At 67.1% G+C, this 54,865-nt stretch carries 50 protein-coding genes, 1 tRNA gene and 1 pseudogene; 22 read left to right on the top strand and 30 right to left on the bottom strand.

Annotated elements, in window-relative coordinates; genetic code table 11:
- The 3 genes and pseudogenes from JMF86_RS14050 to nagE form a co-directional block, all read left to right on the top strand.
- Window positions 1-250: pseudogene (locus JMF86_RS14050) on the top strand (iron dicitrate transport regulator FecR); the annotation flags it as partial.
- Between the two features lie 15 nt (window positions 251-265).
- Window positions 266-2,848 carry a phosphoenolpyruvate--protein phosphotransferase gene (gene ptsP / locus JMF86_RS14045; RefSeq protein ID WP_011546260.1) on the top strand — a complete coding sequence of 861 codons (2,583 nt, stop codon included), beginning with the start codon at window positions 266-268 and terminating at the stop codon, window positions 2,846-2,848.
- A gap of 100 nt (window positions 2,849-2,948) precedes the next feature.
- Window positions 2,949-4,718 carry an N-acetylglucosamine-specific PTS transporter subunit IIBC gene (nagE, locus tag JMF86_RS14040; RefSeq protein ID WP_054928060.1) on the top strand — a complete coding sequence of 590 codons (1,770 nt, stop codon included), beginning with the start codon at window positions 2,949-2,951 and terminating at the stop codon, window positions 4,716-4,718.
- Between the two features lie 193 nt (window positions 4,719-4,911).
- On the opposite strand, the gene JMF86_RS14035 is transcribed toward nagE, so the two are convergent.
- From JMF86_RS14035 to rpoH, 6 genes are all read right to left on the bottom strand, one after another.
- On the bottom strand, window positions 4,912-7,398 hold the full coding sequence (locus JMF86_RS14035; RefSeq protein ID WP_201317010.1) for a family 20 glycosylhydrolase: 2,487 nt from the start codon (window positions 7,396-7,398) through the stop codon (window positions 4,912-4,914).
- A gap of 545 nt (window positions 7,399-7,943) precedes the next feature.
- The gene (cydX, locus tag JMF86_RS14030) at window positions 7,944-8,066 is read right to left on the bottom strand and encodes a cytochrome bd-I oxidase subunit CydX (RefSeq protein ID WP_006477761.1); all 123 of its coding nucleotides are present in this window, start codon (window positions 8,064-8,066) and stop codon (window positions 7,944-7,946) included.
- A 62-nt stretch (window positions 8,067-8,128) separates the two neighbouring features.
- Entirely contained in the window at window positions 8,129-9,265 is a 1,137-nt protein-coding gene (cydB, locus tag JMF86_RS14025) for a cytochrome d ubiquinol oxidase subunit II (protein ID WP_006477762.1), read from the bottom strand.
- Window positions 9,266-9,296: 31 nt separating this feature from the next.
- On the bottom strand, window positions 9,297-10,877 hold the full coding sequence (locus tag JMF86_RS14020; RefSeq protein ID WP_006477763.1) for a cytochrome ubiquinol oxidase subunit I: 1,581 nt from the start codon (window positions 10,875-10,877) through the stop codon (window positions 9,297-9,299).
- Window positions 10,867-11,148 (bottom strand): cytochrome oxidase putative small subunit CydP, encoded by a 282-nt coding sequence (gene cydP, locus JMF86_RS14015; RefSeq protein WP_027806881.1) that lies wholly within the window; start codon window positions 11,146-11,148, stop codon window positions 10,867-10,869. The genes JMF86_RS14020 and cydP overlap by 11 nt, the downstream gene beginning before the upstream one ends.
- Window positions 11,149-11,509: 361 nt before the next feature.
- Window positions 11,510-12,445, bottom strand: a complete 936-nt coding sequence (rpoH, locus tag JMF86_RS14010) for an RNA polymerase sigma factor RpoH (RefSeq protein WP_125380967.1) — start codon at window positions 12,443-12,445, stop codon at window positions 11,510-11,512.
- Between the two features lie 360 nt (window positions 12,446-12,805).
- Between rpoH and pagL the strand changes: the two genes are divergently transcribed.
- Together pagL and JMF86_RS14000 are read left to right on the top strand one after the other, a co-directional pair.
- Window positions 12,806-13,375, top strand: coding sequence for a lipid A 3-O-deacylase PagL (gene pagL / locus JMF86_RS14005; protein ID WP_011546256.1), 570 nt, complete (start codon window positions 12,806-12,808; stop codon window positions 13,373-13,375).
- 45 nt (window positions 13,376-13,420) lie between these two features.
- Window positions 13,421-13,804, top strand: a complete 384-nt coding sequence (locus tag JMF86_RS14000; RefSeq protein ID WP_006477767.1) for a nuclear transport factor 2 family protein — start codon at window positions 13,421-13,423, stop codon at window positions 13,802-13,804.
- Between the two features lie 143 nt (window positions 13,805-13,947).
- On the opposite strand, the gene leuA is transcribed toward JMF86_RS14000, so the two are convergent.
- Together leuA and ybiB are read right to left on the bottom strand one after the other, a co-directional pair.
- Window positions 13,948-15,594, bottom strand: coding sequence for a 2-isopropylmalate synthase (gene leuA, locus JMF86_RS13995; RefSeq protein ID WP_125380968.1), 1,647 nt, complete (start codon window positions 15,592-15,594; stop codon window positions 13,948-13,950).
- Between the two features lie 377 nt (window positions 15,595-15,971).
- The gene (gene ybiB, locus JMF86_RS13990; RefSeq protein WP_011546254.1) at window positions 15,972-16,946 is read right to left on the bottom strand and encodes a DNA-binding protein YbiB; all 975 of its coding nucleotides are present in this window, start codon (window positions 16,944-16,946) and stop codon (window positions 15,972-15,974) included.
- A 181-nt stretch (window positions 16,947-17,127) separates the two neighbouring features.
- Here ybiB and maiA point away from each other — a divergent pair, with 181 nt between their 5' ends.
- Entirely contained in the window at window positions 17,128-17,772 is a 645-nt protein-coding gene (gene maiA / locus JMF86_RS13985; protein ID WP_054928057.1) for a maleylacetoacetate isomerase, read from the top strand.
- A 95-nt stretch (window positions 17,773-17,867) separates the two neighbouring features.
- Here the strand turns inward: maiA and ftsY are convergent, their stop codons facing one another.
- On the bottom strand, window positions 17,868-19,034 hold the full coding sequence (gene ftsY, locus JMF86_RS13980) for a signal recognition particle-docking protein FtsY (RefSeq protein ID WP_054928056.1): 1,167 nt from the start codon (window positions 19,032-19,034) through the stop codon (window positions 17,868-17,870).
- A 216-nt stretch (window positions 19,035-19,250) separates the two neighbouring features.
- On the opposite strand from ftsY, the gene rsmD reads away from it, so the two are divergent.
- From rsmD to JMF86_RS13965, 3 genes are all read left to right on the top strand, one after another.
- On the top strand, window positions 19,251-19,865 hold the full coding sequence (gene rsmD / locus JMF86_RS13975) for a 16S rRNA (guanine(966)-N(2))-methyltransferase RsmD (RefSeq protein ID WP_054928055.1): 615 nt from the start codon (window positions 19,251-19,253) through the stop codon (window positions 19,863-19,865).
- Between the two features lie 111 nt (window positions 19,866-19,976).
- Window positions 19,977-20,474 (top strand): pantetheine-phosphate adenylyltransferase, encoded by a 498-nt coding sequence (coaD, locus tag JMF86_RS13970; RefSeq protein ID WP_006477773.1) that lies wholly within the window; start codon window positions 19,977-19,979, stop codon window positions 20,472-20,474.
- 58 nt (window positions 20,475-20,532) lie between these two features.
- Entirely contained in the window at window positions 20,533-20,799 is a 267-nt protein-coding gene (locus JMF86_RS13965; RefSeq protein ID WP_006477774.1) for a YfhL family 4Fe-4S dicluster ferredoxin, read from the top strand.
- Window positions 20,800-20,877: 78 nt separating this feature from the next.
- Here JMF86_RS13965 and hisC read toward each other — a convergent pair whose 3' ends face one another.
- From hisC to JMF86_RS13925, 8 genes are all read right to left on the bottom strand, one after another.
- Window positions 20,878-21,945, bottom strand: a complete 1,068-nt coding sequence (gene hisC, locus JMF86_RS13960; RefSeq protein ID WP_054928054.1) for a histidinol-phosphate transaminase — start codon at window positions 21,943-21,945, stop codon at window positions 20,878-20,880.
- 117 nt (window positions 21,946-22,062) lie between these two features.
- A complete protein-coding gene (gene pth, locus JMF86_RS13955; RefSeq protein WP_006477776.1) occupies window positions 22,063-22,662 on the bottom strand; it encodes an aminoacyl-tRNA hydrolase in 600 nt (199 codons plus the stop codon).
- A 120-nt stretch (window positions 22,663-22,782) separates the two neighbouring features.
- Window positions 22,783-23,388, bottom strand: coding sequence for a 50S ribosomal protein L25/general stress protein Ctc (locus tag JMF86_RS13950; protein ID WP_011546248.1), 606 nt, complete (start codon window positions 23,386-23,388; stop codon window positions 22,783-22,785).
- A gap of 157 nt (window positions 23,389-23,545) precedes the next feature.
- Window positions 23,546-24,508 carry a ribose-phosphate pyrophosphokinase gene (locus tag JMF86_RS13945; RefSeq protein ID WP_011694406.1) on the bottom strand — a complete coding sequence of 321 codons (963 nt, stop codon included), beginning with the start codon at window positions 24,506-24,508 and terminating at the stop codon, window positions 23,546-23,548.
- A 44-nt stretch (window positions 24,509-24,552) separates the two neighbouring features.
- Window positions 24,553-24,629 (bottom strand) — tRNA-Gln (locus tag JMF86_RS13940).
- A 55-nt stretch (window positions 24,630-24,684) separates the two neighbouring features.
- Window positions 24,685-25,566: a 4-(cytidine 5'-diphospho)-2-C-methyl-D-erythritol kinase gene (gene ispE, locus JMF86_RS13935; protein WP_054928053.1), complete on the bottom strand. Its 882-nt coding sequence runs from the start codon at window positions 25,564-25,566 to the stop codon at window positions 24,685-24,687.
- A 27-nt stretch (window positions 25,567-25,593) separates the two neighbouring features.
- Window positions 25,594-26,214 carry a lipoprotein insertase outer membrane protein LolB gene (gene lolB / locus JMF86_RS13930; protein ID WP_011546245.1) on the bottom strand — a complete coding sequence of 207 codons (621 nt, stop codon included), beginning with the start codon at window positions 26,212-26,214 and terminating at the stop codon, window positions 25,594-25,596.
- A complete protein-coding gene (locus JMF86_RS13925) occupies window positions 26,214-28,037 on the bottom strand; it encodes a tetratricopeptide repeat protein (protein WP_054928052.1) in 1,824 nt (607 codons plus the stop codon). Before JMF86_RS13925 ends, lolB begins: the two co-directional genes overlap by 1 nt.
- A 246-nt stretch (window positions 28,038-28,283) precedes the next feature.
- Between JMF86_RS13925 and mutM the strand changes: the two genes are divergently transcribed.
- Window positions 28,284-29,111, top strand: coding sequence for a bifunctional DNA-formamidopyrimidine glycosylase/DNA-(apurinic or apyrimidinic site) lyase (mutM, locus tag JMF86_RS13920; RefSeq protein ID WP_011546243.1), 828 nt, complete (start codon window positions 28,284-28,286; stop codon window positions 29,109-29,111).
- Window positions 29,112-29,135: 24 nt separating this feature from the next.
- On the top strand, window positions 29,136-30,242 hold the full coding sequence (gene mutY / locus JMF86_RS13915; RefSeq protein WP_011546242.1) for an A/G-specific adenine glycosylase: 1,107 nt from the start codon (window positions 29,136-29,138) through the stop codon (window positions 30,240-30,242).
- A gap of 114 nt (window positions 30,243-30,356) precedes the next feature.
- Here the strand turns inward: mutY and JMF86_RS13910 are convergent, their stop codons facing one another.
- The 11 genes from JMF86_RS13910 to kdsD form a co-directional block, all read right to left on the bottom strand.
- Complete coding sequence (locus JMF86_RS13910) at window positions 30,357-30,992, bottom strand: LON peptidase substrate-binding domain-containing protein (protein ID WP_011546241.1); 636 nt, start codon at window positions 30,990-30,992, stop codon at window positions 30,357-30,359.
- Between the two features lie 27 nt (window positions 30,993-31,019).
- Window positions 31,020-31,928, bottom strand: a complete 909-nt coding sequence (gene rapZ, locus JMF86_RS13905) for an RNase adapter RapZ (RefSeq protein WP_006477783.1) — start codon at window positions 31,926-31,928, stop codon at window positions 31,020-31,022.
- Window positions 31,929-32,002: 74 nt separating this feature from the next.
- On the bottom strand, window positions 32,003-32,971 hold the full coding sequence (hprK, locus tag JMF86_RS13900) for an HPr(Ser) kinase/phosphatase (protein ID WP_006483133.1): 969 nt from the start codon (window positions 32,969-32,971) through the stop codon (window positions 32,003-32,005).
- Between the two features lie 129 nt (window positions 32,972-33,100).
- Window positions 33,101-33,613 carry a PTS sugar transporter subunit IIA gene (locus JMF86_RS13895; RefSeq protein WP_027806888.1) on the bottom strand — a complete coding sequence of 171 codons (513 nt, stop codon included), beginning with the start codon at window positions 33,611-33,613 and terminating at the stop codon, window positions 33,101-33,103.
- Between the two features lie 194 nt (window positions 33,614-33,807).
- Window positions 33,808-34,167 (bottom strand): ribosome hibernation-promoting factor, HPF/YfiA family, encoded by a 360-nt coding sequence (gene hpf / locus JMF86_RS13890; protein WP_006477786.1) that lies wholly within the window; start codon window positions 34,165-34,167, stop codon window positions 33,808-33,810.
- 158 nt (window positions 34,168-34,325) lie between these two features.
- Entirely contained in the window at window positions 34,326-35,831 is a 1,506-nt protein-coding gene (locus JMF86_RS13885) for an RNA polymerase factor sigma-54 (protein WP_027810400.1), read from the bottom strand.
- 172 nt (window positions 35,832-36,003) lie between these two features.
- A complete protein-coding gene (gene lptB / locus JMF86_RS13880; RefSeq protein WP_006477788.1) occupies window positions 36,004-36,780 on the bottom strand; it encodes an LPS export ABC transporter ATP-binding protein in 777 nt (258 codons plus the stop codon).
- Window positions 36,777-37,442, bottom strand: coding sequence for a lipopolysaccharide transport periplasmic protein LptA (gene lptA / locus JMF86_RS13875; protein WP_012329239.1), 666 nt, complete (start codon window positions 37,440-37,442; stop codon window positions 36,777-36,779). The genes lptB and lptA overlap by 4 nt, the downstream gene beginning before the upstream one ends.
- 20 nt (window positions 37,443-37,462) lie before the next feature.
- Entirely contained in the window at window positions 37,463-38,077 is a 615-nt protein-coding gene (gene lptC, locus JMF86_RS13870) for an LPS export ABC transporter periplasmic protein LptC (RefSeq protein ID WP_054928051.1), read from the bottom strand.
- 3 nt (window positions 38,078-38,080) lie between these two features.
- On the bottom strand, window positions 38,081-38,617 hold the full coding sequence (locus JMF86_RS13865; RefSeq protein WP_054928050.1) for an HAD family hydrolase: 537 nt from the start codon (window positions 38,615-38,617) through the stop codon (window positions 38,081-38,083).
- Window positions 38,617-39,600, bottom strand: coding sequence for an arabinose 5-phosphate isomerase KdsD (gene kdsD / locus JMF86_RS13860; RefSeq protein ID WP_011546235.1), 984 nt, complete (start codon window positions 39,598-39,600; stop codon window positions 38,617-38,619). Before kdsD ends, JMF86_RS13865 begins: the two co-directional genes overlap by 1 nt.
- Before the next feature lie 125 nt (window positions 39,601-39,725).
- Between kdsD and JMF86_RS13855 the strand changes: the two genes are divergently transcribed.
- From JMF86_RS13855 to purU, 5 genes are all read left to right on the top strand, one after another.
- Window positions 39,726-41,732, top strand: coding sequence for a monovalent cation:proton antiporter family protein (locus JMF86_RS13855; RefSeq protein WP_012329236.1), 2,007 nt, complete (start codon window positions 39,726-39,728; stop codon window positions 41,730-41,732).
- Window positions 41,733-41,809: 77 nt separating this feature from the next.
- Window positions 41,810-42,376, top strand: a complete 567-nt coding sequence (locus JMF86_RS13850; protein ID WP_012329235.1) for an adenine phosphoribosyltransferase — start codon at window positions 41,810-41,812, stop codon at window positions 42,374-42,376.
- An 87-nt stretch (window positions 42,377-42,463) separates the two neighbouring features.
- Window positions 42,464-43,078 carry a LysE family translocator gene (locus JMF86_RS13845; protein ID WP_011694405.1) on the top strand — a complete coding sequence of 205 codons (615 nt, stop codon included), beginning with the start codon at window positions 42,464-42,466 and terminating at the stop codon, window positions 43,076-43,078.
- 5 nt (window positions 43,079-43,083) lie between these two features.
- Entirely contained in the window at window positions 43,084-43,950 is an 867-nt protein-coding gene (locus JMF86_RS13840) for an NUDIX hydrolase family protein (protein ID WP_054928058.1), read from the top strand.
- Between the two features lie 73 nt (window positions 43,951-44,023).
- Complete coding sequence (gene purU / locus JMF86_RS13835) at window positions 44,024-44,908, top strand: formyltetrahydrofolate deformylase (protein ID WP_006483149.1); 885 nt, start codon at window positions 44,024-44,026, stop codon at window positions 44,906-44,908.
- Between the two features lie 89 nt (window positions 44,909-44,997).
- On the opposite strand, the gene JMF86_RS13830 is transcribed toward purU, so the two are convergent.
- Together JMF86_RS13830 and uvrA are read right to left on the bottom strand one after the other, a co-directional pair.
- Window positions 44,998-46,080: an AI-2E family transporter gene (locus JMF86_RS13830; RefSeq protein ID WP_006477797.1), complete on the bottom strand. Its 1,083-nt coding sequence runs from the start codon at window positions 46,078-46,080 to the stop codon at window positions 44,998-45,000.
- Window positions 46,081-46,319: 239 nt separating this feature from the next.
- Window positions 46,320-49,205 (bottom strand): excinuclease ABC subunit UvrA, encoded by a 2,886-nt coding sequence (gene uvrA, locus JMF86_RS13825; RefSeq protein ID WP_054928049.1) that lies wholly within the window; start codon window positions 49,203-49,205, stop codon window positions 46,320-46,322.
- Between the two features lie 264 nt (window positions 49,206-49,469).
- Here uvrA and JMF86_RS13820 point away from each other — a divergent pair, with 264 nt between their 5' ends.
- From JMF86_RS13820 to phaP, 6 genes are all read left to right on the top strand, one after another.
- Window positions 49,470-50,657 carry an MFS transporter gene (locus tag JMF86_RS13820; RefSeq protein ID WP_006477799.1) on the top strand — a complete coding sequence of 396 codons (1,188 nt, stop codon included), beginning with the start codon at window positions 49,470-49,472 and terminating at the stop codon, window positions 50,655-50,657.
- 103 nt (window positions 50,658-50,760) lie between these two features.
- Complete coding sequence (locus JMF86_RS13815; protein WP_006477800.1) at window positions 50,761-51,315, top strand: single-stranded DNA-binding protein; 555 nt, start codon at window positions 50,761-50,763, stop codon at window positions 51,313-51,315.
- A gap of 122 nt (window positions 51,316-51,437) precedes the next feature.
- On the top strand, window positions 51,438-51,968 hold the full coding sequence (gene mug / locus JMF86_RS13810; RefSeq protein WP_054928048.1) for a G/U mismatch-specific DNA glycosylase: 531 nt from the start codon (window positions 51,438-51,440) through the stop codon (window positions 51,966-51,968).
- On the top strand, window positions 51,955-52,578 hold the full coding sequence (locus JMF86_RS13805) for a DNA-3-methyladenine glycosylase (RefSeq protein WP_011546226.1): 624 nt from the start codon (window positions 51,955-51,957) through the stop codon (window positions 52,576-52,578). Before mug ends, JMF86_RS13805 begins: the two co-directional genes overlap by 14 nt.
- A gap of 113 nt (window positions 52,579-52,691) precedes the next feature.
- On the top strand, window positions 52,692-53,456 hold the full coding sequence (locus JMF86_RS13800) for a ParA family protein (protein WP_011546225.1): 765 nt from the start codon (window positions 52,692-52,694) through the stop codon (window positions 53,454-53,456).
- Between the two features lie 499 nt (window positions 53,457-53,955).
- Window positions 53,956-54,540: a TIGR01841 family phasin gene (phaP, locus tag JMF86_RS13795; protein ID WP_011694404.1), complete on the top strand. Its 585-nt coding sequence runs from the start codon at window positions 53,956-53,958 to the stop codon at window positions 54,538-54,540.
- Window positions 54,541-54,865 lie beyond the last annotated feature (325 nt).

Below are 54,865 nucleotides of genomic sequence, written 5' to 3'. Positions count from 1 at the left end.
GCTGCAGCTCGCCGCCGACATGCGCGCACGCGGCGCCGCCGTGCTGCTCGCGGCGCCCGCCGGCACGCCCGGCGTATCGACGCCCGGCGTATCGGGCACCGTGCTGCCGCTCGCGCAGTCCGCCCATTCGGCGCTCGACCCGATCGCCGCCATTCTTTCGTTCTACGTGATGGCGGCGGATCTCGCCGTCGCACGCGGCCGCAATCCCGACACGCCGCGCCACCTGAACAAAGTCACCGAAACGCACTGATAGCCGAGAAAGCCGATGAGACGCGCCGAGGAATCCCAGTTGAAGAGCCCCAACCACGATCAGATCGTTCTGCTTAGCCCGTTGACGGGGCCGATCGTCGCACTGGCCGACGTGCCCGATCCGGTGTTCTCCGGCGGGATGTTCGGCGACGGCATCGGCGTCGACCCGCTCGCGGGCCGGCTTGTCGCGCCGTGCGCGGGCGTCGTGTCGCATCTCGCGCGCACCGGCCACGCGGTGACGATCACGACGCCGCAAGGCGCGGAAGTGCTGCTGCACATCGGCATCGACACCGTCGAGCTGAACGGGCAGGGCTTCATCGCGCACGTCGAAGCCGGCGCGCGCGTCGAAGCGGGCGCGCTGTTGATCGAGTTCGACCAGGACGCGGTGGCGCGAAACGCGCATTCGCTCGTGTCGGTGATCGCGATCGCGAATTCCGACGCGTTCGAGGTGGTCGAGCGCGCGAGCGGTTTCGCGACGGCCGGCGAGACGCCGTTGCTCGCGCTGCGCGGCAAGGGCGAAGCCGCCGCGCAGGCAGCGCAGGCCGGTGCGGCCGCGCACAACGAAGTGCGTCGCGAGATCGTGCTCGCGCAGCCGGGCGGCCTGCATGCGCGGCCGGCCGCGCGGGCACGTGAAGCCGCGCGCGGCTTCGACGCGACCGTCGACGTGCTGTTCGACGGCCGCAAGGCGTCGATCGCGAGCGTCGTCGGCCTGCTCGGCCTCGGCGCCGGCGAAGGCGCGACGGTCGAGCTGGTCGGCCGCGGCGCGCACGCGCAACAGGCCGTCGATGCGGTCGAGCGCGAGTTGCTGCGCGAAGCGCACGGCGAAGTGGAAGAAAAGCCGGCGCGGCTGAAATCGCCCGCGCCGCAGGCGGTCGCACGCCACGCCGGCGCGCCGATTGATCCGAACACGCTCGCCGGCGTGTGCGCGGCGCCCGGCATCGCGGTCGGCACGCTGGTGCGTCTCGACGATGCGGACATCGTGCCGCCCGAGCAGGCGACCGGCACACCGGCCACGGAAAGCCGCCGGCTCGATCAAGCGCTGAAGACGGTCGACGCCGAACTTACCGAAACGGTTCGCAGCGCGTCGGCGCGCGGCGCGGTCGGCGAAGCGGGCATCTTCGCGGTGCATCGCGTGCTGCTGGAAGACCCGACGCTGGTCGACGCGGCGCGCGACCTGATCAGCCTCGGCAAGGGCGCGGGCTTCGCGTGGCGCGCGACGATCCGCACGCAGATCGACACGCTGTCGAAACTCGACGACGCGCTGCTCGCCGAACGCGCGGCCGATCTGCGCGACATCGAGAAGCGCGTGCTGCGCGCGCTCGGCCACACGAGCGGCGCCGCGCGTGTGCTGCCCGACGAAGCCGTGCTCGCGGCCGAGGAATTCACGCCGTCCGACCTGTCGTCGCTCGATCGCGAACGCGTGAGCGCGCTCGTGATGGCGCGCGGCGGCGCGACGTCGCACGCGGCGATCATCGCGCGGCAGCTGGGCATCCCGGCGCTGGTGGCGGTCGGCGATGCGCTGTACGCGATTCCGGACGGCACGCAGGTGGTCGTCGATGCGAGCGCGGGCCGGCTCGAACACGCGCCGACCGCGCTCGACGTCGAGCGCGCGCGGCACGAGCGCCAGCGCCTGGACGGCGTGCGCGAGGCGAACCGGCAACAGGCCGGCGAGGCGGCCGCGACCATCGACGGCCGCGCGATCGAGGTCGCCGCGAACATCGCGACGCTCGACGATGCGAACACCGCGGTCGACAACGGCGCGGACGCGGTCGGCCTGCTGCGCACCGAACTGATGTTCATCCATCGCCAGGCCGCGCCGACGGCGGTCGAGCACCAGCAGAGCTACCAGTCGATCGTCGACGCGCTGCAGGGCCGCACGGCGATCATCCGCACGCTCGACGTCGGCGCGGACAAGGAAGTCGACTACCTGACGCTGCCGCCCGAACCGAACCCGGCGCTCGGCCTGCGCGGCATCCGTCTCGCGCAGGTGCGCCCCGATCTGCTCGACGATCAACTGCAGGGCCTCCTTGCGGTGAAGCCGTTCGGCGCGGTGCGCATCCTGCTGCCGATGGTGACCGACGCGGGCGAGCTCGTGCGGTTGAAAAAGCGCATCGACGAATTCGCGCATGCGCAGGGCCGCACCGAGCCGATCGAGGTCGGCGTGATGATCGAGGTGCCGTCGGCCGCGCTGCTGGCCGATCAGCTCGCGCAGCACGCGGATTTCCTGTCGATCGGCACCAACGACCTCACGCAATACACGCTCGCGATGGACCGCTGCCAGGCCGATCTCGCCGCGCAGTCCGACGGCCTGCATCCGGCCGTGCTGCGCCTGATCGACATCGCGGTGCGCGGCGCCGCGAAACACGGCAAGTGGGTGGGCGTCTGCGGCGCGCTCGGCGGCGATCCGCTCGCGGTGCCGATCCTGGTGGGCCTCGGCGTGACCGAACTGTCGGTCGACCCGGTGTCGGTGCCGGGCATCAAGGCGCGTGTGCGCCGTCTCGATTACCCGTTGTGCCGTCAGCGCGCGCAGGATCTGCTCGCGCTCGATTCGGCACAGGCAGTAAGGGCAGCAAGCCGCGAGGTCTGGCCGCTCGACTGAGCGTCGACGGCAGGTTCGCGGCCCGTTTCACGACGAAGAAGGCAAGTAGGTCAACGACGATTAACGACGATTAATGACGAGACATGGATTGGAGGACTGAATGAACGGGAATCCGTTTCTGAAAATACAGGGCCTGGGCCGGGCACTGATGCTGCCGATCGCAGTATTGCCGGTCGCCGGCATCCTGCTGCGACTCGGCCAGCCGGACGTGTTCAACATCAAGATGATCGCCGACGCCGGCGGCGCGATCTTCGACAACCTGCCGCTCCTGTTCGCGATTGGCGTGGCGGTCGGCTTCGCGAAGGACAACAACGGCGTGGCGGCGCTCGCGGGCGCGATCGGTTACCTGATCGAAACCGCGATCATGAAGGACATCGATCCCAAGCTGAACATGGGCGTGCTGTCCGGGATCATCGCGGGGGTCGTCGCGGGCCTGCTGTACAACCGCTACAAGGACATCAAGCTGCCGGACTACCTCGCGTTCTTCGGCGGCAAGCGCTTCGTGCCGATCATCACCGGGCTGGTCTGCGTGATATTGGGCATCGCGTTCGGGTACGTGTGGCAGCCGATCCAGCATGCGATCGACGCGGCCGGCCAGTGGCTGACGACGGCGGGCGCGATCGGTGCGTTCGTGTTCGGCTTCCTGAACCGCCTGCTGCTCGTCACCGGCCTGCACCACATCCTCAACTCGCTCGCGTGGTTCGTGTTCGGCAACTTCACGCCGCCCGCCGGCGGCGAGATCGTGCACGGCGACCTGCACCGCTTCTTCGCGGGCGACCCGACCGCGGGCACCTTCATGGCGGGCTTTTTCCCGATCATGATGTTCGGCCTGCCGGCCGCGTGTCTCGCGATGCTGCACGAAGCACCGAAGGAGCGCCGCGCGATGGTCGGCGGCCTGCTGCTGTCGATGGCGCTGACGTCGTTCCTGACCGGCGTGACCGAGCCGATCGAATTCAGCTTCATGTTTCTCGCGCCGGTGCTGTACGTGATCCACGCGGTGCTCACCGGGCTGTCGCTCGCGATCTGCCAGATCCTCGGCGTGAAGCTCGGCTTCACGTTCTCGGCCGGCGCGATCGACTACGTGCTGAACTACGGGCTGTCGACGAAGGGCTGGATCGCGATCCCGCTCGGCATCGCGTACGGCGTCGCGTACTACGGGCTGTTCCGCTTCTTCATCCGCAAGTTCAACATGGCCACGCCGGGCCGTGAGCCGGCCTCGGCCGATGCGGCCACGGAGTCGTACGCACCGGGCGGCTTCGTCGCACCGGCCGCGGGCGCGGCTGCGACGGCTGCCGCACCTCGTGCGCAACGCTACATCGCCGCACTCGGCGGGGCCGGCAACCTGTCGGTCGTCGACGCGTGCACGACGCGCCTGCGCCTGACCGTCGTCGATCCGGAGCAGGTATCGGAGCCGGCACTGAAGTCGATCGGCGCGCGCGGCGTGCTCAAGCGCGGCGGCAACAGCGTGCAGGTGATCATCGGGCCCGAGGCCGACATCATTGCCGACGAGATGCGCGCCGCGATTGGTGGCGGTGCGACCGGTGCCGCATCGGCCGCGCCGGCTGCTGCCGCGCAGCCCGTCACGGGCGCGGCCGCCGGCCCGCTCGATCCGGAACCGACCCGCTGGCTCGCGGTGTTCGGCGGGGCGACCAACGTCGCGTCGCTCGATGCGGTGGCCACCACGCGCCTGCGCGTGGTCGTGCGCGACCCGTCGGCGGTCGATCGCGAGCGTCTCGGCGCGCTCGACGTCGCATGGGTGTCGCTCGATACGTTCCACATCGTCTGCGGCAACGCGGCGGCACGCTATGCCGAACAGCTCGGCGCGCGCCTGCCGCCGTCGGGCGGCGGGGCGGCGGCACAACCGGCGTGATGCGGTGAGGCCGGCCTGATCGATCCGCGCGGCGGATACGGGCCGGCGGTCAACAGAGGTCAAAGGAAAACGGCTTGCGACGTGTGCGTCGCAAGCCGTTTTTGCTTTGGCGAAGGCCGTGTGCGATAAGTGTGCGATAAGCGATGCGTGGGTCCGCATCGCCTGCCGCTCAACTGCCTGGCCGTTCACCCGTTCACGGATTCGTCAGCGTGAAGGTCGGCTTCCGGTAGCCGACCCCGGCGCGCTCCAGCTTCGGCAATTCGCGTTGCGTGAGCAGCGTCGCGAAGCCGGCCCAGTCGCGCTGCAGCGCGGCGATGTCGACATGATGCGTGTCGCCGCGCTTGAAGCGCACGCCGGCCGCATACGGCAGCTCCCAGTCGGCCCGGTGCCACGCGCGCTCGGCCAGCGCGAGCAGCCGCGGATAGGTCATGTATTCGAGGAAGGTGTCGTTGCGCATCACCTCGCCCCACGCCTGGCCCTGCATGCCTTCGATGCGCGGCGCGGGGCCCGTGCCCGTCACCTCGAACGGGTTGCCGTCGCGGTCGCCCATCACTTCTGCGTTCTGCGGCAGGTTCTCCGGCGCGAGCGAGAACACCTTGTACTCGTCGGTCGCGTGCGAGCCCCAGTAGTAGCCGCGCTCGCGCGGATTGAGCGTGTACGGGAAGTCGAAGTACAGGTAGTCGGGCAGCGCGAGCACCGTCTGGTAGCCCTTGCCGCTCAGGTCGCGCGCGCTGTCCGACGCACCCCAGAAGATCGTGTCCCACAGCGACACCATCACGTGGCGCGTGCTGAAATCCTGCGGCCCGTTCGCATGCTTGATGCCGTCCTGCCACGCGGCCATCGTGCCGATCCCGTTCGCGTTGACCGCCGCACTCACCTGTTTCGCGAAACGCGTCGGCAGCTCGTCGATCGACTTGATCTCGCCGCGCTGGAGCAGCGCCGTGCAAGCCGGCGACCGTGCCCACGGCTTGTCCTGCGCGGCGAGATCGATGCGCCCCTTGTTCGGATCGGTGCCGTTGAGCGCCTGGAAGCCGCCGCCGAGGAAGATGTTCTTCGCTTCGTCGCCGCCGTAGTGCCAGGTCTGCAGCGGCGCCTGCGCGTCCGCGTGCATCGCCGCGATCTCGCGGATCACCTTCGACGCGAAGTTGAGCGCGCCCGGCACGCACGGGTTCAGGTCGCTGCGCCGATCGTAGAACTGCACCGTCGTCAGGTTCGTCGTGTCCGGCGGGTCGAGCAGCCGGTACGCGTTCGCTTCCTGCTCGCGGCCCGCCGCATGCAGCCGCCGGTAGCGCGCCTCCATCGTCACGACGGCCGCGCGCGCATGCGCGGGCATGTCGATCTCGGGGATGATCTGCACGAAGCGCGCGGCCGCATAGCGCACGAGCGCCACGTAGTCGTCGCGCGTCAGGTAGCCGCCGCCCGAGCGATTGTCGGGGCCGGAGCCGAGCTGCGGCAGCAGGCAGCGCGTCTCGCTCGGGTCGTGGCAGCGGCGCGAGCCGATCTCGGTCAGCTCGGGCAGGCCGGGAATCTCGATGCGCCAGCCTTCGTCGTCGGACAGATGCAGGTGCAGGCGGTTGAGCTTGTACGCGCTCATCTGGTCGATCAGGCGGCGCAGCGTCGCCGGCTGCTTGAAGTTGCGCGCGAGGTCGACGTGCATGCCGCGATGCGTGAAGCGCGGTGCATCCTCGACGAGCATCGCCGGGATCGGGCCGCCGCCGGCCGGCGCGAGCGAGTAGAGCGTCTGTACGCCGTAGTAGAGGCCCGCGCGATCGTAGCCTTCGATCAGCACGCCGCGCGGCCCGATCGCGAGCCGATAGCCGCCCGGTGTCGCGATGTCGGCCGGCAGCCGGCGCGGCGCGACGAAGCCGCGCACCGGCACGCGAGCGCCGTCGAGCCCGAGGGTCGTCGCGCGCTCGTGCAGCGCCGCGACCTGCGCGTCCGGCAGATCCTGCAGCGCGAGTTCGACGCCGCGCAGCTCGAGCGTGCCGGGCAGCGGCAGTTCGCGCTTCACGCTGGGCAGCGCGCGGCCCGGATCGGGTCGTGCGGCCACCGGCGGCGCGTTGCCGGTCGAGTTGTTCTGCGCGTCGGCCGGCAGCGATTCGACGTAGCGCAGCTCGTTGTCGGTGTCGTTGTAGCGCAGCACGGCCGGCGGTGCGCCGTCGACGACGACGTACGGACGCGGAATCACGTCGCTGTAGCGCAGCAGCCAGTATTCGGCGACGAACGGCAGCTCGATGCGCTCGCCGGGCGCGAGCCGCACCGAGCCCGGCTGCGGCGTCAGTTCATACAGGTCGCCGGTGAGCCGCCGCAGCGCGAAGCCGGGCCGGTCGATCCGCAGCAGGCGGCGGATGCTGTGCAGATAGAGCTTCCAGCCGCCGTCGGCGATCGCCTGGTGGCCGCGGTTCTGCAGGATCAGGCGGCCGGTCGCGCAGGCCGCGCCGTCGGCGCCGAGATCGGCGCACGGCACGCCGGCCGCGGCCGCGTGGTTGTTGTCGACGGCGACGCGCAACGCGAGGCCGTTCGACAGCTGCGTCGCGAGGCTGGCTGCTTGTGCGGTGGCCGCCGGCGCGGCGCCGGCGTTCGCGTTGGCGGCGCCCGACGCCGGTACCGCGGCGATCGCGGCAGGCGGCAACACCGCGATCAACAGGCCGGCAATGAGGGATGGCAAGGTACGCTTCATTCGAACTCCTGAGAAAAAGGGGGCGTAGCGACGCCGTGACGCGACGTCGCTGCGATCGGGTCTTTCAGTGGAGCCTGCGGGAGATACCGGCACGCGAGGCGATGCGGCTGCACCACGTGCATTCGGCACGCGGGAGCGTGCGTTACGGAACGGGCGGCGGGCATGCGTGCCGATCGGATCGGCGCGGCGGCGTGCGCGGATTCATCGGCGGCCCATGGCGTTCGCCGCGGCGACGAGGCGGCCACGGCCGGCGGCGCTCGGTTGGCCGCGCACGAGCGCGACGACGGCGCGCGCCGTGGCGCACGGACGTCGAGATGACGCGCAGGCGCACGCCACACACGGGATTCGCATGTCTCCCCCACCCAGAAGGATTCGGCCTGTCAGCGGCCGTGTCCAACGATCTTATGAAACCTTTTATTGGTATTCAAGTGGTATCAATCTGGCGCTAAATTGGCATCGCCGGGCGACGCCTGCCAGCGCGGACAGGACGAAAAAAAACCTCGCACGAAGCGAGGTTCTTTTCCCTTCCGGGCGGCGCCGGTGCGTCAGTCGCGCCGCGCACGCACGGGCGCTTCCTGCGTCTTCTGCCGCGCTTCGAGCCACATCGCGTTGACGATGCCGAACGACAGCGCGACGCCGATACCGAGAATCCAGCTGAAATACCACATGATCCGACTCCTTGCGAAACGGTGGGCGAGGGCGCCCGCGCACCCCGGCCCGGTTCAATGCGTCAATACATCGAGTGCGTGTTCTCTTCGAGCGTCTGGTGCGTGACCTTGCCGCGCATCACGCGATACACCCAGCTCGTGTAGAGCAGCACGATCGGCAGGAACACGATCACCGCGAACAGCATCACCTGCAGCGTCATGTGGCTCGACGTCGAATCCCACACGGTCAGGCTGCTGCGCGGGTCCAGCGACGACGGCATGATGAACGGGAACATCGAGAAGCCCGCGGTCAGGATCACGCCGGTGATCATCAGGCCCGTGCAGAAGAACGCCGTCTTCTCCTGCTTCGAGCCGGCGAGCAGCAGCGCCAGCACGCCGCCCGCGATCCCGACGACGGGCGCCGCGATCATCCACGGATAGTCGCCGTAGTTCGCGAGCCACAGGCCCGAACCGGCGGCGACGTCCTTGAGCAGCGGGTTCGCGACGGTGTCGGTCGGCGCCGCATGGGTGATGTGGAAGCCGCCGATATAGGAGGCTACCAGCACACCGGCCAGCACGAACAGCACGACCGCGAGGAACGACGCGACGCGCAGCGCGATCGACGCACGGCGCGCGATCACGCCGTCGGTCTTCATCTTGATGAACGCGGCGCCGTGCGCGACGAGCATCGTGAGGCTGACGAGCCCGCACAGCAGCGCGAACGGGTTCAAGAGCGCCCAGAAGCCGCCGTAGTAGGTCACGCGCAGGTCGCTGTCGAACTTGAACGGCACGCCCTGCAGCAGGTTGCCGAACGCGACGCCGAACACCAGCGCCGGCACGAAGCCGCCGGCGAACAGGCCCCAGTCCCAGCCCGCGCGCCAGCGCGGGTCCGGCCGCTTGCTGCGGTAGTCGAAGCCCACCGGCCGGAAGAACAGCGCGAACAGCACGAGCAGCATCGCGAAGTAGAAGCCGGAGAACGACGCCGCATAGACGAGCGGCCAGGCCGCGAACATCGCGCCGCCGGCCGTGATCAGCCACACCTGGTTGCCTTCCCAGGTCGCGCCGACCGTGTTGACGATGATGCGGCGCTCCTCGTCGGTCTTGCCGAGGAACGGCAGCAGCGCGGTCGCGCCCATGTCGAAGCCGTCGGTGACGGCGAAGCCGATCAGCAGCACGCCGACGAGCAGCCACCAGATCAGCTTGAGAGTTGCATAGTCCATAGCGATTCCTTGTTCGGTTGCGAGGGCGTGCTCAGACCGCGGCCCGCTCGCCGGCAGCGGCGAGCTCGTGGTGATAGCGGCCGGTATGCAGCGACGACGGGCCGAGGCGTGCGTACTTGAACATCAGCTTGATCTCGATGACGAACAGCGCGGTGTAGAACAGGATGAAGCCGGCGAGGCTCAGGTACAGGTCGCTCGGCTGCAGGCTCGACGCGGACAGGTGCGTCGGCAGCACGCCGGCGATTGTCCACGGCTGGCGGCCGAGCTCGGCGACGATCCAGCCGAATTCGATCGCGATCCACGGCAGCGGGATCGCCCACACCGCGTAGCGCAGGAACCAGCGGCGGTTGTCCTGCAGCAGTTGCCGCCGAGCGCAGAACCAGAACGCGGCAACGAACGTCGCGACGAACAGGAAGCCGAGGAACACCATGATCCGGAACGAGAAGAACACCGGCGCGACGGGCGGGATCGTCTTCTTCGCGGCGGCCTTGATCTGCTCGGGCGTCGCGTCGGTCACGTTCGGCGTGAACTGCTTGAGCATCAGCCCGTAGCCGAGATACTGCTTGTGCTGGTCGAACAGCGCGCGGGTCGCGTCGCTCGTGTCGCCCTGCTTGAGCTTCTGCAGCGCGCCGTACGCGATCATCCCGCTCTGGATGTGCTCCTCGCTGTGCTTCGCGAGATCGCGCAGGCCGATCACCGGTTCGTCGATCGAGCGCGTCGCGATCAGGCCGAGCGCGTACGGGATCTTGATCGCGTAGTCGGTGCGCTGTTCCTCCTGGTTCGGGATGCCGATCAGCGTGAACGACGCGGGCGCCGGCTGGGTTTCCCATTCGGATTCGATCGCGGCGAGCTTCATCTTCTGCACTTCGCCGGTCGTATAGCCCGATTCGTCGCCGAGCACGATCACGCAGAGCGTCGCCGCGAGGCCGAAGCCGGCCGCGACCGCGAACGAGCGCAGCGCGAAATCGACGTCGCGCTTCTTCAGCAGGTACCACGACGACACGCCGAGCACGAACATCGCCGCCGACACGTAGCCGGCCGACACCGTGTGCACGAACTTCACCTGCGCGACCGGGTTGAACAGCACGTCGAACAGGCTCGTCATCTCCATGCGCATCGTCTGGTAGTTGAACTCGGCGCCGACCGGGTTGTTCATCCAGCCGTTCGCGACGAGGATCCACAGCGCCGACAGGTTCGAGCCCAGCGCGACGAGGAACGTGACGATCAGGTGCTTGACCTTCGACAGGCGGTTCCAGCCGAAGAAGAACAGGCCGACGAACGTCGATTCGAGGAAGAACGCCATCAGGCCTTCGACCGCGAGCGGCACGCCGAAGATGTCGCCGACGTAGTGCGAGTAGTACGACCAGTTCGTGCCGAACTGGAATTCGAGCGTGATGCCGGTCGTCACGCCCATCGCGAAGTTGATCCCGAACAGCTTGCCCCAGAACTGGGTCATGTCCTTGTAGACCTGTTTGCCGGTCATCACGTAGACGGCTTCCATGATGACGAGCAGCCAGGACAGGCCGAGCGTCAGCGGCACGAACAGGAAGTGGTAGAGCGCCGTGATGCCGAACTGTAGGCGTGACAGATCGACGACTTCACTACTTATCATGGTGGTCTCCCTCGGTAGAGGCGGGCGCCGGCACCGAGAGCAGCTTCTCGGCGACGGCGGCAGGCGGCAACGACATGTGCTCGGCCTGCGGATGATTGAAGAATGCGTATTTGAGCGACATCAGGAGGATCAGCTTGACGATCAGCACCAGGGTGATGTCGCGGGCGAGGGTCGGTCCGCGTGCCCACGCGGCGATGCGCGCACGCCAGCCGATCGTGCCGGCCGGCCGCGAGGGCGGCGCAGGCTCTTTATTGATCGAGATCAAGGCGATTATCCTGAATCGATTTACGTCGGATTGGGGGCGACTTTACGTCGGATTTATGACGGCCGTGAAGCTGTTTTAATCCTTGTGCGCCTGACATGCCAATTTTAAAAGGACTGCTTTCCGATGCCGAGTGCTGCGCTGCGGCAGACCGTCGCGAAACGCGGGGTAAAAATTGAGGTGGATCAAGGTTATGCGGAAGGGCACCGCAAATGGCGTAATACCCGATGAATCAGGTCAATTAATCGGCGAAGAAACGGAGCGTGAAACGCGTTGAAAAGCGGGGGAAAAGCAGCGGAAAAACGGACGAAAAAAAACCGCTGCCGGGGCAGGCAGCGGTTTTCGATGAAGCGCTCTAAATCGCTGGGATTTACGAGTATTCGGCGAGGGCCGTGCGCATCTTCTTCATCGCGCTCGCTTCGATCTGGCGGATGCGTTCCGCCGACACACCGAACTCGGCGGCGAGATCGTGCAGCGTCGAGCCGCCCGAGCCGTCGTCGTCGACGTGCAGCCAGCGCGCCTCGATGATGCGGCGGCTGCGCGCGTCGAGCGCGTCGAGCGCCTGCGCGATGCCGTCCGTCTGCAGCATGTCGCGCTGACGTGCGGCCAGCACGGCGGTCGGCTCGTTGTGCGAGTCGGCCAGGTAGGCGATCGGCGCGTACGACTCCTCGCCGTCTTCCACCTGGCCTTCGAGCGCGATGTCGCCGCCCGACAGGCGCGTTTCCATCTCGGTGACTTCCTCGCGCTTGACGTTGAGCTCCTGCGCGAGGCCGTCGATTTCCTCGGGCGTCATCGCCTGCATGCTCTTCTTGTGGCTGCGCAGGTTGAAGAACAGCTTGCGCTGCGCCTTCGTGGTCGCGACCTTCACCATGCGCCAGTTGCGCAGGATGTACTCGTGGATCTCGGCCTTGATCCAGTGAATCGCATACGACACCAGGCGCACGTTTTGCGCCGGGTCGAACCGCTTCACGGCTTTCATCAGGCCGATGTTGCCTTCCTGGATCAGGTCGCCGTGCGGCAGGCCGTAGCCGAGATAGTTGCGCGCGATCGACACGACGAGACGCAGGTGCGACAGCACGAGGCGGCGCGCCGCGTCGAGGTTGTTGTCCTCGCGGAATTCGGTTGCGTAGCGGCGTTCCTCTTCGGCGGTCAGCAGCGGAATGCGATTGACGGCCTGGATGTACGCGTCGATGTTGCCGAGCTGGCCGGGCAACATCGATTGGGCTGCGAGCGCCAGCGAGCCTGCCGATTCGGCCTTGGCCGGCGTCGGGCTCAGCGTGTTCGGGAGGGTCAGGGCGTGGCTCACTAAAAAACTCCTTTGGAATCAGGGACAAACCCCGGTCTCGAATGAGATTCCGTGGGTCATCTTAGCACTCCCGCAATACGAGTGCTAATTCCTTAGAGCGGGCGGGGGCATCGGAGTTCCCGGTTTTTCTATCGAATCGGTTGAGTCGATAGTCTATTCTGCGACAGGGGCGGCGCCGTGAAGTTCCGTAAGCCGTTGTTTCTGATGGGAATCAGTAGACGATTTCGATTTTTGTCGTTTTGGAAGCAAACAATTTCGCTTCGTGATGCCGATCCGAAAAGTCCTTTACCATACCATTCAGTTCGCTCGGGCCCGGCCGTTGCGGCAGGCTCCATTCAACCCACAAAGTTGGAGTGTCAGATGAACAATAAGAAGAATCGCCGGCCCGGCAGCCGGCTGGTGCTGCATGCGATGCTGGCAGCGTCTCTTCTGGGCGGATCCGGTGCGGCTTTCGCGGATCGATGGGGGATCCAGGCGGGCGGCGGGTTTTCGGATCGTCGCGGGATCGACAAGGCCGATATCGGCGTCGTATGGGACCCGGGCTGGAACTGGTGGGAAATCGGCGGCTGGCACTTCGCGTTCGTCGTCGAAGGGCACGCCGGCTACTGGCACACGGGCGGCAACGTCCACGGCAACATCGGCGAGTTCGGCGTCACGCCGATGTTCCGTTTCATCAAGAGCAGCGGGCAGATTCGCCCGTTCATCGAGGCGGGCGGCGGCGTCCGGCTTCTGACGCACCCGACGATCTCGGACAATTTCTCGCTGTCGACCGCGTTCCAGTTCGCGCCGACGGGCGGCGTGGGCGTGCAGTTCGGCCAACGGCAACAGTATCAGGTCGGCTACCGTTTCGAACATGTGTCTAACGCGGGTATCAAAGAGCCGAATCCTGGTATAAATTTCCACCAGTTCTACCTGCAGTACAACTTCTGATCCGTACGCCCGTGCAAGGCGGGCGCGTTGCCGAGGAGTCAGGCGATGGCGAAGGTGGTCGATGCGATCCGCGCGCTCGAGCGCGACCGGTTCCGGGCGATGGTGGACGGCGACGGGGAGGCGCTCGCCGCGCTGCTGTCGGACAAGGTGTTTTTCGTCCATACCAACGGCAAGCGCGAAACCAAGCAGCAGTTCATCGACGCCATCGTCGCCGGCCGCCGCCGCTATCGCCAGATCGAAATCCAGTCGCAGGACGTGCTGCCGGTCGGCGACGAGACCTGCGTCGTCACCGGCCGCGCGTTGATCGAGATGGAAACGAACAACGGCGGCCTCGTCTTCCCGATTGCCTATACGTCCGTCCACACGCACGACCAGGGCCGCTGGTGCCTGTTCGCGTGGCAGGCGACGCGGTGCGCGACCGAGACGTGAGCGCGGGTGACGCGCCTTTTCATGTCCCGACCGAAGCGGCCTTCTGAGCCGCTTTTTGCTGCCTCGTGCGGCGCGGATCGCGCGGCGCACGGGCGGTCACGCACCGCTCGCTGACCTTTCAACCCTGCATCGAAGCCCGGTGCTCAGGCCGCCGCGCGTCGATCGGCGCAGTGCCATGCCGAGCGGTTGATCGCGCTGACGACCGCATCGAGTGCCGCGCTCGCCGCATCGGCGTGCACGCCGACCCCGTGCCGCAGCGGCGCGTCGCCGACCCGGCAGCCGACCGATACCGCGATCCGGCCGTCCGCGGTGCGCGTGTGTTCGCACGACGCGACGTCGATCGCGGCGCCGGCGGCCGTCGCAAATGCCGCGGCGAAACGTCGCACGGCGTCGTCGGGCGTCGCGTCGGCGGCGGGCGCCACCGCGATCTCGCGGTTTTGCCAGCGCGCGCCGCTGCCATGGCGTGCGGCCGGGCCGTCGGTCTCGAAGAATTCGCGGGAGAACAGCGCGCAGATCGCGTCGCCCGTCACTTCCTCGCCCGACGCGTCGGCGAGCGTCTGCACCGCATGACTGAACTCGATCTGGACGCGGCGCGTCGGCGTGAAGCCCATCCCGCGCTCGAGCAGGAACGTCGCGCCGCCCTTGCCAGACTGGCTGTTCACGCGGATCACCGCGTCATAGCTGCGGCCGAGGTCGGCCGGGTCGATCGGCAGGTACGGCACCTCCCAGATCGCATCGGGGCGCTGCTGCGCGAAGCCCTTGCGGATCGCGTCCTGGTGCGAGCCCGAGAACGCGGTGAACACGAGGTCGCCCGCGTACGGGTGGCGCGGATGCACGGGAATCTGGTTGCAGCGCTCCACGACGCGGCGCACCGCGTCGATGTCGGAGAAATCGAGGCCCGGGTCGATGCCTTGCGTGTAGAGGTTCAACGCGAGCGTGACGAGATCGACGTTGCCGGTGCGCTCGCCGTTGCCGAACAGGCAGCCCTCGATGCGGTCGGCGCCCGCGAGCAGCGCGAGTTCGGCCGCCGCGACCGCGGTGCCGCGATCGTTGTGCGGATGCACGGACAGCACGATGCTGTCGCGATACGCGAGGTTGCGGTCCATCCATTCGATCTGGTCGGCGAACACGTTCGGGGTCGCGGCCTCGACGGTGGCCGGCAGGTTGACGATCATCTTGTGGTCGCGGGTCGGGCGCCACGTCTGCGCGACCGCGTCGCAGATCTCGCGCGCGAACGTCAGCTCGGTCATGCTGAAGGTTTCCGGCGAGTACTGGAAGGTCCAGCGGGTATCGGGGCGCGCGGCCGCGTGTGCCTTGATGATGCGCGTGCCGTCGATCGCGAGCGCCTTCACGTCGCTCTTCGACATCCCGAACACGATGCGGCGGAACGACGGGCAGACCGCGTTGTACAGGTGCACGATCGCGCGCGGCACGCCTTCGAGCGCATCGAACGTACGGGCGATCAGGTCTTCGCGAGACTGCACGAGCACCTCGATCGTCACGTCGTCGGGAATCCGCTTGTCGTCGATCAGCTTGCGCACGAAATCGAAGTCGGTTTGCGACGCCGACGGAAAACCGACTTCGATCTCCTTGAACCCGATGGCGACCAGCATTTCGAAGAACTCGAGCTTCTGCTCGATGCTCATCGGCTCGATCAGTGACTGGTTGCCGTCGCGCAGGTCGGTGCTCATCCACACGGGCGCACGCTCGATGGTGCGGGCCGGCCAGCGGCGGCCATTGAGGCGGACGGGCTCGAACGGACGGTATTTGTCTTGCGGATTGCGCATCATCTTCTGGACCTCGGGTCTCAAGTCGCGAGCGAAGACGGGCGGCATGGGCGACGGTTGGCGCTGCCTCGCACCCGGCGCGCGATGGCGCCGCGGATGCGGATGATCTTCGCGAATCGGCCGACGGATGGACGGACGAATGCTGACGACTTCGGGTTGTAAAAACTGCGAGAGGGGTACTGCGAGGAACTGCTGGGAGGACCGTGCGGACGGCACACGGCGCTACGACAGCCTTAGGCTAGTCGTAGCGATAGCGGCCGCGCTAGGCGGCCGGAGGTAATTCGGAGGGGGTTCGGAAAGGAACGCATGACGGTCACTCTATGCCAGGATGCGCCCGCGTGTCAAATGTCGGGATAAAGGGGCAGGTCGTCGTCGCGCCGTCAGCGCGCGATGCGGGCGATCTGCACGATCGTCGCGACCTGCCGCGCCACGGTGTCGGGCACCGGCACCTCGCCGCGCAGCACGGCGTCCGTCCACGCGGCCGTGGTCGCCGCATCGCGCGACTCGGGCAGCGCGACGGGCGGCGCGTCGGTCGACGAACGCTCTGCATCGATCAGCGTGTCGCACACGCCGTCGTGCAGCCAGTCGACCTGCACCTGGCGCCGCGTGTCGGCCACCGCTTCGCCTTCGGTGCCGCGCGCGAGCAGCGCGCCGCCGAGCGCGGCGTCCGGATGATCGCGGAACAACTGCGCGAGGCTGTCGCGGTACGGCGGATGCGTGTAGTTGACGAGCCGCAGCCCGGCCGGCGCGAACGGCTGCAGGATCTTCACGAGCGTATGCGTGGAGTTGCGCACGCCGAGCACGCCGCGCATCGACAGCAGGCGCGCGATGCGCGGCGCCAGCACGTCGATCGGTGCGAACGCGACGCGGCGTTCCGCGAGCGTATCCTCGATCGCATCGTGCGACGTCGACGGCGCGAGCGACAGCGCCGAGAAGATCTCGGCGCTCGTCACGCGGCCCGGGTCTTGCTCCACCCCGTGCACGAGCACCGGCACGCCTTCGCGCGCGAGCAGCAGCGCGAGCAGCGGCACGAGGTTCGGCTGCTTGCGCGCGCCGTTGTAGCTGGGGATCGAGACCGGGCGGAACGCGGCGTCCTGTACGTGCACGGGCTCGAACGACGCCTGCGCGGCGGCGAGCATCGCGGCCAGCTCGTCGGCGGATTCGCCCTTCAGCCGATAGGCGATCAGGATCGCGCCGAGTTCGACGTCCGACACGCGCGCATCGAGCATCGCGCGATAGAGCGCGAACGTGTCCTCGGCGGACAGGGCGCGCGCGCCGTTCGGGCCGCGGCCGATTTCCTTGATGAAGCGGGCGCAAGGGAACGGAGCGGCGGCGGGATCGTGGGAAGCGGTCATCGGAACGTGGGGCGGGCGGCCGGCATCGGGCCGCGCGGTGAGCGGTAAGGAATGCCCCGAGTATCGCACGGGCGCGGCCGTGCATCGCGCCGCGCTACACTCTGCTTCCCGGCGGCGCGCGCACCGCTGCGCCGCGCGCCCATGCCGCCGCCGGCCGAATACGACCAAAGAGAGACATCCCATGAAGCTCTACAGCTATTTCCGCAGTTCCGCGTCGTACCGCGTGCGGATCGCCTTGAACCTCAAGCAACTGCCGTTCGACTATGCGCCCGTGCACATGCTGCGCGACGGCGGCGAGCAACTGAAGGACGCGTACCGCGCGCTGAACCCGGATGCGGTCGTGCCCACGCTGATCGATGGCGATGCGACGCTGCAGCAGTCGCTCGCGATCATCGAATATCTCGACGAAACCCATCCCGAGCCCGCGCTGCTGCCGAAGCAGCCGGTCGATCGCGCGTATGTGCGGGCGGTCGCGCTGCAGATCGCATGCGAAATCCACCCGCTCAACAACCTGCGCGTGCTGAAGTACCTGAAGCACACGCTGAAGGTGCCGGAGGAAGCAAAGAACGCGTGGTACCGGCACTGGATCGAGGCGGGCTTCGACACGCTCGAGACGCGTCTCGCGAACGATCCGCGCACCGGCAAGCTGTGCTTCGGCGACACGCCGACGCTCGCCGACGTATGTCTCGTGCCGCAGGTGTTCAATGCGAACCGCTTCTCGATCGACACGACGCGTTTCCCGACGATCCAGCGGATCGTCGACCATGCGGCGACGATCGATGCGTTCAAGGCCGCCGAGCCGGGCGTGCAGCCGGACGCTGAATGAGCGCGGAATGCGCGCCGCGGCCCGTGGCGCGCAGGATCGGGCGCGCATGAAAAAGGGCGCCCGAAGGCGCCCCGTGCGATGCGAGCCGGCGGTGTTCAGCCGAGCAGCGCGTCCGCGAATTCCACCGCGCTGAACGGCTGCAGGTCCTCGACCTTCTCGCCGACGCCGATGAAGTAGACGGGCACCGGCCGTTGCCGCGCGATCGCCGCGAGAATCCCGCCCTTCGCGGTGCCGTCGAGCTTCGTCACGATCAGGCCGGTCAGGCCCAGCGCGTCGTCGAATGCCTTCACCTGCGTGAGCGCGTTCTGGCCGGTGTTCGCGTCGATCACCAGCAGCACTTCGTGCGGCGCGCCGTCGTGCGCCTTCGCGATCACGCGCTTCACCTTCTTCAGCTCTTCCATCAGGTGGAGTTGCGTCGGCAGGCGGCCGGCCGTATCGGCCATCATCACGTCGATCTTGCGCGCGCGCGCGGCGCTGACCGCGTCGAAGATCACTGCGGCTGGATCGCCGCTTTCCTGCTGCACGACCGTCACGTTGTTGCGCTCGCCCCAGACCGCCAGCTGTTCGCGCGCGGCCGCGCGGAACGTGTCGCCGGCGGCCAGCAGCACCGACTGGTCGAAGCTCTGCAGATGCTTCGCGAGCTTGCCGATGCTGGTCGTCTTGCCCGCGCCGTTCACGCCGGTGATCATCATCACGAGCGGCTGCGCGCGGCCGAGCATCAGCGATTTCTCGAGCGGCGTCAGCAGCTCGACGAGCAGGTCGTGCAGCGCATTCTTCACCTGCTGCGGATCGGTCAGCCGGCCCGCGCGCACCTTCTCGCGCAGCGCGTCGAGCAGGTATTCGGTCGCGTCGACGCCCGCGTCGGACATCAGCAGCGCGGTTTCGAGCTCCTCGTACAGAACCTCGTCGATCTTCGTATTGACGAACACGCCAGTGATGCTCGAACCCGTCTTCGCGAGCCCCGTTTTCAGGCGTGCGAGCCACGACTTCTTCGCCGAGGCGTCCTGCAGCGGCGGCGGGACGATCTCGACCGTCTCGACGACTTCGTCGCGGCCGTCGTTGGTCGGCGTGACCGTCATCACGACGGCCGGCGCGGCCGGTTGCGCGCTCGCCGGCGGCACGTCGGCCGCGGGCGGCGCGTCGAGCACGGGCGCCGCCTCGGCCGCGTCGGACGCTTCGTCCGCTTGCTGCGCATCGGCCGATTGCGATTCCGCCGGATCGGGCTCCTGCGTTTTCTTGAATCGTTTGAAGAAACTGAACATGGTCTGACGTCGGGAAGAGGGCGGGCCGCCGCCGGGAGCGGGGCGCCGGACGGGCCGTTCTGCGTTCGCGCGGGCGCGGCGCACGGCGGCCGAAACCGTGCATTTTATCAGTGCGGCGTGACCCTCGCGTCAGTGCGCGTCGCCGCTGTGGTAACGTGCGCCTGTTTGGCGGCGCGCCCCTGCGCGCGCCCGGTCCCTCCGTCGTCGATATCCCGTATGTCCCGTTCCTCTTCCGGCCGCCCCGCGGCCCCTTCCAGTCGCGGCAAGCCGCACACGATCCGCATCATCGGCGGCGACTGGAAACGCACGCCGCTCGCGGTGCTCGATCTCGACGGCCTGCGCCCGACGCCCGATCGCGTGCGCGAGACGCTGTTCAACTGGCTCGGCCAGGATCTCGAAGGCCGGCGCTGCCTCGACCTGTTCGCGGGCACCGGCGCGCTCGGCTTCGAAGCCGCGTCGCGCGGCGCGGCGAGCGTCGTGATGGTCGAGCGCCATCCGCGCGCCGCGCAGCAGCTGCGTGCGATCAAGGACAAGCTCGGCGCCCGTTCGGTCGAGGTTGCCGAAGCCGATGCGCTGCGGCTCGCGGCCGGGCTCACGCCGGGCGCGTTCGACGTCGTGTTCCTCGATCCGCCGTTCGACGACCTGGCCGCGCTCGAGCGCGCGATCGCGCTGTCGGCACCGCTCGTCGCGGCGGGCGGCGCGCTCTACGTCGAAACGGGGGCGGAACTCGACCCGGCCGCGCACGACGCGCTGGCGGGCTGGCAGGTGGTGAAGCACGGCAAGGCCGGTGCGGTTCACTATCATTTGCTGCGGCGCGAAAATGATGAATAATGCGCGTTCCATACGAGGCGGCGCGCCGCAAAGGCGACGCATGCCCATCTCGGCAGCGGCGCGTGCATCGCACGGCTGCCATCCCGTTTGCGTGATGACAGGAGGAGCGACATGGTAGTCGCCGTGTATCCCGGTACGTTCGATCCGCTGACGCGCGGGCACGAAGACCTCGTGCGGCGTGCGTCGAGCATTTTTGATACGCTGGTGGTGGGCGTTGCCGACAGCCGCGCGAAAAAGCCGTTTTTCTCGCTCGAGGAACGTCTGACGATTGCGAACGAGGTGCTCGGCCATTACCCGAACGTGAAGGTGATGAGTTTCACCGGCCTCCTGAAGGATTTCGTCCGCGTCAACAATGCGCGCGTGATCGTGCGCGGGCTGCGCGCCGTGTCCGATTTCGAATACGAGTTCCAGATGGCGGGGATGAACCGCTATCTGCTGCCCGACGTCGAGACGATGTTCATGACGCCGTCCGATCAGTACCAGTTCATCTCGGGGACGATCGTGCGCGAAATCGCGCAGTTGGGCGGCGATGTCAGCAAATTCGTGTTTCCGTCCGTCGAGAAGTGGCTGACCGAGAAGGTCACCGCGATGGGAGGCCCTGCCGCGTGATGCGGCGCGGCCGGTTTCATCGCGAAGCCGGCCGCCGGCCTGAAGAAGTGAGATCAGTATGGCTTTGATGATTACCGACGAGTGCATCAATTGCGACGTGTGCGAGCCCGAGTGCCCGAACGGCGCGATTTCGATGGGCCCGGACATCTACGTGATCGACCCGAACAAGTGCACCGAGTGCGTCGGCCATTTCGACGAACCGCAGTGCCAGCAGGTGTGTCCGGTCGAATGCATTCCGCGCGATCCGCAGCATGACGAATCGCACGCGCAATTGATGGAGAAGTACCACGCGTTGATCGCCGTGAAGGGCGACGACGCGTCGTGATCCTGCGCTGACGCGCGCTTTGTGTGGCGCGCGCGTCGCGCTTTCTGCCCAGCGCCATTCGGCGCCGGTTCTTCCGTGTCAGGCCAGCAGCTCGCGCAACGCCGCGACGAGCGCATCGCATTCGGCATCGGTGCCGACGGTGATGCGCAGATGCTGGTCGATCCGCGGCAGCCGGAAGTGCCGCACGAAAATTTCCCGTTCCTTCAGCTTGGCCGCGATCGCGCTTGCGTCGTGCGCGGGATGGCGCGCGAACACGAAATTCGCGGCCGACGGCACGATCTCGAAGCCGAGTGCGTCGAGCGCATGCGTGAGCCGCGTCCGGCTGTCGATCACGCGCCGGCAGGTGGCGTTGAAATAGTCGGTGTCTTCGTACGCGGCCTGCGCGGCGACCTGCGCGAGCCGGTCGAGCGGGTACGAGTTGAAGCTGTCTTTCACGCGGTTCAGCGCGTCGATCAGCGCCGCGTCGCCGAACGCGAAGCCGACGCGCATGCCCGCGAGCGAGCGCGCCTTCGACGTCGTATGCACGACGAGCAGGTTCGGATGACGGTCGATCAGCGTAATGGCCGACTGCGCGCCGAAATCGATGTACGCTTCGTCGATCACGACCACCGACGACGGATTCGCGGCCGCGATCCGCTCGACGTCCGCGAGCGGCAGCGCGCGTCCGGTCGGTGCATTCGGGTTCGGAAACAGCACGCCGCCGGCGTCGTCGAGATAGTCGTCGACGCGGATCGAGAAATCGTCCGCGAGCGGCACGACCGTGGTCGCGACGCCGTACAGGCGCGCGTAGGTCGGGTAGAAGCTGTACGTGATGTCGGGAAAGCGCAGCGGCCGGTCGTGCTTGAGCAGCGCCTGGAACGCGTGCGCGAGCACCTCGTCGGAGCCATTGCCGACGAACACCTGTTCGGGCTGGATGCGGTGATGGGCCGCGACCGTCTCGCGCAGTGCGCGCGCGACCGGGTCCGGATAGCGGCGCAGCGTGTCGCCGGTCTCGCCGAGTTCGCGTGCGATTGCCGCGACGACACGCGGCGACGGCGGATAGGGATTCTCGTTGGTGTTCAGCTTGACGGGGTGCGCGAGCGCGGGCTGTTCGCCCGGCACGTAAGGCACGAGTTTCTGAACGACGTCGCTCCAGTAACGGCTCACCGCTTGGCTCCTGTCGGGCAAAGCGTCCAGATTACCGCATGTGCGCGTCGCGGTGGGGCGGGCGAGGCCGCCCGGTTGCGCCGGCCGGCCGACGCTACCAGGCCGGTGCGGGTGCGGTCAGTTGCGATGCAGCTGCATCGTCGCGCGGTCGAGTTCGCCCTTGACGACCATCGGCATCACGGCAAGCGCGCGTTCGATCGAGGCGTCGATCACGTCCTGTTCCTCGCGGCGCGGCGGTTTCAGCACGAAGTTCGCGACGTCGGGCTTCGCGCCGGCGCGCGCGCTTTCCGGAATCAGGTCGCGCGGATGGCCGATGCCGATCCGCAGTCGCCAGTATTGCTGCGACGACAGGTGCGCGGTGATGTCCTTGAGGCCGTTGTGGCCGCCGCTGCCGCCGCCGAGCTTCAGCTTCACGGTGCCGGGCGGCAGGTCGAGCTCGTCGTGCGCGACGAGGATCTGGTCGGGCAGGATCTTGAAGAATTGCGCGAGCGCGACGACCGACTGGCCGGAGCGGTTCATGTAGGTCTGCGGCTCGAGCAGATGAACTTCCTCGCCATGCAGGCGCGCTTTCGCATAGAAGCCGTGGAAGCGGCGTTCGTCGCGCAGCGTCGTGCCGGCTTCGCGGGCGAGCTGGTCGATCAGCCAGAAGCCGGCGTTGTGGCGCGTCGCGGTGTATTCCGCCCCGGGATTGCCGAGGCCGACGATCAGTTTGATCATGACGTTTCGAAGGCGGCGGCAGCCGCCTGGGCGCAGAAAAAGAAAAACCCGCCGGGCAAGCCGCGGCGGGTTGCGTCGACCGTTTCGTGAAACGGATCGATGGGGCGCGTACGCAGCCGCTTAGGCAGCCGGCGTTTCGCCTTCTGCTGCGTCCGACACGGCGCCAGCCGGGACCGTCGCCGAAGCGATGACCGGGTTTTCCGCGTCGACGTGCGCGACCAGCGCGACGCCCTTCGGCAGTGCGATGTCCTTCGCGTGCAGCGACTGACCGGCTTCGATCTTCGACAGGTCGACTTCGAGGAACTCCGGCAGGTCGGCCGGCAGGCACTCGATTTCGATTTCCGTCGCGACGTGCGAAACGATCGCGCTCGACAGCTTCACGGCCGGGCTGACTTCTGCGTTCAGGAAGTGCAGCGGTGCCTTCGTGTGCAGCTTCTTCTTCGCGTCGACGCGCTGGAAGTCAACGTGCAGCACGAGTTGCTTGAACGGGTGGTATTGCACGTCGCGCAGCAGAACCTGTTGCGACTGGCCAGCCACTTCCAGGTCGAGGATCGACGAGTGGAAGGCTTCCTTCTTCAGTGCATGCCACAGCGCGTTGTGATCCAGTTCGATCTTTTGCGGGGCTGCTTCGCCACCGTAGACGATACCCGTGGTCTTACCGGCGTTGCGCAGGCGGCGGCTCGCACCCGTACCTTGCTGTTGGCGCTCGAAAGCGACGACTTTCATGTGATTCTCCATTTGCTGCCCGCGACCAGGCAGTAAAACGGGGCCATCAGCGGCCCCCGATGAAACGGCCGGGGTTTCGTCTATCCCGTCCGATTGTGCAAAAAGCGAAGCGTTGCCGCTTCGCTTTGTGCGCATGCTTCGTTCCGTCGATTCGCGATCAGGATTCCGCGAACAGCGACATCACCGAATCGCCGCGGCGAATCCGCGAGAACGTCTCGGCCAGCAGGCTCGCGCTCGTCAGCGAGCGGATCTTCGAGCACGCCAGCGATTCGGCCGACAGCGGGATCGTATCGGTGACGACCAGCTCGTCGAGTTCCGATGCAGCGATACGCTCGGCGGCGCCGCCCGACAGCACCGGGTGCGTCGCGTAGGCAAAAACCTGCTTCGCGCCGCGCTCCTTCAGCACTTGTGCAGCCTTGCAGAGCGTGCCTGCCGTATCGACCATGTCGTCCATGATCACGCAGGTGCGGCCCTCGACTTCACCGATAATGTTCATCACTTCGGCGACGTTCGCCTTCGGGCGACGCTTGTCGATGATCGCGAGATCGCAGTTCAGCTGCTTCGCGAGTGCCCGGGCACGCACCACGCCGCCGACGTCCGGCGACACGACGAGCAGATCCGAGTAGTTCTGCTTGCGCAGGTCGCCCAGCAGGATCGGCGTCGCGTAGATGTTGTCGACCGGGATGTCGAAGAAGCCCTGAATCTGGTCGGCGTGCAGATCCATCGTGATGATCCGCTCGACGCCGGCGATTTCCAGCATGTTCGCGACGATCTTCGCCGAGATCGCGACGCGCGCCGAACGCGGGCGACGATCCTGACGCGCATAGCCGAAGTAGGGGATGGCAGCGGTGATCCGGCCAGCGGATGCGCGCTTGAGCGCATCGACCATGATCATCAGTTCCATCAGGTTGTCGTTCGCCGGTGCGCACGTGGATTGCAGGACGAAGACGTCCTTGCCGCGCACGTTTTCCTGGATCTCGACCTGGATCTCGCCGTCGGAGAAACGGCTGACCATTGCTTTGCCGAGGGGGATACCAAGGATATTGACGACTTCCTGGGCGAGCGCGGGATTCGCGTTGCCAGTAAAGACCATCAGGCCATCATGGCTGTGGCTGCTCATCGTGCACCTGCTTCAGGCTTGGGCGGGAAATGCGGGAAAATTTTTGGCAGGGGAGGAAGGACTCGAACCCTCGCATGCCGGAATCAAAATCCGGTGCCTTGACCAACTTGGCGACTCCCCTACACTTAACTGATAACTTCACCGAACTTGTGTAGGCCGTTCGGTAAAGTAAAACTTCATGACGCGAAAGCGAAGAGCGGATGCTCGTTCAGACTCTCGGCAACTGCGCCATTCCAACTGGCGGGCAGTTTGGCTTTCGCCGCTTCTGCCTCGTGCTTGCTGTGAAACGCTGCAAACACGCTTGCTCCGGAGCCGGTCATCCTCGCGGGGGTCACATCATACAACCATTTGACCGCCTGCGCAACTTCCGCGTACTTCCTTGTTACAACTTCCTGCATATCGTTCCGGCCGAAGCTATCTGGCCATTCCGCATCGCTGGTTTGCTGTGCAAGAAAGTCAGCAATTGTGACGGGCTTCGTATCTCTTGTCAACAACTCATCTGAAAATATTTCAGCGGTCGGGACATGAACGCGTGGCGTCACAACCAAGAACCAGCGAGTCGGCAATTCTACCTCAGCTAATTCTTCTCCGATACCCTCTGCGAACGCATTTTTTCCAAAAATAAAAAACGGGACGTCGGCACCGAGTTTGACCGCGAGCGACTGAAGCTCGGCGCGCGGCAAATCGAGTTGCCACAGGCGGTTCAGCGCGAGCAGCGTCGTCGCCGCGTCGGAGCTGCCGCCGCCGAGGCCGGCGCCCATCGGCAAGATCTTGTCGATCTCGATGTCGACGCCGTGCGCGGTACCCGTATGCGCTTTCAGCAGGTTGGCCGCGCGCACGACGAGATCGCTTTCCTCGGGCACGCCGGGCACGTCGGTGACGCGTGCGACGCGGCCGTCGTTGCGCCGCGTGAAGTGCAGCGTGTCGCCCCAGTTCAGCAGCTGGAATACGCTCTGCAGATCGTGATAGCCGTTCGGACGACGGCCGGTGATGTGCAGGAACAGGTTGAGTTTCGCGGGCGCCAGGCAGTTGCGCAGCGAGCGGGTCGAATCGGTCATGCGGGTATCGGGGCTAGGCGCGCGTGCTCACTGATCGAGCACGAGCTTGATGTCGAGCGGCGGCGTCGCGCGCACGAGGTTGACGCGTTTGACGCCCGTGGCCGGGGCGTCCGCGTAGGCAAGGTAGTCGATCGTCCAGCCGTCCTGGCGCAATTGCTTGATGCGCGTGCCGTCGGCCGGGTCGCGCACGGTTTCGGCGGGCGTCGCGGGCGCGGCGGTCGGCAGCAGCCAGTAGCGCAGGCCCGCGAGCGGCAGCTCGAAGCCGAGCGTCTTCTGCATCAGGTCGCCGACGTCAGGCGCATATTGGGTCGGCCGGTTCGGCAATTCGAGCGACGCCGCGCGCGGCGTCGACTTCACGACCGCGAGCGTCTGGCCGAGCGGGCTGCGCAGCTCGAGCGACACGTCGTCGCCGTGCTCCTGCCAGTCGAAGTTGCCGTACACGTTCTGCGGGTTGCCGAGACGATCGTCGTAGCGCACCGCGAAGCGGCCATGGTAGGCATGCGTTGCGGCCGTTTGCAGTACGGCGCCAGTCGGCGCATTGGCCGACGGCGGCGTGCTCGCGCAGCCGGCGAGCGCGAGCGCCGCGCCGGCCGCGGCCAGCGTGCGCTGCGCGCGGGAGGACAGGGAAAACATCGGGAACATCTGCATCAGAGGCCGTTGATCTGCAGGCGTTTCAGCGTCTGCACGAGCGTTTCGTTGTCGGGCTCGAGCTTCTGCGCGGCACGCCACGCGTTGCGCGCGTCGTCCTGCGCGCCGCTCTTCCACAGCACTTCGCCGAGATGCGCGCCGATTTCGGCGTTCGGCTGCAGTTCGTATGCACGCTGCAGCACCTTCGTCGCCCCGGCCGTGTCGCCCATCCGGTACTTCACCCAGCCGAGGCTGTCCATGATGTACGCGTCGTTCGGCGCGAGCGCCATCGCCTTGTCGATCAGCTTGCTGGCCTCGGGCAGGCGCTGGTTGCGATCGGCGAGCGAATAGCCGAGCGCGTTGTAGGCCTGCGGGTTGTCGGGCTGCGTACGGATCAGCTCGCGCAGTTGCTTTTCCATCGTCGCGTAGTGGCCGGTCTTTTCGGCCGCCATCGCGTAGTCGTAGCGCAGGTCGGGGTCGTCCGGGAAGTCCTGGACGGCCTGCCCGAGCCGCGCCTCCGCTTCCGGATAGCGCTTCGCCGTGAACAGGATCGACGCATCGGTGCGCGCCACCACGGCCGCATCGCGCGGATCCGAGATCGGCAGGTTGTCGAGCACCTTGCGCGCCTCGTCGGTCTTGCCCTGTTTCTGCAGCAGCTGCGCGCGCGTGATTTGCGCGGGCAGGTAGTGCTGGCTCGTCTGGTCGACCTTGTCGAGCCATTGCGACGCCTGCGCGTCGTTGTTCTGGTCGATCGCGATCTGCGCGAGGTAGATGTAGCCCTGGCCGACGTCGAGGTTCGGCTGCTTGTCGCCGAGCTGCACGTACTGCTTCAGGTAGCCGGTCGCCTCGTCGAGTTTCTTCTGCTGGATCTTGATCAGCGCGAGCGCCATCAACGGCGTCGGGTCCTTCGCGTCGAGCTTGCGCATCGTCTCGAACTGCTTTTGCGCATCGTCGAGGCGATCGTCGGCGAGATAGAGCTGCGACAGCGCCAGCCGCGCGTCGCGCGACTTCGGATTCTGCTGAACGTACTTCTCGAACGACGCGATGCCCGCCGCACGTTCCGCCGGCCCCATCTGCGACAGCATCAACGCTGCCGGCAGGTAGTCGGGGCGGATCTGCAGCGCCTGCTTCAGCGACTGCGCGGCACCGTCCTTGTCGTCGACCGCGAGCTGCTGCCGCGCGATCGCGAGCTGCGCCTCGGGGCGATTCATGTCGTTCTTCAGCATGTCCTTCAGCACCGCGAGGCCGCCGACGCGGTCGGGGCCGCGCACGAGCAGCGCCTGCAGCGCGAGGATCGCCGGGCCGCGCGTGTCGCCGGTCGCGCGGGCCAGCTCGCGCGCGAGCATCGGCTGCGCGTCGGCCGGCTTGCCGGCGAGCACCAGCAGCGCGGCGTCGACCTGCGACGCCCGGTTCGAATCCGGTGCGTACTGACGCCACAGGTTCGCGGCGGACAGCGCGTCGGCCGGGCTCTGCGCGCCGAGCGCGATTTCGGTCGCGCGCTGCGCCATGCGCGGATCGCGCGTGTCGCGGGCCAGCGCGAGGTAGGTCTGGTAGGCCGGCGCCGGCTGGTTGCGCTGGAGCGCGACCTCGGCGGCGAGCACCTGGTAGACGATCTGGCTCGTCAGCGGCACGCCGGGGAGATTTTTCTGCTCGTCCGGCATCACATGCTCGAACGCACCCTGCGGCTCCGCATCGTCCGATGCCGGATCCTGCGCGTGGGCCGGAAAGGCGGTGAGGGTCCAGACGGCAAACAGCGCGGCACCGAGTGCACGGCGGACCGGGAAGGCGCGCGCGCCGCGCACGGCGGCGGGGCGCTCCTGAAGCAGCTTCGAGGGCAGGGTCATGGAAATCCGTTCGATGTTTCAACCGATTGTAACGCGCTCGCTACAATACACGCACGATCGTGATAGGGTCCGCTTACCTGTGGAACCCCCATGCGAATGCCCGAAATCGCCCGCCTCGCGTGCTGCCAGACGGGCGATTTCGGGCATTCCCGTGTTTCATTCGGGGTTGCCGCGAGAACGGCCGTTCTCGTGGCGCCGCATGCGCGTTCACCCTGTAAACAGACCGTAGCCTCAGACCCGCAAAACATGCCAGAGTTGCCAGAAGTCGAAGTCACGCGCCGGGGCATCGAGCCCTTTGTCGCGGGCCGCCGCGTCGAGCGTGTCGACGTCCGTACCGCGATGCTGCGCTGGCCCGTGCCGGCGGGGCTCGCCGAGCAGTTGCGCGCGCGCGAGGTGCTCGCCGTCGAGCGCCGCGGCAAGTACCTGCTGTTCGAAGTCGATGCGGGCTGGTTCATCGTCCATCTCGGGATGACGGGCACGCTGCGCGTGCTGCCCGCGGCCGGCGTGCCGGTCGCCGCGAAGCACGACCACATCGACTGGATCTTCGACGAATTCGTGCTGCGCTTCCGCGATCCGCGCCGCTTCGGCGCCGTGCTGTGGCACCCGCGCGAAGCAGGCGACGTGCATGCGCATCCGCTCCTCGCGAGCCTCGGCGTCGAGCCGTTCTCGCCGGCGTTCACCGGCGCGCTGCTGCATGCGCGTACGCGCGGCCGCACGGTGTCGGTCAAGCAGGCGCTGCTCGCGGGCGACATGGTCGTCGGTGTCGGCAACATCTATGCGTCGGAGAGCCTGTTTCGCGCCGGCATCCGGCCGACGACGGCCGCCGGCAAGGTTTCACTGCCGCGCTACGAGCGGCTGGCCGACGCGGTGCGCGCGACGCTCGCCGACGCGATCGAGCGCGGCGGCAGTACATTGCGCGATTTCGTCGGCAGCAACGGCGAAAGCGGCTACTTCCAGCTCGACTGCTTCGTCTACGATCGTGCCGGCCAGCCGTGCCGCGTTTGCGGCACGCCGGTTCGCCAGATCGTGCAGGGCCAGCGGTCGACCTATTTCTGCCCGACGTGCCAGCGTTGAAACCCTTTTCCACAATTCGATAACTTGAAGCCGCCCCGCATCGCCCCCGCTCCGTTCCCCGTCACGCCGCTGCACCGCACGTTCGCCACGCGTCTCGTCGCGTGGCAGCGCGCGCATGGCCGCCATGACCTGCCATGGCAGAACACCCGCGATCCGTACCGGATCTGGCTGTCGGAAATCATGCTGCAGCAGACGCAGGTATCGACCGTCATTCCGTATTACACGCGCTTTCTCGACCGCTTCCCGGACGTCGCCGCGCTCGCGGCCGCGCCGAGCGACGACGTGATGGCGCTGTGGGCGGGCCTTGGCTACTACTCGCGCGCGCGCAACCTGCACCGCTGCGCGCAGGTCGTCGTCGCCGAACACGGCGGCGTGTTTCCGGCGACGCCCGACGCGCTGGCCGAACTGCCGGGCATCGGCCGTTCGACGGCCGCCGCGATCGCGTCGTTTGCGTACGGTGCGCGCGCGACGATCCTCGACGGCAACGTGAAGCGCGTGCTTGCGCGGGTATTCGGCGTCGAGGGCTTTCCGGGCGAGAAGCGTGTCGAGAACGACATGTGGGCGCTCGCCGAATCGCTGCTGCCCGATGCCGCGAACCCGGCCGACGTGAGCGCGTATACGCAGGGGCTGATGGATCTGGGCGCGACGCTGTGCGTGCGCGGCAAGCCCGACTGCGCGCGCTGCCCGTTCGCGGGCGACTGCGTCGCGCAATCGACCGGCCGCCAGCGCGAACTGCCGGCCGCGCGGCCCAAGAAGGCCGTGCCGACGCGCAAGACCTGGATGCTCGTGCTGCGCGACGGCGACGCCGTGCTGCTCGAGCGACGGCCGCCGACCGGGATCTGGGGCGGGCTGTGGAGCCTGCCGCAAGCGGACGGCGATGCCGCGCTCGCGGAGCTTGCACGCGGCTTCGGTGGCGGCGGCACGGTGCCGCTCGCGCCGCTCACGCATACGTTCACGCATTTCCGGCTCGAGATCGAGCCGCGGCTGAGCGATCTGGCGGACGGCGGTGGCCTGCCGTCGCAGGCGCGCGACGCGGACACCGCATGGGTGCCGCTGAGCCGGCTCGACGCGTACGGCGTGCCGGCGCCCGTGCGCAAGCTGCTCGATGCGCTGAGCGGGCCGCTGCTGTAACGAACGGGGAAGGGCGCGGCGCCGGCCGCGTTCGGGAAGGTGCCGGGTGGCCGCGCGCAGGAGAGGTTGTCGGGCGCACGCGGCACGCGATGCGCGGCGGCTCAGGCGCGGCAGTTACAGCCAGCCGTGCCGGTCGAGTACGTGGTGCACGGCGTCGATGCGCGCGCCGACGTCCGGAAACTCCATCAGCTTCTGCCGCGCGCGCAGGTCGAGCGGCAGCAGCTCGGCGAGGCGGTTCGACACCCAGCTCGGATCGTCGAGGCGGAACGGTTCGCCGAACGGCATCTTCTCCGGATCGGACTTCTTCAGCGCGTCGATGATGCGCTCGAGTACCTCGGCGCACGAGCCGAACTGGGCGAGTGCCTGTTCGCCTTCGAGCGGGATGTCGTCGGGCAGCGGCTCCGCGATGCCGACCAGCAGCCCGTTGCCTTCGACGCGATACGACAGCAGCTCGAAACGCTGCGTGCCGACCGCCTGCAGATACAGCATCCCGAATTCGCCGGTATCGCATTCGGTGATGCGCGCCATGCAGCCGATGGTTTCGGGCACCGACACCGCGCCGTCCTGCGCGACTTCGGGCCCGCTCTTCAGCAGGCACACGCCGAACGGTGCGTCGTCGCGCAGGCATGCGCGCGACATGTCGAGATAGCGCGCCTCGAACACCTTGAGCGGGAGCAGCCCTCCGGGAAACAGCACCGTGTGCAGCGGAAACAGCGGCAGGTCGATCAGGGTGGTCGATAGGGAGGACATGGCGCGCGGGCGTGGGGGCGGGTGTCGCTAGGGTCGGTCGACCTCGGAGACGAGCCGCGACGACGCGTCGACATCCACTGGCGCGTCACGATGCCGCACGATCACGTTCGCGTCGCGCGCGAGGCGCGCGGCGAGCGTTTCCGCGATGAACACCGAGCGATGCTGGCCGCCCGTGCAGCCGATGGCGACGGTCAGGTAGCTGCGGTTGTCATCGCGGAAGTGCGGCAGCCATTTCATCAGGAACGCATGGATGTCGTCGATCATCTGATGGACGATCGGCAGTGCGTCGAGAAAGGCGATGACCGGCTGGTCGAGCCCGGTGAGCGGGCGCAACTGGTGGTCGTAGTACGGATTCGGCAGCGCGCGCACGTCGAACATCAGATCGGCGTCAAGCGGCACGCCGCGCTTGAAGCCGAACGATTCGAACATCACCATCAGGTCGTTGTTCTTTTGCTCGATGAAGCGCTTGACCCAGGTGCGCAGCGCGTTCGCGCGCAGCGTGCTGGTATCGATCTGGTGGCCGAATTCGGCGAGCGGCGCGACGAGTTCGCGCTCGCGCTCGATCGCTTCCTCGAGCGACGACAGCAGGCCGACGTCCGCATCGTGCGACCGCGAGCCGGACAACGGATGGCGGCGGCGCGTTTCGGAGAAGCGCTGGATCAGCGCCTGGGTGCTCGCGTTGAGGAACAGTACGCGCACGTCGTGCTCGCGGGACAGCTCGCGGATCAGCCCGGGCATTTCGTCGAGCGACGCGCTCGAGCGCGCGTCGATCGCGACCGCGAGCCGGCGCTGGCCGTCCTGCGCGAGGTAGCGGGCGAGTTCGGGGAGCACGTGCGGCGGCAGGTTGTCGACGCAGTAATAGCCTGCGTCTTCGAGCGCGTTCAGCGCGACGGACTTGCCTGAGCCGGAGATGCCGGTGATGAGGACGATGCGCATGGGAACAGAGAATCCTGACGTTTCATCATAGCACCGGCTCGACGCGTCGGCGTTGCGCGGCCGGCGCGTGCGGGTTACACCAGTTTGCCGGGGAACTGACTGTCGGGATCTTGCATCGCGAGTCGTTGCCGATCCATGAAATCGCGCAACGTGTCGATTCCGCGCAACTGCAGGATCGTGTTCCGGACGGCCGCCTCGACGAGCACCGCGAGGTTGCGGCCGGCCGCAACCTGGATCGTGACCTTGCTGATCGGCAACCCGAGCACGTCGACGGTCTGGCTTTCGAGCGGCAGGCGCTGGAATTCGCCGTCGGGGCGCCGCACGAGCTGAACGATCAGCTTCAGCTTCATTTTCCGCCGCACGGCGGTTTCGCCGAAGATCGTCTTGATGTCGAGCAGGCCGAGGCCGCGCACTTCGAGCAGGTTCTGCAGCAGCGGCGGGCAGCGCCCTTCGACGAAATCGGGGCCAAGACGGACGAAATCGACCGCGTCGTCGGCGACGAGGCCGTGCCCGCGGCTGATCAGCTCGAGGCCGAGTTCGCTCTTGCCGAGGCCCGAATCGCCGGTCAGCAGCACGCCCATCCCGAGAATGTCGAGGAACACGCCGTGCAGCGTCGCGCGCGGCGCGAGGATGCGCGACATGTAGAGCCGCAGGCTGTCGATCACGGCGGCGGCCGACATCGGCGTCGTGAACAGCGGGGTGGACGAGCGCGTGCAGCGCAGCACCAGTTCGGGCGGCGCCGCGGCACCGCCGGCGACGACGAGGAACGGCGGTTCGAGCGCGATCAGCTCGGCCATGTGGCGCGAACGGTCTTCGTCGGTCTGGCGCTGGTAGTAGTCGATTTCGGCTTCGCCGAGCACCTGGATCCGGTTCGGGTGGATCAGGTTCAGGTGGCCGACGAGGTCGGCGCTCGACGTTGCGTTGCCGACCGTGTCGGCCGAAAAGCCGCGTTCCCAGCCTTCATGCCCCGTCAGCCAGCTCAGTTTCAGCGTGGCTGCGTTGTCGTCGAAGATGCTCTGGGCGTTGATGCTGGACGTATCCATGACTCTCGTCACTCCAATGGGCCGGTGCGGGCGCGCGGCGACGGACGTCGCCATGCCGGGCCGGCGCCGGGCGGCCCTGGACGGCGGCATGGGCCGCCTCGTACGGGGAAATATTCCGCCCGGAACAACTCAAGGTTGCCACTGAGTGAGCAGGCGATGCAACTCGGCGATATCCGTTTCGTTGTGCAGACGCTCGCGTGCGTCGCGATCGGACAGCAGTTGCGCGATTTCCGACAGGATCTCGAGGTGCTGCTGGGTGGCTTGCTCGGGGACGAGCAGGAAGATCAGGAGGCCGACCGGCTGGCCGTCGGGCGCTTCGAACGGGATCGCATCGGCGAGGCGGACGAACGCGGCGAGCGGGTGCTTGAGGCCCTTGATGCGGCCGTGCGGAATCGCGACACCTTCGCCGAGCCCGGTCGAACCGAGGCGCTCGCGCGCGAACAGGTTGTCCGTGACGGTGCTGCGGCCGATGCCGTTCTGATTCTCGAACATCAGCCCGGCTTGTTCGAAGACGCGTTTCTTGCTGGTGACCGAGAGGTCGATGACGACGTTCTCTATGGGCAGGATTTTGGCTAGGCGATTCATGTTGGCAGGCGATTGGGCGGCCTGGGGTCTCCTTGCGGCGGCGGACTGATTTTCCATGTTCGGCGATATCAAGGCATGTGGCATGGCAACCTGCAACGCAGCTACCGCATCCAACACCCCCCGGCGATAACCGGAACATTATAGAGCACAGCCGCGTGCGTGGCGCAGCACGGACGGACCGGTTGCACCTCCGCGTGGAGTGGCAAAAAAAACGCCCGGCGAACCGGGCGGCGTGCGTGTTGCGGTGACGGTTATTGCGGCGGCAGCTCGATCTGATCGATCGACGGCTGAAGCTTGATCGGGTCGTGCGCGTGCGTTTGCAGGCGCTCCATGTGCTTGACGACCTGGCGATCCAGCTTGTCGATCAGCAGATCGATCGCGGCGTACAGGTTGCCGTTCGCGCTTTCGACGAAGATGTCCTTGCCCTTCAGGTGCAGGTTGATTTCCGCGCGCTGCTGCTTGTCCTTTTCCTTGTGGTTGTCGACCGAGAGGATCACAGTGCCATCGATCACCTGATCGCTATGCCGTAGCACCCGGTCCAGCTTGGTGATCACGTATTCGCGAATTGCAGGCGTGACTTCGAGATGATGTCCACTGATCTTCAGGTTCATAGTGCTTCTCCAAGCGAGTGGCTACCCGGCCGCATCAAGGCGGCGCTCCGGTCGACTTGCCCGTGCCGCACGAAGCGGCGTATCGCGGACAGATCGTCCGGCCTGTTCCCCGTGTGCGCGGTGGCCGGGACACGCCTGCCGCCGGGCAGGCAGCAGGCTTAAAGAGACTTGCGCAGATTCACTGCCGGGATCTTGAGGGCTTCGCGATATTTCGCAACCGTGCGGCGCGCGACCACGAAACCCTGTTCTGCCAGCAGCTCGGCAATGCGGCTGTCCGAAAGTGGCGATTTTGGGTCTTCAGCTCCTATCAGTTGCTTGATGAGGGCTCGGATGGCGGTCGACGAGGCGGCGCCACCGGTGTCGGTCGAGACGTGAGATCCGAAGAAGTACTTAAATTCAAGCGTCCCGAACGGGGTCAGCATGTACTTCCCGGTTGTCACACGGCTGACAGTCGACTCGTGTAGGCCCAGCGTATCAGCTATTTCCCGCAAAACCAAGGGGCGCATGGCAATTTCACCGTGCGCAAAGAAATTCTTCTGACGCTCGACAATAGCCTGCGCGACACGCAGGATCGTGTCGAAACGCTGCTGGATGTTCTTGATCAACCAGCGTGCTTCCTGGAGCTGCTGCTTCAACGATCCGGCCGACGGATCGCCGCGGCTGTTGCGCAGGATGTTCGCGTACAGGTTGTTGATCCGCAGGCGCGGCACGACCTCCGGATTGAGCTCAGCGAGCCATCCCTGGCCGGCCTTCTTCACGATGATGTCGGGCACGACGTAGTCGGCCTCGGCCTTGCCGTAGGCGGCGCCGGGGAACGGCTCCAGCGAGCGGATCAGCGCGTGCGCGTCGCGCAGCGCGTCGTCGCTCGCCTTCAGGTGCTTGCGCAACCGTGTGAAGTCGCGTGCGGCGAGCAGTTCGAGATGCTGCGACACGATCTCGAGCGCGAGCGTGCGCGTGGGGGACGGATCGAGCCGCAGCAGCTGCAGCTTCAGGCATTCGGAGGCCGAGCGCGCGCCGACGCCGGCCGGGTCGAAGCTGTGCAGCAGCGCGAGCGCCGCATTCAGTTCGTCGCCGTCGATTTCCAGTTCGGGCGGCAGGTCGGCGAGCACTTCGTCGAGCGTGGCGGTCAGGTAGCCGTCGTCGTCGAGCGATTCGATCAGGAACATCACGAGCGCGCGATCGCGCGGGCCGGCCTGCGTGACGCGCAACTGCGCCGAGAGATGATCGCGCAGCGACGTCGCGGCTTCCTGCACCTGCAGCGGCGGCAGGTCGTCGTCGTCGGACGCGCCGCTCGAGCGGCCGTATTCGTCGAGATTCCACTGCGGGCCGTCGTTGCCGTCACCGGACCCGTAGCCGTCGTATTCGTCGGCGCCGGCCGGCTCGTCGCGCTCGGCGCGATCGCTGGACGTGCTGCTGCCGTTGGTCGCGGTGGGCTCGGTGTTCTGTGCGGGCGGCGTCTGCGCGATCAGCGATCCGTCCGCCGCGACGCGCAGCGGGCTGGCGATCCATTCGTCGTCGTTCTCGAGTAGTGGGTTCTGCGCGACGGCCATCGCGACTTCCTGCTGCAATTCGAGCGTCGACAACTGCAGGAGCCGGATCGACTGCTGCAGCTGAGGCGTCAGCGCAAGATGTTGCGACAGGCGGAGTTGAAGGCTGGCTTTCATGGCAAGGAGGGAGTCATACCGGCAGTTTGCCACGACCCAGGCGCATTGAGCCATCCGCGATTACGCGCGGCGCGCCGCCCGGCCGCGGGCAGGGCCGCGGGCGTGGATGCAAAGCGGGGCGCAGCCCCGCGCGGCGATGCCGGGCGGGGTGCAGCCAGCCACGAGGAGGACGTTACATGCGGAAGTGTTCGCCGAGGTACACGCGGCGCACGCTTTCGTTTTCGATGATTTCGCTCGGCGCGCCGGCGGCCAGCACCGAACCGTCGCTGATGATGTACGCGTGGTCGCAGATGCCGAGCGTTTCGCGGACGTTGTGGTCCGTGATCAGCACGCCGATGTTGCGCTGTTTCAGGAACTTGACGATCTTCTGGATCTCGAGCACCGCGATCGGATCGACGCCGGCGAACGGTTCGTCGAGCAGGATGAAGCTCGGGTTGGTCGCGAGGGCGCGCGCGATTTCGACGCGGCGCCGTTCACCGCCCGACAGCGACAGCGCGGGGTTCTCGCGCAGGTGGCCGATCTGCAGCTCGTCGAGCAGCGCTTCGGTACGCGACGAGATCGCGTCCTTCGACAGCCGCTTGCCGTCCTCGCCGTGCTGCAGTTCGAGCACCGCGCGGATGTTTTCCTCGACGGTCAGCTTGCGGAACACGGACGCTTCCTGCGGCAGGTACGACAGGCCGAGCGACGCGCGCTTGTGGATCGGCAGCAGGCTGATCGAGCTGCCGTTCAGCGAGATTTCGCCCGCGTCCGTCGGCACGAGGCCGACGATCATGTAGAACGACGTGGTCTTGCCGGCGCCGTTCGGGCCGAGCAGACCGACGACTTCGCCGCTCTTCACGTCGAGCGACACGTCCTTGACGACCGTGCGCGAGCCGTAGCGCTTCTTCAGGTTGCGGACGACGAGCGAGCTCGTGGTGCCGGCCGGCTGGCGGTTCGGGAGCGCGTTCATTGGCCCGGCGCCCCCTGGATCGTGGTCGACGGCGACAGCTTGGCCGGCGCCCCGTTCAGCGGCGCGGGGCCGCCGTTCTTCGGCGACAGCATCGCGCGCACGCGGCCGTTCGGGTTGCCCGGCGCCGCGACGTCCTTGCCGCCCTTCGCGGTGTAGAAGTCGCGCTGGCCGTCGTACGTGATCACGCTGCCGTGCACGGTATCGGCGATCGTCGACGTGCCCTGCAGGCGGCGCACGGTCGCGGCGGTGGTCAGCGTGGTGAGATCCTGCTTGCCGTCGTAGTCGATGCGCTCGGCGTCGCCGTCGATGTATTCGTCGAGGCCTTCGCGCTTCTGGCGGAACGTCGCGTGCTTCTTGCCGCTGCCGAACGACGTCGCGTACTGATAGCCTTCCGGGTCCTGGCGCACTTCGACGCGATCGCCCTTGATGATGATCGTGCCCTTCGTGATCACGACGTTGCCGGTCGCGACCGTCACCTGCTTCAGATCGTCATAGGTCAGGTTGTCGGCCTCGACGTTGATCGGCTTGTTCTGGTCGGCCTTCTCGGCATGGGCGAGCGGCGCCAGCCCGACGAGCGGGAGCGCCACGAGCGTCGCGGCGAGCGCGGCGCGGACGGCGCGCGCAGCGCCGCCGGAAATCTGTCGAGGGAACGGTTCGTTCATGCAGTCACGTGAGGGATGCGTCACTTGGGTTGACCTTTCGAGCCGCCGGACGTGTCCGCCGCGGCGATCGTGCCGCGCACGTTGCCGTAAAGCTCGATGACCCGGGTGACGTTGTTGTACTTCATGCCGTCGGTCGCGTTGACGAGCGACAGGCCGCGCTGAAGTTTAACCGGCTTTTCGGTCTGGATCACATCGTCATTGACGAAGATCCGGAAATGCTGGGAATCGGCCTGCATCTGCGGATCGCCGCCGCCGGCCGCGCGCAGGATGCGCGCATCGTCGTACAAATCGACGATCGACACGTCGCCGTTGACGGTGCCGCGCTTCGCGGTGGTCGTCACGACCGGCTTGCCGGGCTGGAACGCGCGCATGGCCGGATCGGTCAGGTCGCTGCCTTCGGTGTCTTCGTAATGGACCAGCTTCGCGGCCGTCAGCCGGTACTGGGTCGTGCCGGTCTGGTCGAGCTCGGTGACCGAGAAGTTGTCCGCGAAATAGTCGGGCGTGTGGCGCTTCGGCTGCGCGATGCCCTCGCCGGGCGGCGGCAGCGTGGCCTGCAGCAGCCACCACGTGATGCCTGCGAGCGCGGCGACCGCGGCGAGCGGCAGCATCTGGGTCCAGCGGAAATGCGTGCTCATCGGTCAGGCTCCGCAGGCGGCGGCGAGCAGCGCGTCGTAGCGGCGCTGCGCGCGCAGGATCGCATCGCAGACCTCGCGCACGGCGCCGTGGCCGCCGCGGGCCTCGGCGACCCAGTGCGCGCGGGCGATCACCTCGGGGTGCGCGTTCGCGGGGGCCGTCGCGAAGCCGCAGCGCAGCATCACCGGCAGGTCGGGCCAGTCGTCGCCCATGTAGCCGCAGGCGTCGGCCGTCAGGCCGAGCGACGCGATCAGCTCGCCGAACACGGTGAGCTTGTTTTCGACGCCCTGGAACAGGTGCGCGATCTTCATTTCCTTCGCGCGGGCCGCGACGATCTCCGAGCGGCGGCCCGTGATGATCGCGGTCGCGATGCCGGCTTCGCCGAGCAGCTTCACGCCGTGGCCGTCGAGCGAATTGAACGACTTCATCGCGTCGCCGGCCGCGGTAAACAGCAGTCCGCCGTCGGTCAGCACGCCGTCGACGTCGAAAATCATCAGCTTCACGCGGCTCGCGCGTTCGGCCGCAGTCAGCGCTGCGCTCATCAGATCACCTTCTTCGAAAACAGGTCGTGCATGTTCAGCGCGCCGATCAGCGCGCCGTCGGCATCGACGACCAGCATCTGGTTGATCCGGTGGCGCTCCATCAGTTCCACGGCCTCGACCGCCAGGTGGTCCGGCGCGATCGTGCGCGGGTCGCGCGTCATGACTTCGGTGATCGGCAGCGTGCGGAAGTCGCCGTCGCGGGCGAGCACGCGGCGCAGGTCGCCGTCGGTGAAGATGCCGGCGACCTTGCCGTCGGCGTCGACGACGGCCGTCATGCCGAGGCGCTTCGCGGTGATCTGGAACAGCGCGTCCGACAGCGTCGCATTCAGCCCGACGGACGGGACGTCGTCGCCCGAGCGCATCACGTCGCGCACGTAGGTGAGCAGGCGCCGGCCGAGCGCGCCGCCCGGATGCGAGCGCGCGAAATCTTCCGAGCCGAAGCCGCGCGCGTCGAGCACGGCGACGGCGAGCGCGTCGCCGAGCGCGAGCGCGGCAGTCGTGCTCGCGGTGGGCGCGAGGTTCAGCGGGCACGCTTCCTTCGACACCGCGGCGTTCAGGTTCACGTCGGCGAGCGTGCCGAGGCTCGAGCCCGCACGGCCCGTGATCGCGATCAGCTTCGCGCCGATCCGCTTCACGAGCGGGAGGATCGCGACGAGTTCTTCCGATTCGCCGGAATAGGAGATGCCGATGAAGACGTCGTCGGAGGTGACCATCCCGAGGTCGCCGTGGCTGGCCTCGGCAGGGTGGACGAAGAAGGCCGGCGTACCGGTGCTGGCCAGCGTGGCTGCGATCTTGCGGGCGATATGCCCCGATTTGCCGATCCCGGAGACCACGACGCGGCCGCGGCAGCCGAGCAGCAGCGCCACGGCCTGGACGAAGCCGCCGTCGAGCTGGTCGCTCAGCGCGCGCACGGCGTCCGCCTCGATGTCGAGCACGTCGCGGGCGAGCGCGAGCGCCCGATCATCATTGATTTTCGCTATCATGCGCGGAGTATAGCAAAGGCGTTTGTTCGCCGCGCCGGCCTTCGGACTCGTCCGAAGCAGCCTGTCCACCGCCACCACCCCGCGCCCGCATTGCCGTGGCCCCGACGAACGAGGACGCTTCGCCTGTGATTTCCCCGCTCGAAATGACCCTGCTGCTGCTGCTGGCCTCAGTGGTGGGCGTCGTCGTATTCCGCTCGTTGAACCTGCCGCCGATGCTCGGCTACCTGACCGTCGGCATCCTGGTCGGCCCGCACGCATTCGGCGTCGCGGCGGATCTCGAACGGGCCGAGCACCTCGCGGAATTCGGCGTGGTGTTCCTGATGTTTTCGATCGGCCTCGAATTCTCGCTGGCGAAGCTGAGGTCGATGCAGCGGCTCGTGTTCGGGCTCGGCCTCTTGCAGGTCGTCGCGACCCTCGTGCTCGCGCTCGTGCTCGGCGCGCTGTTCGAGCACTGGGTGCACATCACGTGGCAGGGCAGCATCGCGCTCGGCGGCGCGCTCGCGATGTCGTCGACGGCGATCGTGTCGAAGATGCTCGCCGAGCGGCTCGAGATCGAGACCGAGCACGGCCGCAACATCTTCGGCGTGCTGCTGTTCCAGGATCTCGCGGTGGTGCCGCTCTTGATCGTGATCGCCGCGTTCGGCGCGGAATCGTCGAAGGATCTCGCGCTCACGCTCGGCTTCGCGGCGGTCAAGATCGTGATCGCGCTCGCGCTGCTGCTCGTCATCGGCCAGCGCTTCATGACGCGCTGGCTCAACGTCGTCGCGCGGCGCCGCTCGCAGGAGCTGTTCGTGCTGAACCTGCTGCTCGTCACGCTCGGCGCCGCGTTCATCACCGACCGCTTCGGCCTGTCGCTCGCGCTCGGCGCGTTCATCGCCGGGATGCTCATTTCCGAGACGCCGTTCCGCCATCAGGTGGAAGAGGACATCAAGCCGTTCCGCGACGTGCTGCTCGGCCTGTTCTTCGTGACGACGGGGATGCTGCTCGATCCGCGCGTGATCTGGGAGCATCCGTTGATCGTGCTCGGCTTCTTCGTCGGGCAGATCCTGTTCAAGGCGACGATGATCGCCGGGCTCGCGCGGCTGTTCGGCGCGACGCCGGGCGTCGCGATGCGCACCGGCATCGGCCTCGCGCAGGCCGGCGAATTCGGCTTCGTGCTGCTGAACCTGATCCTCGACCGGCATCTCGTCGATTCGACGCTGCTGCAGGCGATCCTCGCGTCGATGCTGCTGTCGATGCTCGCCGCGCCGTTCCTGATCCAGAATGCCGACCGCATCGTGATGCGGCTGTCGTCGACGGAATGGATGCAGCAGTCGCTGCAGATGACGCGGATCGCGACGCAAAGCCTCAAGCAGCGCGGCCACGTGATCATCTGCGGCTACGGCCGCGCGGGCCAGAACCTCGCGCGCATGCTCGAACAGGAAGGTATTTCGTACGTCGCGCTCGACCTCGATCCCGATCGCGTGAGTGCTGCGGCGACCGCCGGCGAATCGGTCGTGTTCGGCGACGCGGCGCGCCGCGAGTCGCTGCTCGCGGCCGGTATCCACCGGGCGGCGGCCGTCGCGATCACCTACGCGAACACGCCGTCCGCGCTGCGCGTGCTGCATCACGTGCACGAGCTCGAGCCGACGCTGCCCGCGATCGTGCGCACCGTCGACGATGCCGATCTCGAGAAGCTGCTCGCGGCCGGCGCGACCGAAGTGATTCCGGAGATCGTCGAGGGCAGCCTGATGCTCGCGTCGCACACGCTGGTGCTGGTCGGCGTGCCGATGCGCAAGGTCGTGCGGCGCGTCGAGGAGATGCGCGACGAGCGCTACAGCCTGCTGCGCGGCTATTTCCGCGGCGCGGACGATGCGGACGACGACGATCACGAGCAGGTGCGGCTACAATCGGTGCCGGTCGACGCGCGCGCGGACGCGGTCGGGCGTTCGCTGGAAGAACTCGGGCTGTACGCGCTCGGGCTGGAAGTCACGGCGATCCGCCGGCACGGCATCCGCGGCGTCGAACCCGATCCGCAGACCAAGCTGCGCGCGAGCGACATCGTGGTGCTGCGCGGGCTGCCCGAGGCGCTCGCGCTCGCGGAGGAGCGGTTGTCGCGCCATCGGCGCGATCCGCCGGCCGCGGCTGCGTGAGCCGCGATTCACAACCCGACCCGTATTGATCAGAAACGGTGCCCGATCTTCGCGCACCGTTTTTTTCGGAGAGTTTCATGCCGCATTCGTCGCCGGGCGCACCGCTCGATCCGGTCGCCTTCATCCACAGCCAGATCCGCACGGTGCCCGACTGGCCGCAGCCCGGCGTGCAGTTCCGCGACATTACGACGCTGCTGCAGAGCCCGAAGGCGCTGCGCATCCTCGTCGACCTGTTCGTCGAACGCTATGTCGACGCGAAGCTCGACTACGTCGCGGGGCTCGACGCGCGCGGCTTCATCATCGCGCCGATCGTCGCGTACGAGCTGAGCGTCGGCTTCGTGCCGATCCGCAAGGTCGGCAAGCTGCCGTACAAGACGCGTTCGGAGTCGTACGACCTCGAATACGGCAGCGCGACGGTCGAGATCCACGAAGATGCGTGCAAGCCCGGCGACCGCGTGATCATCATGGACGATCTGATCGCGACCGGCGGCACGATGATGGCGGGGCGCAATCTGCTGCAGCGGCTCGGCGCGGAGGTCGTCGAAGGCGCGGCGATCATCGACCTGCCCGATCTCGGCGGCTCGACGCTGCTGCGCAACGCCGGACTGCCGGTCTATACCGTTACCGAATTCGCCGGCCACTGAACGCCGGTCCGTCGGGGTTTGCCGCCCCGGCTGGCCTCGGTTCACGCTTGGTTCACCGCTTGGTTCACCTTCCGCAGCGAGGTCACGATGCCCAACTTCATGCTGTTTCTCGCCACGTCGGTCGCGATCACGTTCGCGCCGGGTCCCGACAACCTGCAGGTGCTCGCCCGCGGCATCTCGCAGGGCCGCGCGGCCGGCTTCGTCGCCGCGCTCGGCTTCACGGCGGGAATCCTGTTCCACACGACGCTCGCGGCGCTCGGCGTGGCGGCCGTGCTGCGTTCGTCGCCGGTCGCGTTCCAGATCCTGAAGCTCGCGGGCGCCGCGTACCTCGTGTGGATCGGCATCAAGGCGCTGCGCAGCCAGGGTCTCGCGAACGCGCATGCGCGGCCGCCGCAGCCGCTCGGCACGATCTTCCGGCAGAGCGTGATCGGCAACCTGATGAACCCGAAGGTCACGCTGTTCTTCGTCGTGTTCCTGCCGCAGTTCGTCGATCCGCACGGCGCGCAGAGCGTGACGCTGCAGATGTTCGAGCTCGGCGCGCTGTTCATGCTGCAGACGGCCGCGGTCTTCTCGCTGTTCGGCGTCGGCGCGGGCATGATCGGCACGTGGCTGAAGCGGCGCCCGAAGGCCGGCGTGTGGCTCGACCGGATCGCGGGCGCCACGTTCATCGCGATCGGCATCCGCGTCGCACTGAAGGATTGATGACGATGACGTTTCCGTGCATCGCGGCCGCGCGCCGCTTCGATCCGGCCGCGCACCTGCGTTTCGAGATCGCCGGCCAGGCGGTCGGCTGGGTGCGCCGCCAGGACGTCGCGAAGCTCGCGCGCTGGCCCGACGTGTTCGAGCTGACCGGCGAGCGCGTCGTGCTGTCGGCGCGCTACGATTCGGTCGATGCGCGCAGCATGGCGTTGGCCAGCGCGATCGGCGCGCTCGCGGCCGAGGGCGCGATTCCCGGCTGGCGCGACGAGATCTACGCGATCCGCAACCGCTTCGACGATCCGCCGCTCGCGTATATCGAGCGCGCCGCGTCGCGCTTCTTCGGCACGCAGACCTATGCGGTGCACGTGAACGGCATCGTAGAATATGCGGTTACGCCGGGCGAGCCGCCCGTCGCGACCGCGCCGAAGATGTGGCTCGGCCGCCGCAGCGCGACCAAGGCGACCGACCCCGGCATGCTCGACAACGTCGTCGCGGGCGGGATCGGCTGGGGGCTGGGCGTTCACGAGACGCTCGCGAAGGAATGCTGGGAAGAAGCCGGCATTCCGGCCGACCTGGCGGCGCGCGCGATCGCGGGCCGCACGGTGCAGGTACTGAACTCGCTGCCGGAAGGCACGCAGTCCGAACTGATCTTCGTGTACGACCTGCCGCTGCCGCACGATTTCGCGCCGCGCAACCAGGATGGCGAAGTGGCCGAGCACCTGCTGGCCGGCGTGCCCGAGGTGATCGGCTGGCTGCGCGAAGGCCGCGCGACGATGGATGCGAGCCTCGCGACGCTCGACACGCTGCTGCGTCACCGCTGGATCGCGGCGGCCGACGCGGCCGGCATCGACGCGCTGTTCGTGCCGGCTGCATGACGTGCACTGCGACGCGCGCCGCGCGGCGCGAACGGGCAATTTGACGAATACGGAAACAATGGGAGTAGCGGTCATGCCGACCGATCACAGCTTTATCTTGAAACTGTCGTGCCCTGACCGGCACGGCATCGTCCATGCGGTCTCGGGCTTCCTGTTCGAGCGCAGCAACAACATCCTCGATTCCGCGCAGTTCGGCGACAGCCGCACCAGCGAGTTCTTCATGCGCGTGCACTTCGAACAGGACGGCGGCGGCGTGGATGCCGCGTCGGCGCTCGACACGCTTCGCAAGGAGTTCGCGCCGCTCGCCGAACAGTTCTCGATGCGCTGGGAGTTGCACGATGCGGCCGTGAAGCCGCGCGTCGTGATCATGGTGTCGAAGATCGGCCACTGCCTGAACGATCTGCTGTTCCGCTATCGCACCGGCCAGCTGCCGATCGAGATTCCGGCGATCGTGTCGAACCACAAGGAGTTCTACCAGCTTGCCGCGAGCTACAACATTCCGTTCCATCACTTTCCGCTGATCGGCGGCTCGTCCGATGCCGCGAAGGCCGCGCAGGAAGCACGCGTGCTGGAAGTGATCGACGAGCACCAGGCCGATCTCGTCGTGCTCGCGCGCTACATGCAGATCCTGTCGCCGAACATGTGCGAGCAGCTCGCCGGGCGCGCGATCAACATCCACCATTCGTTCCTGCCGAGCTTCAAGGGCGCGAAGCCGTACTACCAGGCCTTCGACCGCGGCGTGAAGCTGATCGGCGCGACCGCGCACTACGTGACGACCGATCTCGACGAAGGCCCGATCATCGAGCAGGAAGTCGAGCGCGTCGACCACAGCATGACGCCCGACCAGCTGACCGCGATCGGCCGCGACGTCGAGTGCGTGACGCTCGCGCGGGCGGTGAAGTGGCACGTCGAGCACCGGATCGTGCTGAACGGGACGAAGACGGTCGTGTTCCGCTGATCCGTCGGCCCCCAACGGCCGGCTCCACAAGCGAAAACGCCGCGCCCTTCACGGGGCGCGGCGTTTTTGTTTGCCGGTGGCGGGCGGCTTCAGATCAGCCGCAGCAGGTACAACTCGCGTTTCAGGTACGCATAGAAGATCGGCGCGGCGATCACGCCCGGCAGCCCGAACGCGGCTTCCATGATCAGCATCGCGAGCAGCAGCTCCCACGCGCGCGACTCGATCTGGCCGCCGATGATCTTCGCGTTCAGGAAGTATTCGAGCTTGTGGATGACCACGAGGAACGCGAGCGACGCGATCGCGGTGCCCATGCTGACCGACAGCGACACCGCGACGATCAGCGTGTTCGAGATCAGGTTGCCGATCACCGGCAGCAGGCCGACGATGAACGTGACCAGCACGAGCGTTTTCGACAGCGGCAGCCGTTGATGGAAGATCGGCAGCGCGACGAGCAGGTAGATGCCGGTGAATGCCGCGTTGATCGCCGAGATCTTGATCTGCGCGAACACGATGCGGCGGAACGCGTCGGCGAAGCGCGACACGCGCGTGACGAGCGCGGTCGACAGCGGTCGGCGCACCTTGCCCTGCTCGACGCCGATCGCGATCATCGCGCCGATGATCATCCCGAACAGCACGTGGCCGAAGCCGCGCGCGACGCTCTTGCCGCTTTGCTGGAGCTGGTCCATGTGCGAGTGCATCAGCACGGCCGCCTTCGTCTTCATCTGTTCGACGTCGACGGGCAGCAGGTTGGCGATCCAGGCCGGCGTGCGGGCGCGGGTCTGCTCGACGATCTGCATCAACTGGCCGAGCAGGCTCTGCAGGTTCGGCACCGTGTGTTCGAAATGCTCGATGATGGCGAGCGTCAGGCCGGTGAGCGCGCCGACGATCGCGATCGACAGCAGCACGACGGCGACCCAGCGCGCGCGCATGCTGGTGGTATGGCGTTCGATCACGGGCGCGATCGTGTGGATCAACTGGTAGACCAGCAGGCCGGCCAGCATCCCGCCGAGCAGCTTGAGCTCGAGGACGAGCCACATCATGACGAGCGCGAAGAGATAGCTGCCGATCTCGAGTGCCGACAGCTTCGGCAGGCTCAAGTCGCTCGTCAGCCGCACGCTGCGCAGGTGCGGCTCGCGGTTCTGCGTGTCGCGCGACTCTTGTTGCTTCTCCATCGTGGATTCCTGTCGTCCGTATGTCGTGCCGCGCCGCGCGCGGTAGCGCGCGGGTCGCCCGGCGCCGCACCGGATTGGTGCGGATGGCGAACCTTACGACCGTAAAGTATAGCTGCCATTATGGTCCGCAAACGGGCCGTTTGGCGCGTGGTGTAAACGCAGAAGGGAAAACGAGGGGGCGCGGCGGCTACGACGAGCGCGCGGCCGGGCGGCCGCGCGCGGGCAGGGTGGAACGGGCGTCAGCCGGCCGCGACTTTGCGGGTCGGACGCTTGAGCAGCGGTGCGAGGTACTTGCCGGTGAAGCTCGCCTTCGTCTTCGCGACCTGCTCGGGCGTGCCCTGCGCGATGATCTGGCCACCGCCGGCGCCGCCTTCGGGGCCGAGGTCGATCACCCAGTCGGCCGTCTTGATCACGTCGAGGTTGTGCTCGATGATCACGACCGTGTTGCCCTGGTCGCGCAGCCGGTGGATCACTTCCAGCAGCAGCGCGATGTCGTGGAAGTGCAGGCCGGTGGTCGGCTCGTCGAGGATGTACAGCGTGCGGCCGGTGTCGCGCTTGGACAGCTCCAGCGACAGCTTCACGCGCTGCGCCTCGCCGCCCGACAGCGTCGTGGCCGACTGGCCGAGGCGGATGTAGCCGAGGCCGACGTCGAGCAGCGTCTTCAGCTTGCGCGCGATGACCGGCACCGCGCTGAAGAACTCGTACGCATGCTCGACCGTCATGTCGAGCACTTCGCTGATGTTCTTGCCCTTGTAGTGCACTTCGAGCGTTTCGCGGTTGTAGCGCTTGCCGTGGCACACGTCGCACGGCACGTAGACGTCCGGCAAAAAGTGCATCTCGACCTTCAGCACGCCGTCGCCCTGGCACGATTCGCAACGGCCGCCCTTCACGTTGAACGAGAAGCGGCCCGGATCGTAGCCGCGCTCCTTCGACGTCGGCACGCCCGAGAACAGCTCGCGGATCGGCGTGAACAGGCCCGTGTACGTGGCCGGGTTCGAGCGCGGCGTGCGGCCGATCGGCGACTGGTCGACGTTGATCACCTTGTCGAAGTGCTCGAGGCCCTCGATCGCCTCGTGCGGCGCCGGTTCGGCCGCCGAGCCGTACAGGTGGCGCGCGACCGCGTGATACAGCGTGTCGTTGATCAGCGTCGACTTGCCGGAGCCGGACACGCCGGTGATGCAGGTCAGGAGGCCGACCGGCAGTTCGAGATCGACGTGCTTCAGGTTGTTGCCGTGCGCGTCGACGATGCGCAGCATCCGCTCCGGATCGGGCGCGAGCCGCTCGTCCGGGTACTCGATCACGCGCTTGCCGAGCAGGTACTGGCCGGTCAGCGACTGCGGGTTCGACTGCACCTGCTTCGGCGTGCCTTCGGCGACCACGACGCCGCCGTGCTCGCCCGCGCCGGGGCCCATGTCGACCACGTAGTCGGCCGTGCGGATCATGTCCTCGTCGTGCTCGACGACGATCACCGAGTTACCGAGGTCGCGCAGGTGCTTGAGCGTCGCGATCAGGCGGTCGTTGTCGCGCTGGTGCAGGCCGATCGACGGCTCGTCGAGCACGTACATCACGCCCGTGAGCCCCGAGCCGATCTGCGACGCGAGCCGGATGCGCTGCGCCTCGCCACCCGACAGGGTTTCCGCGCTGCGCTCGAGCGACAGGTAGTCGAGGCCGACGTTGTTCAGGAACGTCAGGCGCGCGACGATTTCCTTGATCACCTTGTCGGCGATCTCGCGCTTCGCGCCTTCGAGCGTCAGCCCGTCGAAATAGCCGAGCGCGTCGCGCAGCGGCCAGCCGCTGATCTCATAGATGCCGCGCGCGTGGTCGCCGGTGCCGATCCGCACGTGGCGCGCTTCGCGGCGCAGGCGCGTGCCGTCGCACGACGGGCACGGCTGGTTGTTCTGGTACTTCGACAGCTCTTCGCGCACCGCGACCGAATCGGTCTCGCGGTAGCGGCGCTCGAGGTTCGGGATGATCCCTTCGAATACGTGCTCGCGGATCGTCGTGCGGCCGCGCTCGTTGATGTACGAGAACGGGATCGTCTGCTTGCCCGAGCCGAACAGCAGCACCTTGCGGATTTTTTCGGGCAGATCCTCGAATGCGGCGTCGATGTCGAATTCGTAGAACGCCGCGAGGCTCTGCAGCATCTGGAAGTAGAACTGGTTGCGGCGGTCCCAGCCCTTCACCGCGCCGGCGGCAAGCGACAGCGACGGGTGCGCGACGACCCGCTTCGGGTCGAAGAACGTGATCTGGCCGAGGCCGTCGCATTCCGGGCACGCGCCCATCGGGTTGTTGAACGAGAACAGGCGCGGCTCGAGCTCCTGCAGCGAGTACGAGCAGATCGGGCACGCGAACTTCGAGCTGAACAGGTGCTCGCGATCGGTATCCATCTCGAGCGCGATCGCGCGGCCGTCGGCGAGGCGCAGCGCGGTTTCGAACGATTCGGCGAGCCGCTGCTTCATGTCCGGGCGCACCTTCAGGCGATCGACGACGACGTCGATCGTGTGCTTGTCGTTCTTCTTCAGCTTCGGCAGCGACTCGACCTCGTAGATCTTCGCGGCGCCTTCGTTCGCGGCGCCGCCGCCCGAGCGCACGCGAAAGCGCACGAAGCCCTGCGCCTGCATGTCCTCGAACAGCTCGGCATGCTCGCCCTTGCGATCCGCGACGACGGGCGCGAGGATCATCAGCTTGGTCTCCTCGGGCAGCGCGAGCGCTGCGTCGACCATCTGCGACACGCTCTGCGCCTCGAGCGGGATGTCGTGATCGGGACAGTACGGCGTGCCGACCCGTGCGTACAAAAGTCGCAGGTAGTCGTGGATTTCCGTGACCGTGCCGACGGTCGAACGCGGGTTGTGGGACGTGGCCTTCTGCTCGATCGAGATCGCCGGCGACAGCCCCTCGATCAGGTCGACGTCGGGCTTCTCCATCAGCTGCAGGAACTGGCGGGCGTACGCGGACAGGCTTTCCACGTAGCGGCGCTGGCCTTCGGCATAAAGGGTGTCGAACGCGAGCGACGACTTGCCCGACCCGGACAACCCGGTAATCACGACCAGCTTGTGGCGCGGCAGGTCGAGATTGACGTTTTTCAGGTTGTGGGTGCGTGCCCCACGGATACGGATCTGTTCCATGAACCTGGCGAAAATGGAGGGAACCAAACCTGCTACTATAACGGCTTTTCGAGACCGTCGTTTACGGCCCCCAGCCTTTACAGCAGGTGGCAGCAAGGCGACACCTGCGCCGGGGAAAGCGGTCGCGCCGCACGGTTCCGGGCGGCCCGCAGGCCGTCTGCATCCGGCCCCGACGTGTCGTCCGAAAGGCCGCCAGGCCGCCGGTCCTGATCTTCCGCCGCCCGCTGCCGGGCGGACATTCCGATCATTCGAAATTCATTCCCGATGTCCAATCCGTCTGCCACGTCTTCCCGCATGACTGCGCCCGAACTGCGCGCGACCACGTCGCTCGCGGCGATCTTCGCGTTGCGCATGCTCGGCCTGTTCATGATCATGCCGGTGTTCTCGGTCTATGCGAAAACCATCCCGGGCGGCGACAACGTGCTGCTCGTCGGGATCGCGCTCGGGGCCTACGGCGTCACGCAGTCGCTGTTCTATATCTTCTACGGCTGGGCGTCCGACAAGTTCGGCCGCAAGCCGGTGATCGCCACGGGCCTCGTGATCTTCGCGCTCGGCAGCTTCGTCGCCGCGTTCGCGCACGACATCACGTGGATCATCGTCGGCCGCGTGATCCAGGGAATGGGCGCCGTGTCGTCGGCGGTGCTCGCGTTCATCGCCGACCTGACCTCCGAGCAGAACCGCACGAAGGCGATGGCGATGGTCGGCGGCTCGATCGGCGTGTCGTTCGCGGTCGCGATCGTCGGTGCGCCGATCGTGTTCCACTGGGTCGGGATGAGCGGGCTGTTCACGATCGTCGGCGTGCTGTCGATCCTCGCGATCGGCGTCGTGCTGTGGATCGTGCCCGACGCGGCGAAGCCCGTGCACGTGCGCGCGCCGTTCGCCGAGGTGCTGCACAACGTCGAACTGCTGCGCCTGAACTTCGGCGTGCTGGTGCTGCACGCGACGCAGACGGCGCTGTTCCTGGTCGTGCCGCGCCTCTTGGTCGACGGCGGGCTGCCGGTCGCCGCGCACTGGAAGGTCTACCTGCCGGTGATGGGGCTCGCGTTCGTGATGATGGTGCCGGCGATCATCGTCGCGGAAAAACGGGGCAAGATGAAGCCGGTGCTGCTCGGCGGCATTCTGGCTATCCTGATCGGCCAATTGTTGCTCGGCAGCGCACCGCATACCATTCTGATTGTGGCGGCGATCCTGTTCGTGTACTTCCTCGGGTTCAACATCCTGGAAGCGTCACAGCCGTCGCTCGTGTCGAAGCTCGCGCCGGGTTCGCGCAAGGGCGCGGCCACGGGCGTCTACAACACCACGCAGTCGATCGGGCTCGCGCTCGGCGGCATCGTGGGCGGCTGGCTGCTGAAGCACGGCGGCGCGAACACGGTCTTTTATACGTGTTCGGGGCTCGTTGCTGCCTGGCTTATAATCGCGGCCAGCATGAAAGCGCCGCCGCGCAAGGCCTGAACCTTTTATTTCGGGCAGGCATCGGCAGCGCGCCGGCTTGCCCCGGCGGGCCCCTGCGGCGATACACGCGGGCGGCCCCGCATCGAATTTACTGGAGAAACACATGGCATCCGTCAACAAGGTCATCCTCGTCGGCAACCTCGGCGCCGATCCTGAAGTCCGTTACCTGCCGAGCGGCGACGCGGTTGCGAACATCCGTCTCGCGACGACCGATCGCTACAAGGACAAGGCAAGCGGCGATTTCAAGGAAATGACCGAGTGGCATCGCGTCGCGTTCTTCGGCCGTCTGGCGGAGATCGTCAGCGAATACCTGAAGAAGGGTTCGTCGGTCTATATCGAAGGCCGCATCCGCACGCGCAAGTGGCAGGGTCAGGACGGCCAGGATCGTTACTCGACCGAAATCGTCGCCGAACAGATGCAGATGCTCGGTGGCCGCGGCGGTTCGGGCGGCGGCGGTGGCGGCGGTGACGAAGGCGGTTATGGCGGCGGCTACGGTGGTGGCGGTGGCGGTCGCGGCGAGCAGGCGGAGCGCGGCGGTGGTGGCGGCGGCCGTGCCAGCGGCGCGGCACGTGGCGGTGCGGGTGGCGGCGGCCAGAGCCGTCCGAGCGCACCGGCAGGCGGCGGCTTCGACGAGATGGACGACGATATTCCGTTCTGATCGCCAGTCGGCATCCTGCATCACGATGGGCCCGAACGTCCGAGCCAAGCCAGTCGCTTGGCCCGGGTTTTCGGGCCTCGTTTCGTTTACGTGGTTCCTGCACGCCGCACCCTGGATGAACCGTGGCTGACGCACTCCCCGACCTCATCGCGCCCCATCTCGACGTCCTGTTCTGCGGGATCAATCCCGGCCTGATCGCGGCCGCGACCGGTCATCACTTCGCGGGGAGAAACAACCGCTTCTGGCGCGTGATCCATCTCGCGGGCTTCACGCCGACGGAAATTTCGCCGCGGGACGATCGCGAGATTCTCCGTTACGGCTGCGGGCTGACGGCCGTGGTGCCGCGGCCGACCGCCAGTGCCGATCAGCTGTCGCGCGCGGAATTCGTGGCCGCGGCCGCCGGGTTCGAGCAGAAGGTCGCGCATCATGCGCCGCGCTTCGTCGCGTTTCTCGGCAAGGCGGCGTATGCGGCGCTGTCGGGGCAACGGGAAGCCGCGTGGGGATTGCAGCCGTCCCCTATCCAGCAGGCGCGGGTGTGGGTGCTCCCCAACCCCAGCGGCAGAAACCTTGCGTTCGGGCTCGACGATCTGGTCGATGCGTATCATGAGCTTCATCTCGCCGCGATGAAGGACCGGCACGATGCGACGCAGTAAGACGGCGGCGCCGTGGCCGGGCACCATCGTGCCGCGCGCGTTCTTCAACCGCATGGCCACCGAGGTGGCGCCGCAACTCCTGAACAAGATCCTCGCGGCAGCGGACGGCCGCGCCGGGCGCATCGTCGAAGTGGAAGCGTATGCGGGCGCGCTCGATCCGGCGGCGCACACCTATCGCGGCAAGACGCCGCGCAACGCGACGATGTTCGGGCCGCCCGGGCACTTCTACGTGTATTTCACGTACGGCATGCACTGGTGCTGCAACTGCGTGTGCGGCCCGGACGGCGCGGGAACGGGCGTGCTGATCCGTGCGCTGGAGCCGCTGCACGGGCTCGAGCAGATGCGCGCGGCGCGGCCGCCGCGCACGCGCGATCGCGACCTGTGCCGCGGCCCGGCTCGATTGACGCAGGCGATGGGGATCGGCGGCGCGCAGGATGGCGTCGACCTAGTCGGCGCGCGCGACGGGTTCGCGATCGTCGACGACGGGATGGCGCCACCCGCCGATCTGGCGGGCGGGCCGCGCATCGGCATTCGCGTCGGTCAGGATCTGCCGTGGCGGTGGAGCGTGCCCGGCAATCGATACGTATCGGGCGCGGTGCCGCGCATCTGACGCGTGCCGCGCCCAAGTCACATGCCCGTCGCGCCCGATTCGACCTGCGTCACGCGGTCGCCATTATTGATCGGCTAAGCTGGCCGTTTCGACGTTTCGATCGAGGGGACACCATGCGGCGGGTCGTATTCAACCAGAAGGGCGGCGTGGGCAAGTCGACGATCGTCTGCAACCTGGCGGCGATCAGCGCGAGCGAAGGATTGCGCACGCTCGTCATCGATCTCGATGCGCAGGCGAACTCGACGCGCTACCTGCTCGGCGACGCGGCGGCCGACGCGCAACCGGGCGTCGCCGGTTTCTTCGAAACCGCGCTGACCTTCAACTTCCGTCCGGTCGACGTCGCGTCGTTCATCCACGCGACCCCGTTCGAGGAGCTCGACGTGATGCCCGCGCATCCGGATCTCGATACGCTGCACGGCAAGCTCGAATCGCGCTACAAGATCTACAAGTTGCGCGACGCGCTGAACGAACTCGACATGTACGACGCCGTGTACATCGACACGCCGCCCGCGCTGAATTTCTATACGCGCTCGGCGCTGATCGCGGTCGAGCGCTGCCTGATCCCGTTCGACTGCGACGATTTCTCGCGGCGCGCGCTGTACACGTTGCTCGAGAACGTGAAGGAAATCCAGCAGGACCACAACGCGGCGCTCGAGGTGGAAGGGATCGTCATCAACCAGTTCCAGCCGCGCGCGAGCCTGCCGCAGCGGCTGGTCGACGAGCTCGTCGACGAAGGGCTGCCGGTGCTCGCGTCGCGGTTGTCCGCGTCGGTGAAGATCCGCGAATCACATCAGCAGTCGACGCCGGTGATCCATCTCGAGCCGACGCACAAGCTCGCGCAGGAGTTTCGCGCGCTGCATCGCGAACTGGCCGGTTGAGCCCGCGCCTGACCGGATCGACCAAGGCCGCTTCGAGCGGCCTTTTTTATCGCGACTCGTCATTCCTCCGATTATTGAATTCGTCATTTATAATCCGGAAAACGATTTCATAATAAATTCAGAAAAACGATTACATGGACTGCGGCTCCATTTTCAATGAAGGCCAGTTTTCTAATAAACAGAATAATGAATTGGTAAATATTGCGCGATGTCACGATGCGCTATGCTGCAAAAAGGTAAAAAGGCATTGCGGGTCGGACGCTCGGGTTGGTCATTCGCGATATCGGCGTGCAGCGGGCCTCGGCGGTCGCCGTATAGGGTAATAAGGGTTTATACCTATCATTAATGCCACTTAATTGACAATTAATCGCTCTAGAATGGTTTCCTTCAACTTCCCGTGCCCAAACAGGTAGCGGGTTGCCAATAAGGAAGCGACTGTCGATCAAGCTTCCACTTTTCTTTACGTTTGTCTCTCGCATTGTTAACAGGAGCGTGCCCGATGTCCGTATTTGCCCCCGAAAAACTCGCCGCCGATTATCAATCCGGTATCGCCGCCTGGTTCGCGATCGCCCGTCCGGCGATCCACGGCTTCGAGGCCGTCGTCGAACTCAACCTGCAAGCGGCCCGGACGGCGCTCGAGGAATACGAGGACAAGCTGAAGAACGCGTTCAACGCCAACAACCCGGCCGCGGGTTTCGCGCAACAGGTCGCCGCGCCGCAGGAAGCGGCCGGCAAGGCCGTGTCGTATGGGCGCCATTTGTTCGACATCGCGGTGTCGACGCAGTCCGAATGGGCGAAGGTCGCGCAGGCGCAGTACGAACAGAACGACAAGCGCCTGAAGGACGTGCTCGGCGAACTGTCGAAGCACGCGCCGGCCGGCTCGGCGCCGGTGGTGGCCGCGCTGAATTCGGCGCTGTCCGCGGCGAGCGCCGCGGCCGACTCCGTGCGTGCGGCGACGGGCCAGGCGATCGAAGCGGCGCAGAGCGGCTTCGATGCGGTCAGCGAAACGGCCACGCGCGGCGCCAAGCAGACGGCGGCCGCCGCCCGCAAGGACGCAGCGGCTGCGCGCGAATCGGCTGCGTAATCGCGCAAATGCGCGCATGAAGGCGCGCGTGAATGCGTGTCGCGCGTCGGCGCGACACGATTGATCGGCGCCGGACGGCGCCGGCGCCGCGTGTGCCACGCGGGGGCCGGCAAGCGTCCGGTGCGCCGCAAGACGTCCGTGCGCGGTGCCCGTGCAGCGGTGTGCCGTGCCGCCGGTGCGAACAGGCGCCACCCGTCAAGACCGCGGCGTGCGACCCCGACCCCGACCGCGATTGCGCCGGTTGGCGCGGCGCGTGCCATCGTCACGTGTGATCGCCTCGTGCCGGCGTCACGACGACAAACTGATTTCGATGCAGGGATTGAAC

It is taken from the genome of Burkholderia sp. E168m15, assembly GCF_016586105.1.
GTDB lineage: Bacteria > Pseudomonadota > Gammaproteobacteria > Burkholderiales > Burkholderiaceae > Burkholderia > Burkholderia orbicola.
This window is presented reverse-complemented; position numbering and strand designations above follow the sequence as displayed.

Coding starts and splice junctions, on each gene's coding strand:
- ptsP (WP_011546260.1), top strand. CDS start 266: ATGAGACGCGCCGAGGAATCCCAGTTGAAGAGCCCCAACCACGATCAG.
- nagE (WP_054928060.1), top strand. CDS start 2,949: ATGAACGGGAATCCGTTTCTGAAAATACAGGGCCTGGGCCGGGCACTG.
- JMF86_RS14035 (WP_201317010.1), bottom strand. CDS start 7,398: ATGAAGCGTACCTTGCCATCCCTCATTGCCGGCCTGTTGATCGCGGTG.
- cydX (WP_006477761.1), bottom strand. CDS start 8,066: ATGTGGTATTTCAGCTGGATTCTCGGTATCGGCGTCGCGCTGTCGTTC.
- cydB (WP_006477762.1), bottom strand. CDS start 9,265: ATGGACTATGCAACTCTCAAGCTGATCTGGTGGCTGCTCGTCGGCGTG.
- JMF86_RS14020 (WP_006477763.1), bottom strand. CDS start 10,877: ATGATAAGTAGTGAAGTCGTCGATCTGTCACGCCTACAGTTCGGCATC.
- pagL (WP_011546256.1), top strand. CDS start 12,806: ATGAACAATAAGAAGAATCGCCGGCCCGGCAGCCGGCTGGTGCTGCAT.
- JMF86_RS14000 (WP_006477767.1), top strand. CDS start 13,421: ATGGCGAAGGTGGTCGATGCGATCCGCGCGCTCGAGCGCGACCGGTTC.
- leuA (WP_125380968.1), bottom strand. CDS start 15,594: ATGATGCGCAATCCGCAAGACAAATACCGTCCGTTCGAGCCCGTCCGC.
- ybiB (WP_011546254.1), bottom strand. CDS start 16,946: ATGACCGCTTCCCACGATCCCGCCGCCGCTCCGTTCCCTTGCGCCCGC.
- maiA (WP_054928057.1), top strand. CDS start 17,128: ATGAAGCTCTACAGCTATTTCCGCAGTTCCGCGTCGTACCGCGTGCGG.
- ftsY (WP_054928056.1), bottom strand. CDS start 19,034: ATGTTCAGTTTCTTCAAACGATTCAAGAAAACGCAGGAGCCCGATCCG.
- rsmD (WP_054928055.1), top strand. CDS start 19,251: ATGTCCCGTTCCTCTTCCGGCCGCCCCGCGGCCCCTTCCAGTCGCGGC.
- coaD (WP_006477773.1), top strand. CDS start 19,977: ATGGTAGTCGCCGTGTATCCCGGTACGTTCGATCCGCTGACGCGCGGG.
- JMF86_RS13965 (WP_006477774.1), top strand. CDS start 20,533: ATGGCTTTGATGATTACCGACGAGTGCATCAATTGCGACGTGTGCGAG.
- pth (WP_006477776.1), bottom strand. CDS start 22,662: ATGATCAAACTGATCGTCGGCCTCGGCAATCCCGGGGCGGAATACACC.
- JMF86_RS13950 (WP_011546248.1), bottom strand. CDS start 23,388: ATGAAAGTCGTCGCTTTCGAGCGCCAACAGCAAGGTACGGGTGCGAGC.
- JMF86_RS13945 (WP_011694406.1), bottom strand. CDS start 24,508: ATGAGCAGCCACAGCCATGATGGCCTGATGGTCTTTACTGGCAACGCG.
- ispE (WP_054928053.1), bottom strand. CDS start 25,566: ATGACCGATTCGACCCGCTCGCTGCGCAACTGCCTGGCGCCCGCGAAA.
- lolB (WP_011546245.1), bottom strand. CDS start 26,214: ATGCAGATGTTCCCGATGTTTTCCCTGTCCTCCCGCGCGCAGCGCACG.
- JMF86_RS13925 (WP_054928052.1), bottom strand. CDS start 28,037: ATGACCCTGCCCTCGAAGCTGCTTCAGGAGCGCCCCGCCGCCGTGCGC.
- mutM (WP_011546243.1), top strand. CDS start 28,284: ATGCCAGAGTTGCCAGAAGTCGAAGTCACGCGCCGGGGCATCGAGCCC.
- JMF86_RS13910 (WP_011546241.1), bottom strand. CDS start 30,992: ATGTCCTCCCTATCGACCACCCTGATCGACCTGCCGCTGTTTCCGCTG.
- rapZ (WP_006477783.1), bottom strand. CDS start 31,928: ATGCGCATCGTCCTCATCACCGGCATCTCCGGCTCAGGCAAGTCCGTC.
- hprK (WP_006483133.1), bottom strand. CDS start 32,971: ATGGATACGTCCAGCATCAACGCCCAGAGCATCTTCGACGACAACGCA.
- JMF86_RS13895 (WP_027806888.1), bottom strand. CDS start 33,613: ATGGAAAATCAGTCCGCCGCCGCAAGGAGACCCCAGGCCGCCCAATCG.
- hpf (WP_006477786.1), bottom strand. CDS start 34,167: ATGAACCTGAAGATCAGTGGACATCATCTCGAAGTCACGCCTGCAATT.
- JMF86_RS13885 (WP_027810400.1), bottom strand. CDS start 35,831: ATGAAAGCCAGCCTTCAACTCCGCCTGTCGCAACATCTTGCGCTGACG.
- lptB (WP_006477788.1), bottom strand. CDS start 36,780: ATGAACGCGCTCCCGAACCGCCAGCCGGCCGGCACCACGAGCTCGCTC.
- lptA (WP_012329239.1), bottom strand. CDS start 37,442: ATGAACGAACCGTTCCCTCGACAGATTTCCGGCGGCGCTGCGCGCGCC.
- lptC (WP_054928051.1), bottom strand. CDS start 38,077: ATGAGCACGCATTTCCGCTGGACCCAGATGCTGCCGCTCGCCGCGGTC.
- JMF86_RS13865 (WP_054928050.1), bottom strand. CDS start 38,617: ATGAGCGCAGCGCTGACTGCGGCCGAACGCGCGAGCCGCGTGAAGCTG.
- kdsD (WP_011546235.1), bottom strand. CDS start 39,600: ATGATAGCGAAAATCAATGATGATCGGGCGCTCGCGCTCGCCCGCGAC.
- JMF86_RS13850 (WP_012329235.1), top strand. CDS start 41,810: ATGCCGCATTCGTCGCCGGGCGCACCGCTCGATCCGGTCGCCTTCATC.
- JMF86_RS13845 (WP_011694405.1), top strand. CDS start 42,464: ATGCCCAACTTCATGCTGTTTCTCGCCACGTCGGTCGCGATCACGTTC.
- JMF86_RS13840 (WP_054928058.1), top strand. CDS start 43,084: ATGACGTTTCCGTGCATCGCGGCCGCGCGCCGCTTCGATCCGGCCGCG.
- purU (WP_006483149.1), top strand. CDS start 44,024: ATGCCGACCGATCACAGCTTTATCTTGAAACTGTCGTGCCCTGACCGG.
- JMF86_RS13830 (WP_006477797.1), bottom strand. CDS start 46,080: ATGGAGAAGCAACAAGAGTCGCGCGACACGCAGAACCGCGAGCCGCAC.
- uvrA (WP_054928049.1), bottom strand. CDS start 49,205: ATGGAACAGATCCGTATCCGTGGGGCACGCACCCACAACCTGAAAAAC.
- JMF86_RS13820 (WP_006477799.1), top strand. CDS start 49,470: ATGTCCAATCCGTCTGCCACGTCTTCCCGCATGACTGCGCCCGAACTG.
- JMF86_RS13815 (WP_006477800.1), top strand. CDS start 50,761: ATGGCATCCGTCAACAAGGTCATCCTCGTCGGCAACCTCGGCGCCGAT.
- JMF86_RS13805 (WP_011546226.1), top strand. CDS start 51,955: ATGCGACGCAGTAAGACGGCGGCGCCGTGGCCGGGCACCATCGTGCCG.
- JMF86_RS13800 (WP_011546225.1), top strand. CDS start 52,692: ATGCGGCGGGTCGTATTCAACCAGAAGGGCGGCGTGGGCAAGTCGACG.
- phaP (WP_011694404.1), top strand. CDS start 53,956: ATGTCCGTATTTGCCCCCGAAAAACTCGCCGCCGATTATCAATCCGGT.